This window comes from Pseudomonas sp. LjRoot71, from assembly GCF_964253255.1.
In the GTDB taxonomy this organism is placed as follows: domain Bacteria; phylum Pseudomonadota; class Gammaproteobacteria; order Pseudomonadales; family Pseudomonadaceae; genus Aquipseudomonas.
Genome location: NZ_CAXURA020000001.1, coordinates 1,085,468 through 1,143,138 on the forward strand (window position 1 = coordinate 1,085,468; position 57,671 = coordinate 1,143,138).

Consider the following 57,671-nt stretch of genomic DNA (forward strand, 5'->3'; position numbering starts at 1 on the left):
CATAGGTCGATCAACGTGTTCTCGACTGGAGTGCCAGTACAGGCAACACGAAAACGAGCAGGAATAGCCTTCGCGGCCTGGGTAATCAGCGCAGCCGGATTCTTGATCTTCTGCGCTTCATCACAGACAACGATTGCCCACTGCTGCCTGGCCAAGGAGAACTCTTGGTCACGCAGGGTTTCGTAGGTAGTCAGGACAATACGCGCATTACCAATCCAGCCAGGACGCAGAAGGTTCTTGATCCCCCTAGCTTTGAGGTCATCCGGAATTTCTTCTTTTTTGAATTTCACCGAGCTCAATGCTGAGCCATATAGCTTCAGAACAGGCAAAGCATCTGCATAGAAGAAGCGTTCCAGCTCACGCTCCCAGTTATCCAGAAGGGATACCGGGGCCACGATCAACGTGGGCTTATCGTCAGGGTTTTTCTCCAGATACCAAACCAAAAAAGTCAGTAACTGAATGGTCTTGCCGAGCCCCATATCGTCAGCAAGTAAGCAACCCGCTACATGGGTTGGCGACAGCCCAAATAGATGTTGCATCCATGCCACACCCTGCATCTGATGCTCACGTAGCTGAACGTCCGGACGAAGTAACTCAGGTAATTCTGCATTTGCCTCATGCCCGGCTATCAACTCAGCCTTACGACACTCGGCATAGCTTGCTTCTTCGATATTGCTCTGAATCTGCAGCACAGCACGTGCCGCCTTGGTTGCACCAATCGTCGCCAAAGCCTCTACAGGGTTGAGTTTCTTCGCCCAGGTATCAAACAGCTGCTCAGCGGCTTTAAGTGGCATCGATATCTCAGAGCCGGGCAGACAAACAGCTTCATCGCCCGCAGCTCGCGCCTCATCCAGGCGCTGCTCAAATTGGTCAAAATGCTCGCGATTAGTGACATCCCACTTACTCAGTAGCTCACCATCGATACCTAGGTTTTTAACCTCGGTAGGCAACCAATTTTCAGTCGCCTCCTTGACCAGAAACGGAGAGGTAATGTGCTCTGCCTCTCCGATACCAATAACGCGGTCGCCATAAGAGGCCAGATCCAAAACCGCATCAAAAGTTTGACCTGCCTCTTGTCGTTGCCAATCGCGCAAAAGCTCATTCAGCCCGGCCAACTGCACCAGATCAAGGTCACTCAGCTCTAACTCAAAGCCTTGCCAAAAACCCGCCGGCATCCCGGCTGCCAACTTCACTTGCAGCTCATGAATGAATAGCTCGAACTCATAGGCTAATTCGAAGCGGAGCTCAATTTCAGGCAGAGGGCTTGCCGATATGGGTTCCAGGAACAAACCAATCGACTGAATATGCTTGCCGTCCTCACCCAAGGAAGGCACTAAACGGAAGCGATGAAAATAGATGCCCGCATCTGCTAACTGCTGCTCATATTCACCCGCATCGACCACGCGCTCAGCAGCGTCTCCAATCACGCCGTAGGGGTTGCGCACAAATGACAGCGCCTCATCACCTGCCACTCGCCGACCGGGTAATCCACGAACAGACTCCAGCACTGCCTTCACATCGGGCTCAATGAGTACATGGGTTACCGTGCCATCTGCACCTGGTACTCGGTACTTATCTTGAACTTGCTTGTAACCATCGAAGCTCGCCAACCAGTTGTCCGGCTGCCCGTCAAACGACACATCCAACTCAATAACAGGGGTGCCCGCCACCACAGTTTTTCGGGGTTTCAGCTTTAGGTTTTCTGGTTTGACCACAACGGTTTTGTCGAGAAAACCATCCAGTCCGGCACCGCCGCGTTTAGCCAGCTTGCGGATAGCGGCCCAACCCAGTTGGTTAGTGACTTCACCTGGGGTCTGCTGCTGGGCGAGATGTAGGCTCCGTATTGCCTGCAACAACTCCCAAATAGTTCGCGGTAGCAACTCTGTGGTGTTGGCATAACTCACCACTGCACCCGTGCGCTCAAACGAAACTGAGCCACCGGTTTGTGGGTGCCGCCAAGACTGGATAAAGACCTTGAAATCCACGTCCGACAAACCACCAGTACTGGCCAATTGAGGCTGGAGCGTGGATAGCGCGGGCAAGCCCAGTAAAGGAAGACTGGTCGCATGCTCAGGGTCATCCAGCAGCTGATAAATCGACTCCCAAGGCAATAACCAACGATCACTTAGCTGGCTGGCATAGTCCTCGTCATACAGCTGGTCTAAGTAAGCCGCTAAAGGCCAGCTTGCATCGTCACTGCCCAGACTCAACGGATAGCAAAGCCCTTGCTCCTCGATCTGATAAGCGCCAGGCATGCGTCCCTTGACGGTTTTTGCACCATCCTTCCCTGAAAAGAACCTGCCCAGCATCAAAGCCTCCAGAACATGAGTGGATTATTTTTCACAGCCTTGAAACCAAGACGCATCAGCGCTGTTTTGGCTACAGCATCGTCCTTTCCGAGTAAAACCTGGTAAACCCCACTCGCCGAGCGGTGATCAAAGGTTCGATAAGCAGCACTACCTAAAGCGGACTTAACCTGCTCATCCAGAGAGTTACCTGCTGCAGTGGTTGCAGCGGCAGGTTTATGGCCAGGTGTAGATGCCGAGGCAGCTGAAGCACTAGGCGCTGCAGCTCTATCACCGCTAGTACGAGGCGTAGTGAACGAGGTGGGACGCTGCACAACAATGCCCAACTCACGCAGTTCGTTGTCAAACGTCTCTAGCCACCCCTCAACCACATTCGCACGCCTCGGTGCAGGTGCGTGTCGCATACGCTTCAGTTCAAGCCCTCTTTGCCTCAATACTGAATGCGCCAGAGACATCTCATCAGGATTAAACGGAGCGCTATCTGCCCGGTACACATAACAAGCGTTCCCCGTGCCCGAGAACTCAACAAAGAGGTAATTGCCAATCTGCATCACCACCGCATTGTTATGGCTTGGTCCGCCCGTAAGCTGGCTCAACCGCCCTTTGTTCTTCTCGCGGAAGGCCACAAAATCACTAGCCCGATCATGCCAAGCATCGCTACCCATCACGATTCGCGTGTAGCTCATTTGATTGGCAAAACGCAGCCAGTAGAAGAGGCGCGACTGATCAACCTCTGCTTCGCCCTTAAGCAGGGTGAAGAAGTGTTCTAAGTCTTCCTTGGCGAACCACGCCACCACCATCGCGCACACCGGCTGCTCGACATACTGCAACCACGTGTTCTGCTTAGAGCGCATTTGCGGGCTGCCCCAATGCTCCAATGCAGCCTGCTTGAGCAAGGTAGAGGACTGCTCCCGATAACGTGATTGGTGATAGCGAGTCAGGCAGGCACTCAGCACATCATTGAGATAACGCGTGTTGAGTTGCCCAAGCCCAACCAGCTCCGGAAGACGCTTTAAGAAGGTTTCGTCATCCAGTAGAAAAATGCGCGACAACAAAACGACAAATATTCGTTTCCACAACCAACTGCTATCCGGCACCTGGGCAATGACCTGCAAGGCGGAGAGGTCGTGCGCCCTGCCCTCGAAAATCGCCTCAGCCAGCTGGCTACCGGCCTGCGCACCGAACAACTCACGGTGCTCAGCCACAATACGCATCCACTCTTTCTCGCGGCCAATACGCTGCTTAACCGCATCGAAACCGCGATCAATATCCTCACGCAGCACACGCCAGTTGGCGTTGTCGTCAGGTTGTTGCTCGTCATAAGCGAAATAGCTGAAGCACAGAGCCAGCCAGTCGCGGCGGCTCAACGAGCGCTGTTCAATGCGCCCGCTGACTTCCAAATGAACTCGCTGAAACAGCTGATCGTCTTCCAGCACCGGCACACTGACTTCATCGTCATCAGAGAGCCCGGCAAACACCAAACGCCATTCCGATGAGGTCAGCGCCTGTTCACGCCTAAGTTTGCTCAAGGCCTGTAAGCGCTTCTCCCTGGGCGGGACCAACGCCTTTTCGGCTTGATCGAAACGTCGAGCAAGCTCAGTGGTGACGCGCTTTAGCGCGACCAAACCATTGAGCCCTGCATCGCCACCACTGCGCTCACTCTGGCGCTGCAAACCTGAGGCTATAGCGGCTGACAAAGACGAAAGCGCTTGGCTCATCTAGCGCATCTCCAACTGGCACTTCTCGGTTGCCGCGTAGGCAAACTCAAGTGCTGGCTGTTGGCTTTCAAGCTCTTTGTCCTTGAGCCCAAAGAACTGCATGCGCAGCTCGACCCGACGGCTTTCCTCTTTGCTCTCTTTGGCATTGTTAAATGACACACCGCCGGCCAAGAACATGCTGCGGATCTGCTGCTGGCGTTCGGCTGATAGCCCACGCTGAACCGGGCTACGACTATCCAGCAGGCTGCACATCACCCACTCGGAGCGCTGCAATGAAAGGTGCAGGTTGTAGAGGTAAGAGCCGTCCGTATCGGTAAAGCCCTCGATCACCACCTGCTTCAACCACTTGCGCCCTTCCTCACTGTCTGCCGCATCCAGAATTAACGGCACAACATCCTGCAGAGCCTTCTGTCCTTGGGTGTTAAGGAAGTATTGGTTCTGACCGAAGCGCCCTGCCTCACCGAAGCTGATGCGGTTATCCCGACAATCCACCACGATAGTGCTGTTAAGGTTGTCGGCCTTTAACTTGAGTGCCTGACACAGCTTGGCTATATCCTTGCCGCGTTCTTTCTCCCCTTGTTCAGCCTGCTGAATACGCTGCGTCACCGAACTCAATGACGCGACCATCACTACCAAAAATAGGATCATCATCGCCGTCATCAAATCGGCAAATGAAATCCAAAAAGGCTTTTCACCTTCGTCACGCGCCCGAGCGGGGGCGGCTGATTTGCCGAACATGCTCTACCCCCTTAGCGGCGCTGAACGCGTTCCATGATGTCACTGAAGTCTTCCAGGCTTTCCTTCACACCCTCCACACCGCCAGCCAGGCTGGTCATTGCTTTGTGCAGCTCGGCATCCAGGCTACCCAGTGTCTGCCTCAGGCTGCGGTCCACGCCTTCGCTGAATTCGTTGAAGCCCTTACCCAGCACAGCGCTGATCTGCTCCAAGTAGTCATTCACTTCACGGTTAAGCGCCTGCAGCCGCTCGCCTTGCTGCTTCAAATCCTGCAGATATTGGCTACGGCCTGCGGCTTCACCCTGCGTGCTGGCGACTACGCCTTGTATAACCGTGAGCGTCTGGTTTAACGCCTCACGGTTATTGCGGTAGTCCGCCACCACGCTGGTCAACTCACGTGAAGCCCCCAACAGGTCCCCACTGGTGCCTTGCAGCGCACCCAGCACACCCGCCGTCGCTTCACCGGCTTTGCTAACGCTTTGCCCTGCCGTATCAAAGCGCTCGGCAGCCAGGCGCATCTTCTCGGCACCTTGCTGCATGCTTTGCAAATGCTGTTCGGTTTGTGCACCCATCAGTTTGAGGCTGTCTTGCATCGCGCCCTGTTGATCAGCCACAGCATCGAGCAACACTTTCACCTGCCCTTCCAGGCCGCCAACCATCTCACGAGTACCGCGATGCAACTCAACCTGCGCCACCTTACTGGCCTGATCCATCTGCGTACGGTTGTGCTCCAGTTGCTTGAACAAACCACTCAGCTGCTCGCCCAATACATCAACCGAACCGGCGATCTTGGCCATGGTTTCCTGCTGGCCCTGGCCCATGCTCTGCTTCATGGATTCAACAAACGCCTGCAGGTTTTCCGCCATGGCCTGTTGGCGCGCTTCGCTGTCAGCAAAGAGCTTCTCCAACTGCTGGGCCATACGCTCACCTGCGCCCTCGCCTTCGCTACCAATGCGCGCGATGGATGTTTGCAGATTGGCCAGCATTTCATTCATGCCAGCCTGCATGCTGTTCTGCCCGGCCTGCATATCCGCCAGCAGCTGCGCGATCATCTTGGCACTGTTCTGCGACGAGTCCTCGCCGGCTGAGCGCATATCACCTACCAGCTGATTAAAGCCCTGCTGCATGGCCTGCATAGCCGTCACAGACTGCCCCAGCATCTCGTGCAATCCATTGAACTGCTGGCCGAAGGTACTCTCCAGCTTGCTCATAAAGGCTGTCAGCACATCAGTAAGTAAACCTTGCACCTGGTTACTCTGATCACCGCTGGCGGATTGCACCGCACCGGCAATGGCCTCCAGTGGCGATTTAAGGCTGTTCTCAATCGCGCCACCGATCTGCTCCGCCAGCACCTGGCCAGAGTCGCGGTAACTGGCTGAAAGAGTGTCAGCTAACTTGAGGCTCTCACGCACCTGGGTGTCCACCAGGTTCTGCAGCATCTCGCGCAGGTCAGTAACCAAGCTGTCCTTAAGTTGGCGAGTTTGAATCGAGCTTTCGTTGCTCGACTTAACCAGCTCCGCCAGGTACTCCTCACCCACGCCGCTGTCGAACAGACCGTCGATACTTTCAGTCAGGGTTTCCAGGTGTTTGTAGCAGCGGCCCAAGCGCCACTTTTCAGTTAGCGTCACGCCAATGGACGCGAAGATCGAGTAGAAGGAACCGAGGAAGGCAAACAGTACGTCTTTGAGCAGTTGATCGACGCTGGTACTCACCTGCTCCGGCGTACTCGGATCGAAGTGCTGCAAGCCCAACATCAAGCCGAAGAAGGTGCCAACAATCCCCAGCCCCGTCAGAATACCCGGCAAGTGCTTGTAAAACTCGGTACCCAGCGGCGTTTCCACCACGGTTTGCGCGGTAAAGAAGTGCCCCGCACCGGCTGTTGCGCGCGAGCACAACAAACGCTGCTCGCCATCACGCACCTCAAACTGGTCATGCAGTGTCTCGGCATACTCTTGCCAGGCGTGCCCCAGCGGATGCTCACGAAACAACTGCTCCAACTCAATGCGGCGCTTTGCCGGCTGCAACTCCTTAATGGCCTGCACCTCACGTGCAAGGGCTTTTAGGGTCCGGCTCAATGCAAATGAGCGATAGAAGTAACGCAGCAAATACCAGAGGCATAGCAGCGTCACCAGGCTGATTACAAAAACAGGAGCGATCAACTGCTCCGGCGTTGCCTTATTCCAAAGGTCCAACCACTTCGAATCCATAGCCCTAGCCTTTCATAAACCTAACTAATCAACTGTGTTTCAACGGTCACGCAGACACATCGAGTCATGCACGCCGGCCAGCGCTTGCTGGGTTTTAAGAGCGAGCTGAACGATGCGCTGCACCAAGCCCTGCTCGCTGTCATCCTGCATACGCAGCCATGGCTCAGCAGCCGTCGCCCAGTTGCGTTCGTTGTCATGCAATACGCTGTCGCGAGCGCCGGTGCCGGGGTACCAGGGCCAAGCGGGCCAGCCGTGATTAGCAGGACCAAAGGCGCTATCCATGGCAGCAGCGATAATCTCGGCGTCGGGTTTGTTCAGCTCGATTTTGTCGTTATTACGGCAAATGCCCCACTCCAGGGCGTTTAACCGTGCAGCGCCGAATTCAAAGCGCAGATGCAGTTGATGCGCCGGGTGCAGCTTTACGCCAAAGCCGGCACAGGCACGCCCAACGGCCAACTCGCCTTCCCATTCCAAACCCAGGTCATGCGCTGCAAGGGCGTTTTCCAGGCTGCGCTTGAACTCGGCTAGTATCTGAGCTTTCACCTGCTCGATGGACTGCGCCACCTTTAGCGCCGCCTCCAGGTGCTCCGGCTTTTGCAGGATCACCGCCTTGATTTGCTCGGCCTCGGTCACGTCACTTTCTCCATTAACCTGCTGGCGCACGTAGGCGCTGAGGGCTTCTACAAACAGCCGCACTTTAGGGGCGCGGGTGTGGCAGGCGCTGTCATCCAGCCATTCGGCAATCTGTAAAAAATCCAGGCGCAAGAAGTTGCCGGTTTGCTCCAGCGCCTTGCGCTGATCCTCGCTCAAACTGGCTTCGGAAGGGTCCCAGTTGCAGGCATACACCAGCAACCACTGCCCACCTCGGGCCGACATCTGCAGAAAGCGTGCATAGTCTTCCAGCTGCTTGTCCTGGTCGGCGGCCCAGGGCTTGTTCTCGATGCCGATCACACCACCGCGAAACTCAAGGTAAATGTCGAGGAAGCGGCCGCTGTGGGTGCGCTGCTCCAGCTCAACGCGCAGCAGATCCAGTGGCTCAAAACCGGGTTGCCCCAGGCGCTGCAGCAGGCCACGTAAAAACAGTTCGCCCTGACCGTGTACACCTTTGGTATCCAGCAACAGGCCGAGGTAGCGCGACAGCGCCACCTCGTTATTGCGCAGGTGATCGACCAGGTTAAAGTCCGGCGCCAACTCAGCGGCGTAGCGCTGCTTGGCTTCGGCCAGTGAAGCCGCGCGAATACGCACGGCATCGAGCAGATCGATAATGGTGGCCGGGGTGCTCATACCAGCGCTTCCTCAACGCATTGCTCTGCTTCGGGCAGGCGCAGTTGGCCGGAGATTAGGCGGGGTAAGAGGGTGTCGCGGAGCTGGGTGAGGGTTTGGGCTTGTACCTGCAAAGAAGCCATCTGCTCATAAACGGGGGCTATCACTTCGACAAAGCGCTCGGCCAACTCACCCACTGGCAAAGCCAACTTCAGTTCAGCAAGATCACCGTTTGAAACAAATGGCTGTGCAGCGCCTTTCTTTATATGGTCAATGTTAGTGGCTCGGAGCCACTGGTAAGTCCAGACAGCGTCCGGACTAAGTATAGGCTGAATATGGGAGGCATTATTGTTTACCCACGCCTCTCCAATGTGCCAAAAGAACTGACCGCAGTACGCACCAACGCGCCCCACCGTAATGACAAATCCTTCAGCATTTTTCAGATCCGTGTGACCCATTACGCCAGCGCCGCCAAAAATTGGGTTAACACCGCGATCTTTGAAAAACTCCTTTTCAAGCTGTTTTCCGCCCTTAATGCTCGCAATGTCTCCCAAGCTCCCAACCCTCCACCCCTTCGGCACTAAGCCCAGTTCGGACTCTTCGAAGCTGTCGGGAAACAGGGCGGCGGTGGGGGCGGCTATGCCTTCCGGCTGGCGGCCTTCGGCCTTGGCGCGCACGGGGTCGAAATCGACGAACCAGGATTTGAACAGCGCCTGGGCGATGGCTTCCAGGGTGGCGTTGGTTTCGCGTAGCAGGGTGATGCGGTCGTCCATGGATGACAGTAATGCCGCGATCGATTTCTGCTGTTCTAGCTCAGGGCATTCAATCTCCAGCTCCATGAGATCAGAACCAGTTATTCCAGAAACGGCCATCTGGCGGAGGATTGTTGCCATCAACTCTCGACCAAGCCGCGACGAAAAAAAGTAGTAGAGATAGTCACTGGAGACCAATTCTGGATTCGGCCTTGCGCGAATAATTGAGCTTTCGAACGTAGTAGGTTCGTTTACTTCACTCACAATCGAGCATCTACCGGCTCCTTCTGCTACAAGGGAGCGCCGAGCAAAAAGCAAATCACCTTTTTGAACGAGCGATTTTGACTGCTCCTTTTCAGTCAACTCGACTCGCTTCATAGGAACATCATGCAGACGCGGGAAAGAAAAGAGCTCACCCATGTTGATGATTTTGCAGCCTCGTCCGTGAAACTCTTTTTGCTTATAGATTCCGTTTCTGACTGGCTCGGCTAATAGCTCCTTAAATTTCACTGCACGATTCACTTTAGAACTCATACCCCAGCCCCCCCAGCTTCTGCCGGATCAACTGATCGAGTTCTGCGCCCTTCTCCATCTGCTCGCCGAGCTGATGAGTTAGCCGCTGCATCTTTTCGGCAAAGGCTTCGTCGTCATCCGCCACCTCTTCGGCACCGACATAGCGGCCCGGCGTCAGCACATGGCCGTGCTCGGCGATTTCCGCCAGCTTGACGCTGCGGCAGAAGCCGGCGATGTCCTGGTACTCAGCAATCTCACCACCCACATCCAACGGCTCGCCGCGCCAGTTGGCGACGGTCTGGGCGATGCGTTCGATATCAGCATCGGTCAGTTCGATCTGCACGCGGCTGACGCTGGTGCCGAGTTTGCGTGCGTCGATAAACAGCACTTCGCCGGGGCGCGCGGTTTTCTGTTTGGTGAGGAACCACAGGCAGGCGGGAATCTGCGTGTTAAAGAACAGCTGGCCAGGCAGCGCGACCATCACTTCCACCACGTCCGCCTCGACCATAGCTTTGCGGATATCGCCTTCGCTGTTCTGGCTGGAGCTCATGGAGCCGTTGGCCAGCACAATGCCGGCGCGGCCATTGGGCTTGAGGTGGTAGAGCATATGTTGCAGCCAGGCGTAGTTGGCGTTGCCCTGCGGCGGTGTACCGTAGACCCAGCGCGGGTCGCCTTCCAGGCTGCCGTGCCACCAGTCGCTGATATTGAACGGGGGGTTGGCCAGGACAAAGTCGGCACGCAGATCTGAATGCTGGTTGCGCACAAAGGTGTCGGCCGGCTCTTTGCCCAGATTGAAGTCGATGCCACGAATGGCCAGGTTCATTGCCGCCAGACGCCAGGTGGTGGGGTTAGCCTCCTGACCGTAAATGGATACATCGCCCAGCTTGCCGCCGTGGGCCTCGATGAATTTCTCCGACTGCACAAACATGCCACCCGAACCGCAGCAGGGGTCGTACACCTTACCGTGGTGCGGGTTAAGCACCGCCACCAGGCTTTTAACGATGCTGGCCGGCGTATAGAACTGCCCGCCCCGCTTGCCCTCGGCACTGGCGAACTGGCCGAGGAAGTATTCATAAACCTGGCCGAGCAGATCGCGGGCTTTTCCGATGTCGTCACCAAAGCCAATGGTGGAAATTAGATCCACCAGCTCGCCGAGCTTGCCATCCGGCAATTGGGCGCGGGCGTAGCGCTTGTCGAGGATGTTTTTCAGCCGTGGGTTTTCCGCCTCGATGGCGGCCAGGGCATCGTCGATGCGCTTGCCGATATCCACCTGTTTGGCGGCGGCGCGGATCGCCTCCCAGCGCGCCACTTCCGGCACCCAGAACACGTTGACCTCGCGGTAGTAGTCGCGGTCTTCCAGTTCGGCGTTGAGTGCTTCTGGGTCACTGCCGTCAAGGGCGTGAGCGCCCAGATAGTAGTCGTCGCTCTCATCCAGCAGCTTGTGCTCCAGTTCGGCACGGCGGCCGGCAAAGCTGTCGGAGATGTACTTGAGGAAGATCAGCCCAAGCACGATGTGCTTGTACTCGGCGGCGTCCATATTGGCGCGCAGCTTGTCGGCGGTGGCCCAGAGGGTTTTCTCCATGGCCTCAATGCTTGTGGCCTGCTGCTTGGGCGCTTTGGCCTTTTTCACCGCTGCGGCGGCTTGCACCACATAACCGGCAGAGACTTCTTCGGTGTTCACCGGGGCCATACGCTCACGGGCCTTATTCAACACCTGATCCGCCAGGCTGCTGCCGGATGCTTGCGCGCGCAATACCGAACCACCGCGGCCACGGCCTTTGACCAACACGCCCTGCTCGATCAGCGCGTCGCGGGCGGCCCAGAGCTGCTCTTCACTGATCTCCGGCAGCTGCGCTTTTAGCCGCTCAAACAATGTTTGATTGCCAATGCTGCTGCCATCTACCGGCACTGCAGCCAGCAGGGCTTCGCCAAGTTGGGCCAAACCACTCATACAACACTCCTCAGGTCGCCGCAGCAGTGCGGCGATCAATACTCTGTTTGCGGCGCATCACCTCGAATAGGTGAGCTGCGTCCGCTTTCAATCCAAAATTCAGCGGCCGAACCGGCCAGGTAATTTGCCGGTGGTTTTATCGTGCACTAGGGCATGGATCACCGGGATCATAAACAACGTCCAGAAAATCGATTTACGCCTGGCGCGGCCCGTTTTGGCGGTGAAGGACTCCAACAGGTTGAAGGAGAAAAACAGCGCCGTAGGGATTTTCACATAGAGGGCAAGCAAGGCTTTGAGCGGGTTTAAGTTATCCCGCACGCTGCGTACCAGGATAAACAGCAGCAGCAAGCCCTCCAGCACCAGCAGCACGATAAACAGGCCTGCGGTGAGCTCGTTCACAGCCTCTTTGCCGCCGCCCAGCAGGATAAACGCGGGCGTCATCAGCACGGGCAAGATGTAGAGTCCTGCGACGAGGATAACGTCGTAGTAGTTGCGATAAACCACCACCTTGCCCTTGGCACCGAGCCATATACCCAAGGCATAGAGCAAGACCAATGCGATAACGATGTAGATCCAGGCGTGCTCAATTTGCGGCCACTGCATCTTGCTGATTCCTTATGCAGTTGCTGGCTTCAATGAAGCACCGCGCCAGCCCCACAACACTGAAAATGCGCGCTTGAGGCCGTACAGGAACAACAGCGGCAGCAGTAAGGTTTTCAGGATAAACACCGCCATCAAGTCCACCATTCCTGGGACGCTTGCTTCCAATGCATCCTTGGCGGCGCTGGCATCCATCTGCGTCATCAAACCTTGAGCTTTCGCAGCCAAACCACTTACGCCACTGGTGAATGAATCCAGCAGGCCTTGCTCCTTTTCTGCAGGTTCTTGCACCAGGGCAGGCTCAGCAATGCGGGTGGCGACGCTTTCTGATACGCCGTTCATTTCAGCAACGCTCTGGTCAATGCCATCACGCAAAAAAGCAGCGTCCACCCAGCTGTTCGCAAGAACGGCCAGTACGATGGCAAAGCGCAAGAAGATCAGGCTTAAAACGGTGCGGAAAAGTACGCCAGTCAGCGGCCTCACATTAGCCAGCACGCTCAGCATAAATGCCGCCACGCTAAGGCTAAGCAGTACGTTGAACACTTGGCTCGACGTTATGCCGATGAGGACTTTCTGCGTGAGCAGAGAGGCGATGGAAAACTCCATTACAGCTGCGTAGCGCTCGACCAAATCATTGATCGGGTCCAGTACTTCGCCCGGAGAGACCGCAAAACTCGCGCCTAGGCTGCCGCCCACCGACACGCTCTGCAGCACAGACACGACAGCGTTTACGCCGCGGGCTACCGTGTAAGCAGAAAAAGCCTGAACCAGCGCGTCATCCACATACTTACTGGAAGTGCGGTCCAAAGCGCCCAGCCATGACATGGCGACTGCCAGCAACATAAAGCCAAATGCCACTGCGAATTTACGAAGAGCCAATCCTTTCTGATCCATGTGTACTTGTCCTTTGGATTGTTACGCTCAGCACATCAACGACGCTCAGGCGCTGCTTGCCGCAGCTGGGCCTTGGCCATACAAGGCCGCAACCACTGGAACGGTTGAGCAAAAAATTAGAATTCGGTGCTAGAACGGGCGGTTAAAAACCAGAGGACAAGCGCAACATCTTAAGGCTGTGTGCGGCCATCCCTGGTTTACCAGCAATTTTGCGACGTCCGTCACCTTATCCACTGGGGTTGCATGGGTAAAGCCAAACTCTGTGTTTTTTAGCAACCGCGTCAGTTAGCGGGCACACACTCATCCGACATCGGTGTTTTTGCGACGTCACCTCGCCCTCTGCATTCCAATATAATGCGCATGCCCTGCTGCAGGCTGGCAGCATAGTTTGCGTGTTCACTACCTAGCTTGAACTGCGGCTGCATGAACTGATTCACCCCGCCACGCAGCGTGACATAAGGTTTGCCAAACAAATCGGTATTGATTGAGTCAACCACGCCGCTGACTTTGAAGCGTTTGCCTTTGAACTGCTGATCAGCGGCTACGGTATTGCGATCGTAAGCTTGCGCCAGTTGCTGGGCGCTTATTTCTTGTAGCGGCGCGGTTGGCGCAACCGACTTTGCAGGCTGACTCACGCTACTGGACGTTGCGGCTGATCGAGTGCTGGCTTTCTCACTCCCAGCCACGCCAAACAGGAACAACGCCAACCAAGCGAAGCCAATCACCCGACTGGCCGTGCTATGCCCCTTACGTAGAAGAAACCAAACGAACACCAGCGGCACGAGGAAGATGCCGAGGCCCAAACCGAACCCAACACTTCGACTGTTCGGGCTTTGCGCAACGTTGGCCTGTGATGACAGCTGCTCAGCAATAGGCGCACCGCAATGCGGACAGGCAGCTGCCTGATCGCTGGCCATGCGGTCGCATTCAGCGCAATGAATCAATGCCATGGTTACTACTCCTTTGATTACTTGTCCTGAAATGCCAGCGAGGCTGGCTTGCTCACAGCAACCAAGGTATGTAGCTTAACTAGACGTATCTAGAGTGTTTGCCCGTACAGGTAAAGTTTTCGCGCAGATGGAGTGGCTATGAAACGCAAGCAAGAAATCGAATCGGTGCGCTGGGACCTGGCTCTGCGGTACCGCCTGATCGAAACCGTGACCTGGTGGGAAGGCCGGCTGACCACGAATCACCTGATGCAGAGCTTCGGCATCAGTCGCCAGCAGGCATCAAAAGACATCAACACCTACATCAATGAGCACGCGCCGAAGAACCTTGAATATGACAAGCATTTGAAGGGGTATGTGCCGAGCAAACACTTCAAGCCACTGTTTATCGACGACAGCGCCAGCGCCTATCTGCACCTGCTCAACCAAAACCATGACCGCGCCCCGCATGTTGAAGGGTTGGCATTGGCCTATGCACATACCGAGGTGCTGCAGGTGCCCGACCGCACTGTACGCCCGGAACTGTTGCGCCCTCTTCTACGCGCCTGCCGCGAAGGGCTGCGCCTGGAATGCGAGTATGTATCCTTCACCACACCGGACGCCGAAACCCGACTGATCGCCCCACACACGTTGATCTACACCGGCATGCGCTGGCATGTGCGTGCGTATTGCGAGAAGAACAAGGATTACCGCGACTTCGTGCTCAGCCGCTTTCGCGGTGTGCCTGAGTTGATGGACGACGAGACCGAGAATACTCGCGAGCAAGATCCAGGCTGGAGCACGCAGGTTCAGGTCATCATCGAACCGGATTCACGCCTGAAACCCGAGCAACAAGCCATTATCGAAACCGACTACGGCATGCAGGATGGCCGGCTGGTGATCGAGACGCGTGGCGCACTTGTGCAGTACGTGCTGCAGCGCTATCAAATCGACACGACCAAGGTGCATACCAAGGCGACAGCGCAGCAGATTGTGGTGGTGAATTTGGATGAGCTGCAGGGGTGGCTTTATCACTGACGCCTAGTTTTCACCCGTTGCGTATGGCTGCTTAGAGTGCGTCTACCGCCATCCTTACTAAGGAAGAATTGCATGTACGACATCATCGGAGACATTCATGGCTATGCCACGGCACTCAAGCGCCTTCTACTGACACTGGGTTACCAAGAACTCAACGGCATCTGGCAGCATCATGAACGCAAGGTGATTTTCCTCGGGGACTTCGTTGATCGCGGCCCTGAGCAAGTCGAAACGGTCCAAATTGCCCGACGCATGGTCGAAGCAGGATACGCGCTGGCGGTGATGGGAAATCATGAGTTCAACGCGGTTGCCTGGGCCACTGCGCACCCGACTCAAGCGGACGAATTCTTGCGCACTCACTCCCAAAAGAATCGCGCTCAGCACCAAGAATTTCTCAACCAAATAGGCGAGTGCTCTAGTGAACATCAACAGACCATCGAATGGTTTAAATCGCTGCCGTTATTCCTAGATCTTGATGGACTGCGTGTGATTCATGCCTGCTGGCACCCGCAAAAAATCGAAACGCTGAAACCACTTTTAGATGAAAACGCACGGTTACGGTCCGAGGCGTGGCAGGCTGTTTGTGACGAGGGGACGAATGCCTTTGAGGCTGTTGAAACGCTGCTGAAAGGCATGGAAATTCCTCTGCCGATTGGCGTGCACTTTAAGGATAAGGATGGGCACTCACGTACTAGCACCCGGACACGCTGGTGGGACCAGGGGGAGCAACTGACTTATCGAGATTTGGCGATTGTGCCGCCATCCATAATTGAGCAGATTCCCCATGAGCCAGTGCCGGCGCACCTGCAGGCTGGCTACGATGGCTGTAAACCGCTTTTCATCGGGCACTATTGGATGAGCGGGACGCCCACCTTAATGACAGATCAGATTGCCTGCCTGGATTACAGCATCGCGAGCAATAACATTAAACAGGCCAAACTCTGCGCCTACCGCTGGAGCGGAGAGCCGATTTTGTCGGAGAAGAACTTGATATGGGTTGGGCGTGATGCATGACATCAGTTCAACCTGTTCGAAGACGAGTCAGACTGGATCAACTTTCTTGGGGCTTCGCGCGTAAATTGTCAGCGTCTTCCTTGCCAACGACAGATCAATTCGGGTCATTTCGAGCAGGTGATCGTCAAAGGTCATTGCTGTAAGAAAATCACCCGTATCGGGATCAATCAGCTGGTTGATCTCATGCGCGTGCATCCGTCGAGACACGATACTGCCGAAGCTTTTTTCAAACTTGACGCGGACCTTGATTGGGCCAGATTCCGAGAAGGTCAGGAGGTACTCTTTGTACCAACGGCCATCGATCTCGTTGTGATACTGAACCTCATCCTGAGTAGGCTGGTGAACGGCGGCATGGTCGATCAACGCTAATGCAGGCGATAAATTTCGGCCAGTCGTTAGCTCTATGCCAAAAGAGTCGCGCAGGGCCTTGTGCAGCGCCTGGGCCAACGTATAGCCCTCTTCGAGATATATCTCGGCGCTTGCTGCGACCCGGTCATACTCGTCATAGCACTCATTTTCAACGCAACAGGTGCGCATTGGATCGGCCTGAAACAATGCCTGTGAGATGACATTTGCCGTGGGCAGGGATTCCATACGTTTATCTTCCATTGTTTATGATTAGTTGCCGCAGGCAGGGTGATGCCCCCTCGGACTCGGGTCATGCCCCGGGTAAGTATTCAACATGGTCAATAATGCTGAAACCATGCCAAAGCCAAAAGCTACACCGGGTAATTAGTTGGCATAAGTCATCCGTAGCACACACATACTGCAAATGGCTTCGAGGCTATTGCCTCGACGAAGCCCAGGCAAACGCTGTCCAACTCACCGAGCCTGCTTTCGATCCAGTGCCCCATCGCACTGTAGTGCTCAATAAGAAAGTCTTCACCGTAGAAATAAATGCCTTCCGCAACGCTGAATGTGCGGCTTACGGCGCTGGTGAAAACGACACCGTGATCTTCGCAAATGCGTTGAGCTTGATCAGCACAAGCCAGCTGAGGCGCTGATTCAAGCAGCGCTTTGCAAAGTGACTGTGCCGCACCGGCTGCCATTTCCTCGGATACGCGGGCAGCTATGGCTGCATCGACTTGCTGCATAACCACAATTGCGACGTACTCTGGCAATGCCGGGATCTGTTGCACCGATTGGTCTTGATTGGGTAAGGCTTCGCTTGGCCAGATTAGTCTCTTTAACATTTCGCGGTCTCCCTGATGTGCAGCCAGGACATTGGCTGAAAGACCCACAGGCTTTAAGTCGTTTTAAGGTCCGCGAAAAACGTGACGTGTCACGCAAAACACGTAAGTAAACTTCACGACAGCCGACTTATCGCTCGATGCCCGAATGCGAGCTTACCTGTGAGGAGTTATTCAGATTTGGCGGCCGCCATAGGCCAGTCTGGCCAGACCGATCATCAGCAGCAAAACACTCACCACCACCACATGGTCAGTCATTGAAATCAGCAGGGTCATGGCGAACCTCCTCAGGTTGAGATGAATCAACCATAGGCACCTGAACAGCTGAAGGCGATACGTAAACTTTTCACCCGTAAACATTTAGAGCAGATGCCTATCTACACCGACGGACACGCCTTGCTGGATCTCAAAATAGCCGGATACTGTACATAAATACAGTTAACGGCGATTTTTCATGAGCAACGCCCTGATCCTTGGCGCACTCCACGCCAGCAGCACACGCCTCCCTTTCTTTGACGCACATATTCCGGCTGGCTTCCCCAGCCCGGCACTGGACCACATGGAGCACAAGCTCTCTCTGGATGAGCTGCTGGACATCAATGCACCGCACACCTACGTCGTGCTGGTCAGCGGTGACAGCATGACCGGAGCAGGCATCTTCGATGGTGACCACCTGATCGTCAGTCGTGCACTGGAGGCAAAACCAGGCGACGTCGTGGTGGCCTGCTTAAACGGTGATGTGTTCGTCAAACGCTTGGGCAGATGCCAGAAGTCATATGTGCTGCAATCCGAACACCCTGATTACGCGCCGCGCTACGTACTGGATGATGACGAACTAATGATCTGGGGCGTCGTAAGTCACAGCCTACGGAATCACCGTGTCCATGCCTGAGCAGGTTTTTGCCCTTATCGACTGCAACAGCTTTTACGCAAGCTGTGAGCGGGTATTTCGGCCTGACCTCCAGCGCACCCCCATCATCGTGCTGAGCAACAACGACGGCTGTGTGATTGCACGCTCCGCCGACGCCAAACCCTTCGTGAAGATGGGTGCGCTGTTCCATGAAATCCGTGGCGAACTCAAGCGCCATGGCATCGTAGCGTTCAGCAGTAACTATGCGCTGTACGGTGACATGAGCGAGCGTGTGATGAGCATCATTGAAGCGCGTCTGCCAGCGGTTGAGGTGTACAGCATCGATGAGGCATTTGCCGACCTGACCGGTATGCCGGAATCACTGGAACATCTTTCTAGGACACTGCAGAACGAGATCAAACAGAAAACCGGCATACCCGTGGGCATCGGCATCGCCGGAACTAAGACCCTGGCCAAGCTAGCCAACCATGCGGCTAAACGCTGGCAGCGCCAAACCGGCGGCGTGGTCGATCTACGTGACCCCGTACGCCGCGATAAATTGCTCAAGGTTATGCCTGTAGAAGATGTCTGGGGCATCGGCAGACGTATGCAGGTTCATCTCAACGCACTAGGCATTAAAACCGCTTGGGATCTGGCCAGTAGTGACGCCTGGGAGCTGCGCAAGCGCTTCAATGTGATCGTCGAGAAAACTGCACGTGAGCTGCGCGGCACTGCCTGCCTAGAGCTTGAAGAGGCCGCTCCGGCCAAGCAGGAAATCTGCTGCAGTCGCTCTTTCGGTAAACGCTTGAAAACCATCGAACCGATTCAAGAAGCTGTGACCGCTTACGCCACCCGTGCGGCTGAAAAACTGCGCCAGCAGGGCTCACTGTGCCGGCAGATTCGCGTCAGCTTGCGCACCGGCATGTTCAACCCCACTGAGGCCAAATATGCGAATGGCCTACTTTGCCAACTCCCCTACCCGACCGATGACACGCGCCTAATTATTGCAGCAGCCCAAGAAGGCATAAGCCGGCTGTACCGGGATGGCTTTAGCTACGCCAAAGCCCAAGTATTGCTTCTGGATCTGTGCAGACGAGATGAGTACACGCAAGATCTATTTGCACCTGAACAACCAGTAAAGACTGAGCGACTGATGAGCACCATGGATGCGATCAACAATCGCTGGGGACGCGGTACGCTGCAGCCGGGACGACTTGCCAAAACAGCGGAGTGGACCATGCGCAGAGAATTGCTCTCTCCTTCCTATACCACCCGCTGGGCTGAGCTGCTGAAAGTAAGTGCTCGGTGAGTTCGATTTTTAGCAACTGATGCGTAACGCCTTTGCACGAGATCGAGCGTAGGTCGCATGTGTTGTTCGAACTTTCGATAAGTCTGCCTCTCGTGCTGGCTTCACCTGGACAGCCTCAGCGCGGCCAAATCGTTTATCGCCGTATCGTGCAATTGAGTCCGTCGCTTGATGGCCCATCACATAAGCAACTTCGATCCGCGACAGTCCCGACGCTTTGAGATTTGATCCAAACTGGTGACGTAAGGTGTACATACTCGGCACCTTTCTACCCGGAAAGGTCTCAAGAGCAACGCAATGGAGCGCCATGCGTATCGAGTCCAAGCTCTTGGCCTCAGAATGAAAGGACTCCATAGCATCGCTCACCAGCCTGCAGAAATCCTCACTGGCTTCAAGCACTCGGTCAGCACCACGCAAACCGCCATGGCTGTGTTTCGCGCCAGGAATCACTATGCGATTACCACTGACGCTGATGCCACTGAGCTCACAGGGGCGTGAGCCAGTCATACTGATCAACAACAGAGCACACGCCTCGACCACCAGCTCTTTCGCTAACAGCCCCTTAACCCAGCGCCCAAGCTCTTCATCAGAAATTCTTTGCCGCCGCGCCTGCTTGCGTTTGCGAGGCAAGCCCAAGACGGTAATCGGATTACGTGTGCGATTGATCTCCTGCGCAATCCAGAAATGCCCCCTGAGCTTCTGATCAAGCGCGAGTGCATTACGCAGCCTTCTGAAGTAGTCAGGCCGGTACTCGGGGGCAGCACGCAGCAGCGCACCGATAATGCTGAACTCATCCAGTTCATCCTGCGCAGATACAGGGATTTCTGGAAAGCGTGTCGCGTAGAAGTGTGTAGCTAGTGAGCGGTAAGCACTTTGAGTATCTGTGTTCATGCTGATTCTTCTTTTTATACGTACGAACGAGCTCGCACATAACCAGCATGCTCAATGAGCAAAAGCTATCGCAATACATCGATCAATTATTTTTGTATACGGCAGAAAAAACAGACGTCAAACCGACCTGCCACGCCAAGGCGGACATAGGTTCGTTGATTGAAGATGAAACCGGCCGACACTCGATGGCAGCTGTCGGCCGATTCTGTTGAAAAAGTAGGTTTAGCGGCAGCCGGCCGGTCGAATGTGCCTGCTGTCGAAGTGGCTGGAAGCCACTTCAAGTTGCCTTTCGGCGTTTCACTGAGCTTTTTTGCCCAGGTCTGAGGGTTAATTCGAGGGTTTCTGCTCGCCGCAGGCGCACCTATCCCGTGATCGGCGGCCCGTGAGGCAGTAGCTTGGCCATACGTCTCAGGTTTTGCACGGTCGCCGCCAAGGTGAATTCGTCAGTCGCACCCGTCAGTCCACGCAGTCGTAAACGGTCCAGTTTCATGATCCGTTTGAGGTGGGCGAACAGCATCTCCACCTTCTTCCGTTCGCAACGAGAGACGAGGTATTCCGGCGTCTTGGCGATGCGTCGCGCCACGTCACGGGTCGCTTCATGGATGCTCCGAGCGATCTTGCGAAATGCGGTATTGGGGCAGCACTTCGCTTTCAGCGGGCAGGTGGCGCAGTCGGTTTGGCTGGAGCGGTAGATGATGGTGTTGGCCTTGGTCACCCGCGATCTTTGCTGGGTGAAGGTGCGCCATGCACTGCGCAGCGGTTTGCCGGCTGGGCAGCGGTATTCATTGGCCTCCTGATTCCAGTGGAAGTCATTACTGGAGAGGGTGTCGTCCTTGCGTTCGGTCTTGTCCCACACCTGCACATGCGGCTCGATGTTCTTCTCTTCGACCATCCAGGCCAGCATCGGCGCAGTGCCATAGGCGGTGTCGCCGATGAGGCGTTCCGGTGTGAGGTCGAACTGCGCTTCGACACGCTCAACCATCGTCCTAGTCGAATCAACCTCGGCGGTACGATGCGCCGGAGTCGCTTCCACATCCATGATCACGCCATACTCGGTGTCGATCAGGTAGTTGGTGGAGTAGGCAAAGTAAGCCGGGCCGCCTGGCGCTGCTGTCCAACGAGACAGCGGATCGGTGAGCGAAATCTTCTTGGGGAGGGCTTCAGCCAACACCTCTTCATCAAGGGCTTCGAGGTACTCGCGTACGGCGCGGCTGCTGAGCTTTGGATCACTCCAATCGACTTCATCTCCCGCTACCCCACGTTGCCGGCTGGCATCCGCCTTGATGATGCTGGCGTCGACGGCGAAACCTTCACCCTTGACCAGACCGGCCGCCATGCAGCGCCGCAGCACCTCATTGAACAACCAGCGGAACAGATCGCTGTCACGAAAACGTCCATGGCGATTCTTCGAGAAGGTCGAATGATTGGGTATTTCATCCTCCAAGCCCAGTCGGCAGAACCAGCGATAGGCCAGGTTTAGGTGCACCTCTTCGCACAATCGCCGCTCGGAACGGATGCCATAGCAGTAGCCGACGACCAGCATGCGCACCATTAACTCCGGATCAATCGAGGGGCGCCCGATGGGGCTATAGAAATCTGCCAGGTAGGCGCGCAGATCACTGAGATCTAAGCACTGGTCGATGCTGCGCAGGAGGTGTTGGGCCGGGACGTGATCTTCCAGATTGAACGAGTAGAACAGGCGCTGCTGTCCTCCCGGTAACTGCCCCATCATGCTGTTCGCCCCCGCGCTCGCTGACAGGGCAATTCTGCCGAAGGCGTGGGGAAGCAGCTACTTTTTCAACAGAATCGGCCTTTTCCTGCCGTTCCGCTGATCGGCAAGGGGGAATGGCTCAGACCTCAGATTCTTCCCCGTAGTTATCGTGCACTGGCATGCTGCCGATCCTTCCGCCTTTTTCGCGGAAGTGTGCGCCGGCATTGTCACCTAGATAGTCATAGGTGGATATTGTCCCGGCGAGCGCACTGGCATTTGCATGAGTTGGTCTTTCGTTCTCTGCTGACACCCAGCCTGTGCCCTCGCATAAGGCGCAGCCTCCTCGGATGCCACCGTGGCCATCGCATCGAGGGCAAACGGCATCACGGGATTGGGATTTGACCGGAGCCCTGTCTGACTCAAGCAAAATAGGGATGAAGGCCTTACGCTTCCTTTTCTGCTTTCGCTTAGGTCGCGCAACAGCCTTCGGATGCATTTCACGCAAGTGTCGTTCAAATGCGTGGCTGGCTATATCAGAACCACATTCGTCGCAGTGCTTCAACGGCACTACAGGCTGTTTTTCCTTCTCAGTGATGACGGTCCGTTTAGGTAAAACAAGTGCAAAGCCACCAGGGCGTGTCAACAGATGAGTCTGAGCCTTTGCAGGCGGCACATAATCGCTCCCTATTGGCATGGCTCTAAGAATTCGCGTTGACTTATCGGCTTGGGACGCCTTGTTGAGCTGCGGCTTGATATAGGTCAGAGCGGCGACCTTATGGACCTCTACATGGGCCGTGTACTGGTCTTCCTTGATAGGCCTCTGGCAAAGGACACATTTGACGTGACCGGGCTTGTCGCACTCTAGCGTGATGAACCCTGTGTTTTTACAGACCTTACAGCCCCCATTGCCTTTGCATACCTGGCAAATAGGTGATCGAGCCAAGGCCCGCAAAATCTTACGAGGAACAGTAAACCCGTGTTTTTCGTTCAAATGCTTCCCTATGCCGCTGAAGGAATATTCGCTCTTACAAATAGGGCAGGGCTGCGGTTGTGTGCCGTCCAAGTCGTACCTCCATGATCCACTTTCATATCGTAAGCACTCCACAGGGGCTGATAGACGCGGCAGTGAAATCAGGGCTCTGCTTCTGAACCAGTCCGGCAGAAAGGCGCGGCCAATTTCAGTTGTGAAGGTCCGCTTCTTAGCCGGGAGCTGCCACCAGACGAGGGATCTCGGTTCACATGATTGAGACGAACCTCAATGTGAGTGCAGCATGGGCATCGCTGCTAAAGGCTCGCATGCTGGCACCTCGACTTACCTCTTGATTTTGTCTACCCCTTTTAAGCAGGCATCCACTGATGCAGCAAACCGGCTCCAACAGGTTGGACTTGCCTAGGAGCTGGCTTGTCGGAGCGACGAACCGCAGCGATTGTGTCTATTCTGCCCCTAGCAGCGGTATTCGCCATCCACCAGCCGCGATATCCCCAACGGGTTGGCCTCCTGCAGCGCCGCCGGCCCTCAGGTCAACTTCACCCTCACCGTCCAGGCCGTAGGCTCTGACATGGTAAAGGTCACGATCCAGTACCCCGGCTACAAATGCCTTAATGCGCCCACTCAGGCGCGTTGAGCCAGCGCCTCGTGCAGTTGCAATGCCAAGCCGCTGGCGCGCTGCACGTTGCGCTCTACCGCGCCTTCGAACACACCTGGTTGAGTCTCGGCCAGGCTGAACCACTCCCTGGCGCGGGTGATCGCGGTGTACAGCAGCTCCTTGGTCAACACCGGGTTCAGCGCATCAGGCAACACCAGCGCGGTGTGGTTGAACTCCGACCCCTGGGACTTGTGCACCGTCATGGCGAACACCGTTTCCACCTCCACCAACCGGCTCGGCAGCACGAAGCGCACGCCGCCACTGCCGTCATTACGCGGGAAGGCCACGCGCAGGGCCAACGCACCCTCTGGTCCGGGCACACATAGCGCGATGCCGATATCGCCGTTCATAAGGTTTAGGCTGTAGTCGTTGCGCGTAACCAGCACAGGGCGCCCTTCGTACCAACCGTGGTCGCTGCTCAGCAAGCCGCGCCGCCGCAACTGCGTGGCCACGCGCTGGTTCAGGCCCTCGACGCCCCAAGGCCCCCGACGCAATGCACACAGCAGGCGGAAACGGTCGAATGCAGACAACACCTTGCCCGCCCAGTCGGCCCAAAGCTGGCTATCCCACGGTGTGTCGGGTGCGGGGCGCTGGTCGCGTAGTTGTTCCAGATAATGTCGGTAGCCGGGCGCGTTGCGGTTGCCATCGATGGCAAGGTCGGTAAGTACGGCATCCTGCTCGCCACGCACCGGCAGGTTGAAAAGCTGCTCCGATGGCTGTTCGAGCACTCGTCGCGCTTCGCTAGCCTGCTTATTGTTGACCAGCTTTGCCAGACACCCGATCCCCTTCTGCGGGTCGAAACGCCTCGAGCCGCGCAACATCACGGTCTGCTGCGCCAGCGGGTCGCCAGCGCCTTTGGCCATCTGCAACTCAGGATCGAGCAGCACCTCACCGCTATGGGTACTCAACCACTGGGCGGTTTGCGCGTTGTAGTTGCCCTTTTCAGCCTCGTGACACAAATCTCCCATCACCGAACCGGCCTCCACCGAAGCCAACTGGTCCTTGTCGCCCAGCAGAATCAAACGAGCCGCCTGGGGCAGGGCATCCAGCACGCAGGCCATCATTTCCAGGTCGATCATCGAGGCTTCATCGACCACCAGCACATCCAACTCCAGCGGTTTGTCGCGCTGGTGAATGAAGTTGCGCGAGTTCGGTCGGCTGCCCAGCAAGCGGTGCAAGGTGGTCACATCCGTCGGTATCTCGGCGCGTACCGCGTCACTCACCCTCAACTTCAGAGTCTCAGAGTGTTCCGCGTCACTCTCCCGCCCCCCCAGAACCTGCTTGCGAATGGACTCGGACAACCGCGCCGCAGCCTTGCCGGTCGGCGCCGCCAGGCGAATACGCAGCGGCTTGCCGCTCTCGACCGCCGGAGTTTGCAGCAGGCCCAGCAGGCGCACCACAGAGGTGGTCTTGCCGGTGCCCGGGCCGCCGGTGATGACGCTGAAGGTACCCCGGGCCGCCAGCGCGCAGGCAATTTTCTGCCAGTTGCTGCATTGCGCGCGCTCGGCTTCGGAGCGGGCGGGGAACAGTTCATCGAGGCGGCTGGTGAGGTTTTCCGGCGTGACGGGCGCCACGCTCAAGCGTGTGCTCAAGGCTTGGGCGATGCTGCACTCGTAATTCCAGTAGCGTCGCAAGTACAGGCGCTGCCCTGCCAGCACCAAGGGCCGTTCTGGGGCGTCATGGCGGGCATCGCGGTCCTCGACCAGGGTGCTGGCGGCCAGCGCCTGGCGCCACTGCCTAGCGTCCAGGCCCTGCAACCATTGCGACGGCAGCGTGCCGCCCTCCTCGCCTTCTGGCGGCAGCGACAGCACAAAATCCGGGGCGGCCAGGGTGGCGGCCAGATCCAGGCAGGCGTGGCCACGGCCCAGCTGGTGGCTGGTCATCGCAGCGGCCAGCAGCACGCAGGCCTGGGCCTGAGGATCTTGCTCAAGAATGAACTTCGCCAAGGCACGATCCAGCGCACGCAGCCAGCCACGCGCCACCCAGGTATCGAGTTGCTGCAAGAGCTCGCTGTGGCTGGCGGCGCCGATGAACACCGCCACCTGCTCGGAATTGCCCTGGCTACTGCTCAGTTGCTTGAGGGTCTGGCTCATGCACTGGCCTCCGCGAATTGCCCCATGAAGAGTTGGTCAAGCTGCTCGATCAGTTGCTGCGATGGGCGCTCAAAGTGCAGGCCATTGGTAGGCGCCTGGTGCCCACGAATGAACAGGTACAGCGCCCCGCCCATGTGCTGCTCGTAGTCGTAGCCGGGCAGGCGCAGCTTGAGCTGGCGATGCAGGGCCAGCAGGTACAGGCACAGCTGCAGGTCGTAACGTTTGTCCAGCATGGTTTCGGCCATGGCCTCGGCGGCATAAGCACTGTCGGTGCAGCCTAGCCAGTTGGATTTGTAGTCCGCCACGTAGTAGCGGCCCTCGTGCTCGAAGGTCAGGTCGATGAAGCCTTTGAACATGCCGTTCAACTGGTTGGGCGCGGGCATCGGTCGCGGCGCACCGCCGAGGGTGTGTTGGCGTACCAGGGCATCGAGGAGCTCAACGTTCACGTTGCGGCTGGAGAACCAGAACTCCATCTCGACCTGATAGGTGCTCAGCGTTGCGAGCGTGCACTGGGTGCCGTTGAAGCACAGGGGGGCCTTCAGGTAGTGGCTTAGCCAGGCCGACAACGGCTCGATCCAGCGCTCCCAGCCGCGCAGGTTGCAGCGCCGCGCCACAGCATCGTGCAGGGCTTGCTCGTCGCTAGCCGCGTTGCCAAAGCCCTCATCGCCGGCCCACTCGAATAGCCCGTGCAGGAAGGTGCCTGGCCCCGCTCCTCGGGGGAAGGCGTGAATACCAACACCGGCAGGCGGGTTCTGCTCGTCGTCCTGCTCTTGCAGGTTGGCCTCCAGCGCAGTGGCCGGCTCAGGCGCAACCGGCGAGTCGGCGCCCATCCGCGCACGGTCGTCGGCGATTGCCAAAGCGGAGTAGCTGGCGATCCACCAGTTCGCCGCCAGCGTGTGCAATGGGCGCAAGGCCTCGCTTACCGTCGGGCGCGCTGGCGCCACATGTACACCCTCGGTTTGCGCAGGGGCCTTGCACACCGCGATGTCGTTGCAGCCCTTCGCGAAGGCGTCCACCACTTCAGCCAACCGCTCAGGGGCAACCGTGCCTTCGCCTGCCAGCAAATAGCCCAAACCCGACTTATGCAAGTCTATCGACGCCCCCCCGGTCTTGAACCCCTGGGGCGCCACGCAAATCCAAGTAGCGTAGCGGGCGCGCGTGAGAGCGACATATAGCAGGCGCATTTCCTCGCCCACGCGCTCATCGTCGGCGCGTTTCTGCGCAGGCTTTGCCGGGTCCCCCTTGGCCAGTTCAATCAACAGGCGGTATTGCTCATCCTGTTGTTCATGGAACATCGGCGGCGCCTTACTGCGGCCATCTACCGCCCTGGCGCTACACGCGAACGGCAACATCACCAAGGGGTACTCCAGGCCCTTGGACTTGTGCACGGTTACCACCTTGATCAAGTCCGAGTCGCTTTCCAGGCGCAGAATCTCTTCCTCGCTCTGCTCCTCAATCTGCTCGGCAAGGTGGCGAATCAGCGCGTGCTCGCCATCGAGTTCGGCGGCGCTGCGCTGCAGCCATTCGGCCAGATGCAGCAGGTTGGTGAGGCGGCGTTCGCCCTGCTCTTCAGCCAGCAAACGGGCCGGCACCTTGAAGGTTGCAAGCAGCCTACGCAGCATGGGCAGCACGCCTTGTTGCTGCCACAGCGCGCGGAAGTCGCGGAACCACTGCACATGCACTTCCCAGCACAGCTCGTTCTGGTTCAACTGCTCCAGGTCCTGCCAGGAAATGCCCACGCTGCGGGTGGCCAATGCCGCACGCAGCAAGCGGTCGCTGGTGGGCTGGGCGCAGGCCCGCAGGATGCACAGCAGGTCGGTGGCTTCTTCGCTTTCGAATACCGAGTCGCGGTCAGACAGATAAACGCTGGCCAGTTTGCGACGCGCAAGGGCCTTGCGAATAGCTTCGGCTTCCTTGCGGCTGCGTACCAGAATGGCGATATCGGCAGGCTTGAGTGCAGTGAGTTGGCCATCGCTGTTGCGCAGGCCCGAGGGTTTTTCTGCACTGCGGTCGAGCCAGGCCTGAATCGCCGAGGCGCATACCTCGGAGGACTCGCGCAGGTAAGTGGCGTTGTTGATTACTCCGTTGGTTTGCAGCTGCCAGAGGGTCAGGGCCTTCTGCTTTTCACCCTGGATCTCCAACGTATCGCTGCGACCTTTGGCATCGACACATTCGAACGGCACCGGGTTCTCCTTCCCCTCCTCGGCAAACCGGAACGCAGCGCGGGGGTGGGCTTCGGCGAAGCTGAAACAGTGGTTGGCGGCATCGACCATCGCCTGGGTGGAGCGGTAGTTGGTGCCCAGGGTGTAATGCCGGCCCTTGGTGGCCTCACGCGCCTTGAGGTATGTGTAGATGTCGGCGCCACGGAACGAATAGATTGCCTGTTTCGGGTCGCCGATCATGAACAGGCCGCAGTCGGGCAGGTTTTCTCCAATGCAGTAGATTTTGTCGAAGATGCCGTACTGAACCGGGTCGGTGTCCTGGAACTCGTCGATCAGGGCCACCGGGTACTGCTGGCGAATGGTCTGCGCCAGGCGCGGGCCGGAGGGGCCTTGCAGCGCACGACCGAGGCGGTTGAGCAAGTCGTCGAAACCGATCTGCGCCCGGCGCAGCTTTTCTTCCTCGAAGGCGCCCTGCACTTCACGAAGAGCATGCAGCAGCAACTGCGCGCGGATGTCTTGCTTGGTGGCCTTGTGGTCGGCCAACGCATCGATGGCCTCGAACGCTGGGTGCCTGGCAATGCTGCCGCCCTTTTTTAGCTTGAAGCGGGTCTGCCCACACTTGAACACGTGGTCACAGGCTTCGCCGCCCTGGCTCCAGGCCGCGATATTGCAAAGCATCTTCTCCAGGGTTTCGCGGCTCTTGGTGGGGTAGGAGTGCGAGGTGCGGGCCTCGTGCAGCACGGCCTCCAACGCCACGATATCCTCTGCCCAAGCGGCGCGCGCCGGCGCTTCGAGCGCGGCGTACTTGGCATTCCAGTCGGCGGTTACCTGAAGCAAGGCATCCAGTTTCGCGGGTGCCGTGATCGATACCCCCCCTTGCCGAAACTCGGCATCGGTACGCGACAGCAGCGGCGTCAATGCCTCGCGCAGCTCGATAGGGCTTTTGAAGCAATCCGTCACCACCTTGGCAAACTCGGGCGACACGCTATAGAACTGCCGGCGCCAGTAATCCCTGACCACTTCATCGAGCAATTCGCGCTGGTCGGTTTCCAGTGTCTGGGTAAACAGGCTGCCGCTGTCGAAGGCGTGCTCGCGCAGCATCCGGTAGCACCAGCCATGAATGGTCGAAACCGCCGCCTCGTCCATCCACTCGCTGGCCAACTGCAACCGCCGAGCACAGGTCGGCCACTGGTCGGCGGGGTATCCGTTGCGAAGGTTCACCAGCAGCGGGTCGTGACGCTCATCGGGTGCCTGGAAGCACTGGGCAGCCTCGTTCAAGCGTGCGCGAATGCGGTCACGCAGCTCTTGGGTGGCGGCGTCGGTGAAGGTCACTACCAGAATTTGCGGCGGCGTCAGCGCTTGCTTGAAGGCAGCCTCGCCGCCATGGCCCAGCACCAGTCGCACGTAGAGCAAGGCGATGGTGAAGGTTTTGCCGGTGCCCGCACTAGCCTCGATCAAGCGGCTGCCATACAGGGGGAAATCGAGGGGATTGAGGTTAACCGCTGTCATCGGTCGCTCCCTGCGTCGGTCGAGGTGAAGTGGCCGAACAGGCCGCCATACAGGAGCTTGGCCCAGGCCGCGAACTGGCCGCTCGCGCACAGTTGGTCGAAGTCGGCGTAGGCACGCCGTTGGGCGAACGAGCGCTCCACTTCACCCTTTTTCATGTAGCCGCCTTCATAGATATCGCGCGCTTTGTCGTAAGCCGAATCGCTGCTTTCCCCACCCGCTGTCAACCAAGCGAAGGCGCTTTCGCAGGCCACCGGCAGCGGCTCTTGCATGCCCGCCACCCAGGCCTGGAGCAGCGCTTGCAGCTGCTCCCGGGCCTGGTGTTCAGGCACTGGCCGGAACACCACATCGCCATTCAAACCCACCAGAATGGTCGTGCAGGCAGGCCCGTTCAACTGCAACGCCAAGTGCCGCAACCAAGGCCGCACCAGGTGCTGCCAACGCAAGCTGTCGCCGCTGCACAGCTTTTTGCTGTCCAGTTGCAGGTAGGCTCGCTCATCAAACGCGCTGCGGCGAATCCCACCCAGCCAATCCTTGAGGCCGGGACGCTCGTCAGTGGCGTCAATGACGGCGGCGCTCTGGCCTTCTTCGAGTTCGGGCCAGGCTTGCAGTTGGGCGTGGTAGCGCGCCAGCAGGCCCGGCATCGGCTCCACCAGCGCCGAGGCGCTCAATGTGCCGAAGCCGCCCAGTGGCAAGGCGCCCTCGCGTTGCAGGCGCTGCACTTGCTGGTCCAACTCGGTCAGGGCCTGTTCGGGCTCGTACGCCTCCTCGACCCAGCGCTTGAGCGCCTGGGTGAGCCGGTCCTGGTGTTGCCAGTTTTCCAGACCATCGAGCTGGAAGGCCTCGTCATCGCGGTTGACCAACTCGTCGTCATCGAAGTTGACCTTCAACCGCTGGCTGAAGAACGCGCTCACCGGGTCGCGCACGAACTCGGAAAGTTGCCGCAGGCTCAACGGCGTGTCCTGCACCGGCGCGGGCAGGCGTTCGCCTACTGGCTGCGAGTCGTGCTCGTCATGCACCTCGCGCCATTCGCTGGAGTAGGTGAACAAGCCATCAGGCCCCGGCTCGTTGGCGAAGTAGGCGGCGCTGAAGGGTTGCAGCGGATGCTCCTGGGTCAATGCCGATAGCAGCGGCTGGCCGTTGGCCGAGCGCCAGCCGCTGGACAGGTGGTCGCGCAACTGGCCGATCAGCACCGAGGGTACGCGCTCGCTGTTATCGCGGATGTTGCGGCCTACCCAGCTCACATACAGCTGCTTGCGGGCCGACAGCAAGGCCTCCAGCAACAGGTAGCGGTCATCTTCACGTCGCGAGCGGTCGCCGGGGCGATAGTCGTTGCGCATCAGGTCGAAATCGACCGGCGATTGCTGGCGCGGGTAATCGCCATCGTTCATGCCCAGCAGGCACACCACCTTGAACGGAATCGCCCGCATCGGCATCAAGGTGCAGAAGTTCACCGCGCCGGCCAGGAAGCGCTGCGACAGGCCGCCATCTTCGATACCACTGAGCCAGGCATCGTGCACCACGCTCAGCGGCAGTGGCAGCGTGAACTGCGCCAACTCGCAGGTGCGCAACCAACCGTCGAGCAGCTTGAGCAATAGGTTGACCAGTAGTTCCTCGGCGTCGCTCACCGGGCGGAAGAACACGGTCAACAAGGCTTGCAGGCGCTCTACCCATTGCACCGGCGTTGCCGGTTGCTGGAGCTCCTGAAGGGCCACTTCCAAGTGGTCGAGCAAGGTCAGCAACGGCCCGGCGAGGGCAGCTTCCAGCCCCGACACTTCGTCGTAGGGTTCGATACCGTTGAGCTGAGGCGCTCGCCCAGCGGCGTAGCCCAGCAGCATGCGCCGCATGCCGAAGCGCCAGGTGTTCTGCTCGAGGCCCGCCGGCATGCCCAGGCTTTCGCGCTGCTCGGCATTGAGCCCCCAGCGCACACCGGCACCGTCGATCCAGCGTTGCAGGGTGGGTACGTCTGCTTCGTTTATCGCGAAACGCGCGCGCAAGGCCGGCACGTCCAGCAGGTCGAGAATGTCGCTGGCCGCGAAGCGGCTGTGGGGCAGCTTGAGCAGGTGCTCCAGGGCGATCAGCAGCGGCTGTCGGCCGCGCTGGCCTTGATCGGCCACGGTAAACGGCAGGTAGCGCGAATCACTCTTTGGCACTTGGCCGAACACCGCCTCGATGTAAGGGGTGTAGGCGTTGATGTCTGGCACCATCACGATCACATCCCGTGGGCTCAACTGCTTGTCGGCGCTGAAGCGGGCGAGAAGTTGGTCGTGCAGCACCTCCACTTCACGCTGCATGCTGTGCACCACGTGAAAACGCAGCGAGCGGTCGGCGGCAGCGTCTACCGCCCCCCAGGTTTCGCGGGTTTCCGGTAGCGGGCGCAGTTCGAGAATGTCGCTTTGCAACTGGCCCAGCAGGGTTGCCGTATCCGGCTCGGTAAACAGGTCGATACGCCCGCCGTTGAGATCTTCGAACAGGTGGCGATAACTGCCAGGCTCGTCGTGGTGGTCAAGCAGGTTGATGTAGTCGCGCCCCTGTTTGCCCCAGGCAGCGAGCAGAGGTTGGCCGTATCCATTCGCAGCAGCGGCAACAACACGGGCGGGTTGGCGACGGTAGTGGTGCGCCAGCATGTCTTTGTCGGCGACGATATCGCCCCAGTGGTGCCGGCAAGGGTTGTGCACGCACAGCAGCACCTGGCTGTAGCGTGAAAGCTCTTTCAGGGCTTCAAGCACCTGCGCAGGCATCGAGGAAATGCCGAACACCACAACCCTGCGTGGCAGCCCCTTTGGCGCCTGGGCAGCGCTGCGCAGGTGAGCGACGAAACGTTTGTGAACTCCAGCGCGACTTTGTTCAAGCGCGCCCTCGCCAACGTCGGCCAGCACCTCGCGCCATAGCTGCGCCTGCCACAGGTTCGGCGCATCCAATGGCTGCGCAGTGCCCTTGATGTGTTGAAGTTGATCCCGCCCGGCAGCCCAGTCTTCCAGCCAATCGGCGCGGTACACTTGGTATTGGTCGAACAAGTCCGCCAACCGCTCGCACAGTTGGTGCAGCTTGCGCTGTTCATCGTCCTTTTCCAGAAAGCGCTTCAGGCTTGCGAAAACCGGGTTCGTGAGCAAGCTGGGCAGCAGGCGCATCAGCCGCCAGCTCAGCGCAGCCTTGTCCAGCGGCGAGGACTGCGGCGTGGTCTGCGCCCCCAGCACCCCGCGATACACCTGCCACAAAAAGCGCGCCGGCAACTGCACATCCAGCGCCGCGGCAATGCCGCAGCCGCCGTTTTGCGGGTCTTCAGCCAGCGCCAGTTTCAGCCACTGGGCGATACCGTTGCTCTGCACCAGCAGCACTTCATTCTCCAGTGGTCGCAGCGGGTAGCTGCGCATCCACTGCACTGCAAGGGCTCGCAGCTCTTCTAGATGATTGCCATGGATGACAACAAGACCAGGCTGAAGCTCCTGCATAGACACACATCCCTCTAGGTACGCTGGAGTGAAAGCTAATCAACACATGCGACACCCTGTGTCGCACGGGATCTTTCACGGAAGAAGCAAAGTGACGTCGTTGAACTGAGGCAGCGATTGGAGAAACGCTCCGGCAACCTCAAATGACCTCAAGCCGGTAGGTATCGGTATCACCGACCAACTCAAAGAACAGCTCGCCATCCGAAGATTGAGGCTTGTCGGATGCAGAGGACCAGAACGAAGAGTGCTGCCTCGCATAGGTGCAAAGCGCGGCCACCAACGGATGGGCCTTCCACAGCTCGGTCAGCTCACGTCGATGCAGGCCCGGCATAAAGAGCGGTGCAAGCTTCTGCTTTTGATCCAACGAAAGCTCAGCCAACTCCTGCCCATGCTGACTGATCCACTTGCCAATCAAACGAATGTCGCTGTGGTAGCGCGCATCGGTCACTTGAAGCTGAGCAATACGGATTTTCTGCGGTTCTACAACAACCCGGCAGGCAACGTATTCATCGCCATCCGCCAGCTGAGCACTGGCATTCTGCAAGGCGAGTTCAGGAGTTGGGCTGGCGTAAATTGCATGCCGGCGGGACGGCATATTTTTCGGCCGGAGAGACTCCCACAGGTTATCGACCACGTAGGGAACATTGCTGGGAACACGAATAGTCGACTGACGTCGAAAGCCCTTTTCTGCCGCCACCAACTGGCTAGACGGAATCGCTCGGAACAGCTCCATGTAAAACTCCTTAGGGTGAAACCTGGGGAAGCGGTAGTGGGGGCAGTTCTGGATCTACGTTGAAGCCGATCATAAAGAGTGCTTTCTCAAGCTCGGCAATGGAGCCAATGCTTGGGTTGTAGGCCATCACTTGCTGCAGCAGCCTTCCTGCAAGTAACACCTGATCCGCCCATAGCAGGCACTGCGCGGCGTTGAGCTTGCGAAACTTGAACTCCCCCAGCGATGGATTTCTATTAGCGTCGCCTCTGCCGTCTCCCCACCGAAAGGCTAAATCAGCCGGCACAGTGGGTACACCAGCGCGCAGGAGCCAATAACGAGCAAGCAGTCCCAGTGCAGCACCAACACGCCCATCGTAGATGATGATGTTGTCAGGGTCGGCCGCCGCATAGACCTTTGTCATAGCGGAATTCATTAGGAGTTTCTTGCCATCGAATGCAGCAAGCCCTTGAGCAGATCCAGGCTGAAGCAGTTGAACTGCCTGCATAATCGATTGGCACAGCGTATTATGCTGGTACTGATTTTCGACCCAAACTCGGGATTTATCATCTGGGTCTTGCGCAACGTGACCCCAGTCGAAAATATCCAAGCAGGCTTGGTAAGCAGCAGCTTGATCCTGCACCGCGAGCGCTTGTCTTAAACGAGCTGCAATACACTGGATTGAGAGAGGTTTAGGAGCATCAGGCCAAGAGTAGTGAGAAAAGGCTTCCCAAAGAGTATGGCACCACCAGTGCTGCACCGAAGAGGTAATACGCCCTTTCCAAGGCTTCCAGCTCTGATGTTTACTAATGCGATAGCTATGCAGCAGCCCTGCCCCCGAAGCATTTTCCACTGGGAGCAAGTCACGCATCTCTGCCAGTACCTCTGGCTTGCCCCATAAATCAGCCAGGTACTGCGCAAAGGCCTTTTGATTTCCAGTCAGACTCATACCCTTCCCCTTAATCATCTAACCCCAGCACCTCTTGATATCCCTGCTGGGGAATACAGCCAGCATGCTATGCACTTTTGCATGCCTGTTGAATGGCAACATCCGATGCACGCAACTCTCTAGCCCAAAAGCTTCCTTGGCTGATCGCCAAATCCCGCCAGAAACGAAACAGCAGCCCATTAGGATCCGGCGGGGACTCAAGGGTAGAGAAGTAAAAATCGGTAAGCCGTTCAGTCGCCAGTACCTGCCCCTTCATGGCCGCCCACTGCAACCAGTAGAGGCCAAGCGCAGGATCATACTCAGTTGATGCCTCATCCAGAGCCAGCCTGCCGAGTAAGAAACACGCCATCACGTCATGCTCCGCCGCACCTCGCTTGTACCAACTGATAGCTTTGCCATGATCAGCGATAACGCTCTCGTCCCCACGCTCATACAAGCTGCCTAGCGCCTGCGCAGCGCAGGGAATTCCAGCCTCGAAAGCCTGTTCGTAATAGTCGATGGCCAAGACCGGATCGACGGCAAAACCCTTACCATAGAACGCCTGCTCGGCAAGGTTGAATAGCGCCTCTGCAGAGCCCATCACTGCTGCGATCTTGAACAGCCGCCTCGCCAGTTCAGGATTCGGCTTGAGCCGTGAGCCATTGAGCCACCACCACCCCAAATCATTGAGTGCATCCGCGTCTTCCATGATTGCCTGCTCACGCAGCTCTGCATAGCGACTCCGAACCATGATCGGCTCAACCAACCCAAGGAGCGGATTGGCTGCTTTGATTTCGTGATACGTGATACCCGCCTGACCACTCAGCTCCATTACTCGCAGTGACGGCATGCCTATGCCTGCATACAGGAGCAGTATCTCGTCAGGCTCGGCAAGCTCGACCAAGTCAGCTCGGGGAAGAAGGCTGTCCAGGATGTTGAAGACGTCCGCAGACTGACGCATGCTGTTGCCTCATCGATGATCGTGCTTGACCATTTTCCATTAGCTTTGCGACATCCCATGTCGCACACAAACAAGGACGATAGTGTGGATCAGCTTATTCGCTACGAAAGGATTCTCGGCCTGCTTCCCCGCAAGGAAAGTGCCATTAGTATCAGCGCTATACACCAGAACTTAGCGGCCCAAGGGACATACGTCAGCATAAAAACCATCCAGAGAGACATGGCTGCGCTCGAAGAAAAATACAGGCCGTACGTCTGCTACAGGAAGCAAGGTAATGCCACCCTGTGGTGGGCAGAGAAGTCGCTTTCACGACTATTCATGCTGCCAACCGATGCAATGAACCTTGTCATGATCATGAATCACGCTGCAAGATTTGGAATGGCGGCACAGGTAGAAAACCTGGCACCTCTTCGGGATTACGCAATATCCCGACTGGAAGGAGGCAGGCCTCGCCAGGACTGCTCTGGTAAGGTCACCAGCAACACCCGTTTCATTGTCCTGAGGCCCGGGCAAGTCAAGCCAGAGGTGCTGGAGGTTGTTCAACAAGCCCTGCTGGATGATCACTCGATCAATGCGCTCTATCTGAAGCGCGGAGCCAGCGAACCACGCCAGATGCACCTCAAACCTCTGGGGCTGTCCTACCAGGACTCCAATATCTACCTCGTATGTGTTTTCAAAGGCTTGCCCGAAGGCAAACTGGCATCCCTTCCCCTGCATCGTTTTCAGTCTGCCAAGGCTACATGGGAAGACCTAAAAGCTCCTGACGGTTTTGAGATGAACTCGTTCGAGGTCAAGCGCAGCCTTATCAGCCAGAAATCAGAGCACCCGGTACGACTGAAACTGCGCATTTCGCAAGCCCTCTATGAGCGCCTGGACGAAAACGCACTCACCACCGATCAACAGCTACAACCGACAGCTGATGGCTGGTGGTTGATGACGGGGAGCCTGCATCTCAGCCAGGGGCTGGACCTATGGCTATTGAGCCAAGCCGAACACCTGGAGGTTCTCGAACCCATTGAACTGAGAGAGCAAATCGCCAAATCGGCGAAACGAATGGCGGCGCTGTACGAAAAAAGTTAATGCGACACAGGCTGTCGCATACCCGAAGCATCCTGTCTTCTGCCATCTAACCACGGAGACTCAGCGATGAAGACCTACTCTGCCTTTCTGCAACGTGTGACACCCAATGCGGGACCCCGCGCCAACTTTACGATCACGGTCCAGGCCGTGAGCTCCGAAATGGCTCGCGTCACGGCCGAAGCCCAATACCCGGGCTACAAATGCGCCAACGCCCCCGTGCAAGTGCGCTGAAGGTGCCCAAGCCACACTATGGCAAATTGGGGCTTCGAGAGTATCTGTACTACCTGCTCAATCAGGGAGAAAACCTCAAAAGCCCCAATAGCGTCCCGCGGCAGGCAGTTGCTCAAGAGAGTCCATGCTTGGAGGTGTACGAAGTTGGGATTTTTTCCGCAACTCAAGCGGAGGCAAATCAGCTCAACGAGCGAATCGCGGGGGCCATGGGCAAGCATCTAGCCAGCCCGGCGAGGCACCGTTTTACGGCTTATGGCTTGGATCAGGCTTGGCGTCCGCAGCACCTTTTTGATGAGATCCACTGGGTTCACGGCCTCTCCCCCTGCCCACCACCGCAAGAGCTTCTGCAGAGCCTGGGAAGCAATGTGCACATCCATCTGTATGAAAACTGCGAGACAAAACTACAGCCTGGATTTCGCACCTATCACTGGAGGTCAGAAAAGGATCTGACAGAATTTTGGGCAAGCTTGTATCTCTCCCGGGAGATAGGCTGGCCATTAGATCTGGACTGGGAAGGCTATTGCATGTGGCAACCACGCATTTCGTGCATTGCCACAGTGATCTCTGGCTGGGGCTCGACACCTAGGGATGCTCTGGATGCCCTGCTCGCGTCCGTGGACGCAACCAATCCAACTGACTCAGAAGTTGAAATCCTGATCATTGAGGGCAGTATGGACACATGTCTTGGTGATTACGTCGATATTGTCAGAGCGCTGGAGCGAAACCTCGAACTCGAATGCATAACCACTATCTGGGTGAGCCCGAACTATTCAGGCTTTGGCCTGAAGCTTCTGACGTTTCGACACCCATAACAGCAACGGCACCATCCTCGCCAAGAATCCAGATAGGTTCTTCAGTCTGACCTGGAGGCAACGAATGGATGAACTTTCAAGATCCTTCCGCCGAACGCTGAAGACATGTCGACCTACAGGTCAACACATCGCCTTGCACCAACGACGCCGACCTCGAATACTCAGCAGCGAGGAGGAAGCCCTATTGAGCGAGCTTCTACACCGACTTGAATCAGCCGAGCTGCTACACACCTCAGAGAACGAATCATGGCTCGTCTTCTAAGCACTACCTCCCCAGCCCTGAACATCCAGCTGGACTGCGGACAATCAGTCTCCGTTGAAGCCTTCATGTACGGTCTGACCTATGGAGGACTCATTGAAGGGGCGCCCAATGAGAGCCTCAATATCATGATCATGGAGCGCGCGCTGATTTGCCACGAGGCGTTATGGGGAGAACGCCAGACTTAAATGATTCCACCTGCAATGGATGTCAGCGATCCGGCACACCCTACCCTGCCCCGACTCAACCTGCATGTATGGCTGTGCGCAGAGCCTATAAAGCCAATGTTCGATGGCTCTCAACTGGTGGTCACCTGGTTTGTGGACGAGTGCCATACGCAACCACTGGCGGAGGTGATTTCAAGCGCCATTCGACATCTGCCATGGAAGCAGCTGGCACGCGACTTCGACCATTAACGCCCCACTCCAGTCAGTCAAATTCATTACTATCTCCCTTAAAAGCCTTGATATGGTCTGGTTTTCAGTACAGGGAGCTATCGCATGCACTACCAGGCTTTGAAGGACCGCCATCGCCAAGAGCGTGACCAGCAACATCCCAATCTCAGCCTACGACTGCATCGAGCACTCAGTTGGCTGAACCGTGCAGAACAAGCCGAAGACACTGATGGCCGATTCATTTTTCTGTGGATCGCATTCAACGCAGCCTATGCCACCGATATCGATGAGCAGTTGCGGCTATCCGAGCAGGAAACATTCAAAGCCTTTCTCGAAAAACTGTGCTCACTTGATAGCACCAACAGCATCGAGAAGCTCGTCTGGTCAGAGTTCCCCGGTAGCATCCGGGTGCTACTGGACAACCCGTATGTTTTCCAAAGCTTCTGGGATCATCAAAGCGGAAAACTCAGCGAAGAACAGTGGAAAGAACGTTTTGCCAGTGGGAAAAAAGCAGCAGCTTTGGCGCTGGCCAACCGCAACACGCCTGCGGTACTTGGCGTGATGTTCAACCGCATCTACACACTGCGAAACCAGCTCATTCATGGTGGAGCAACCTGGAATGGCCGAGTGAACAGGGATCAGCTACGAGACTGCTGCAACCTGCTAGGAAAACTGGTGCCATTGATTATTCAGATCATGCTGGACAACCCAGACACCCTATGGGGCGATGCCAACTACCCAGTGGTTGGCTGACGAAGGTTCATCTTGAATAGATGAATAACCATCAATCCGTTTTTGGGGAGCAACATCAGCTGCCTCGACAAGCAAAGGATTGCCGCCATGCAGAAGAAACTTAGAGACACCAAGGGTGGTAGCCGCCCCCCAGAGACTCCACCGCTGCAAAATGGCGACCTGTTCGCCGGCATCCCTTCTGCGCAGGAGGGGGCGGTCAGTGCTGCGCTTAGCGACGAGATAAATTCGCACCGGGCCAGGCTGGCGCCGTTTTTCAATGGGCACGCCAAGCCTAATCCTTCGGTAAGTTTCGCCAACGACGGCACTGGCTTCGGGAAGTCCTACAACGTGTTCGACCAGTTCATCGAGCACGCGGCAGTGCGTGGCGAACGTGGTGGCCACCGCAACCTGTTCTTTATCACCCCGCACAAGGCACAGATAGACGTCTCCAAGGCAACTCAGGAGAAGGCAGCTGCTCGGGGTGTCAGTATCCTCAGTTTCCTGGCGGAGCAGGATTTATCCGACCTCAACTTTGTCGGCTGGGTATCGGGTATTTGCAATGAAGATCTATACGTCGGCTGGACTAGGGTTCTCAAAACTGAGTACTACCGCGAGACTATTGGCGAACTGAGTAGCGCTATTAGTGGACTCAAGATCACTGAGGCGGAGCAGACTCGATTCCTGAAGTCGGGGGTCACCGACTACCTGCGAGAAGCTGATCTTGAGCGTCGGATTGATGCCGCTAAAAGCCGCCTGCTCTATGCGTTGCAAGACTTGGCCAAGGCGGTAATCCGGGAGAAGGTTGGTTTTGAGTTCCAGACCACCCACGAGCGCTTTCAGCGTGCCAATGACGACCGTGATCGGGCCAAGATCCAAATCATCGATCACGTTCTACCGTTCGAGCGGGCCAAGGTGGGACCTACCATCTTCGTTGCCACCACCGCCCGATTCCTGAAACGCGCGTTCATCGGATATTTAGACAACAAGAAAGAACCCAATATCAAGAAGCTGGGCTTTGACGAAATTCTCGGAGCTAAGCGCGGCCCAACCGATGCGGATGAAGACGCCGCCGCCCCGATTGGGGCAGCCTGCAGCCTGAGCCATGATGAGCAAATTGCGTACCTGAAGAGTGACTTCTTCCTCCCCGACGAGGCCAACTATTTCCAGCTGAACGGAATCACCTTCAACCTCGTCATCGACGAGGAGCACGACAGCTACGACCGGATTTTTGAGGACGGTAAGAAGAAGCTGATCAGCGAGAAGGTCAAGCCCCCGCATGTTATTGCCGGCCTCCACCGCCTGATGGAAATGATTTCGGCAACGTATGGCCCTGACGAGGAGGAGCCCATCGCGTTCAACGAAGCTGTTGAGCTGATGAATGATCTCCGCCGGCATTACGATGAGGACTGCGAAACCAGCGTCAGCTTGGACTCCATTCTGCAAATGTGTTCCGGGAATGTCGGACACATCACCATCGACAACCGTGATGTCGAGCAGATCCTCGCTTTGTCACGCAACATCTTCAGCATGACGCCAAGGCGCTTCTACAACGAGGATGCCCTCAAGCGTATTCGAATGCGGTCTGTCTGCGGCAAGAGCGAGATCCGCCTGTCCTTCAATGATGGTGGCCCCAGCACAGACCCAACTTTGCACGACTTCTTGCAAGTCATGCTTTGTGCCCTGTACGCCTGCTCCAAGATCCCTCAAAACAGCTCGCTAAGACATTTGCTGGCGCTGGGCGAGGATGCCAGTCAGAACGCCCCACTTTCTGAGTTCATCACGAAGGCTCGTCAGCATAGCTCCTATGTCGCATCCATCTTCGACCGCGCTAAGGACGCCGAGATTTTTGTAGATGCGTTCTTCACCTTCTTCGCTCCCAAAATCGTGTTTTCACTGGTCAAGGTGGACAAGATTCCCTTCGGAAATGACGCGGTGAAGAACCGTATTTTTGTCGACTTCCACCTCGACCTGATCCTGGAACTACCTGAGGTCAAACTGCTTCGTATCCTGCATGGAACACAGAACAGCGCGATGTGCCTGAGCGCAACAACGGGCTTCAAGGACTCCTACTCAGGGAACTTCTCCAGGAAAATGCTGAGCCGCTATGGGGAAGCGCTTGGCGATAACCTTGGTGTACGAGTAATTCAGCGGTCTGCAGCGGACGTAAGTGCAATGGAAGACCTCCGTGAGGCCCGCGCCAAAGCCAGAACGATGCAAGTCAGGCCTTTCCACAACACCTCTGCAGATGACATCAGCGGTTTGCGCAGCGACCCTGCCTTCCAGAGTGCATACAAATTCTGGTCAAACGCCCTGCTTCCTCAGGGCTACCGTGAAAGCAAGTATCGAATGTCAGCCTACCGCCGGCAGATCGAGGCCATGCTCATGGCCGCCTGGGATGGAAAGAACACCTTCATTCTCTCCCTGAACAACCGTTTTGCAGATCTTTTTAGAACCCTGTTGGCACAGGGCCTTGAGGGTCGCTTGAAGGGTTTTCGGCGCAAGCACCAAGACAAGATTTTCGAGCTGAAACCTTTTGAGGACAAAACTAGGATCAGGGTCATCCTCTTCAGCTCCCAGCTGGCTAAAGAGGTCAACATCGACGAGTACCTTAAGGTTGATGCAGATACTCGCATTTGCCTGATCTCCGCATACGGCAGCGCTGGTACCGGCCTCAATCTGTTCATTGAGCGTAGCGAGGACAACTTCCACCAAGACTTCGACCGTCTGGTGCTGGTCAATACCCCCTTCTACAGCGCGATCCGCGAGAAGGACACCGGCCTCAACACCGTCAAAAACCATATTCTCCTGCTGAAACACATCTCATCCGGGGAGAACGAGGCTGTTCGTTTGTCTGAGTTCGACTCAAACCTGATGCAGCCCAAGAATCGCCGCATCCTGAACCACGAGCATGATCTAGCAGTGCTCAAGGCCATCATCCAGGCTGTAGGTCGCGTTGAAAGACGGGATAGCTATCTCCACACCGAAATCTTCCTACCGAGTGACGTCATCGACGACTTGGTGGTGAGGTATAGCCGGCTTCGCCGTGAAGGTAACGACCTTCTCATCAACAGCCTTTCGCTACTGAATCACAGGCTCATGCAGTTCTGCCTTGAACAAGCGGAGAGACGCTGCTTCCCATCCGAAGTGGAACGCGAGCAGTTCACCGCCAACGTAGCCGCCGCTGCTGACGACATCGAAAACTTCTTCAGCGGGGCATTCCGAAACAAGATTCTCAGCAGCGCGCGTGAAGGTAATCGGGATGCCATCGAGCTCAATGAGCTGCTCAGGTCACCAGATAGCATCACCGCCCCTGAAAAGTACGTCCGCAAGCTCCTGGCCTCTCCTCTTGTAAAGGCCTCCAACTACTACCAAGAAGTCATTAGTGCCTTTTACCTTCCGAGGCAAGTAACAGATCGAGTCACCGTCTGCACAACATCGGAAAGCTTCTACCACCTCACCGACCTGCTTCATGGGCAAGCTGTCTATCAGCCCGCGAAATGGCTGGTTCCTGACTACGTGCGCACAGACGGCAAAGACACTGACTCAGGGCCTGGCATCGTTAATCTAGCGTGCAACATGGCCAGCGATGGGGTTGATGTACACCTACCTAACCCGGCCCTCATCCCGCTCCTGAAGGGGAACGTGGGGGAATTCATTTTCTCGAAGGTGCTCTCCGCTCTGGGGATCAAACCACTGAACCTGGATCAGTTGATCGATCTTCTAGGGCCTGCGGTGTACGAGTACTACGACAGCTATATCCACGTTGATGACACCATCATCTGCATCGACGTGAAGCGGTGGTCGGGCACCCTGGACAACCACGAGCAATCTCTCAAAACCCTTCGCAGAGCGGAGAAAAAAAGGCAGGACATGTATGAGCTGTGTGGAGCACTGAACCTGACCCCACGCTTCCTCTATGTCAACACGCAACCCAACCACAACGATCTAAATGCCGAGCGCGAGTTTAATTTCGGGGAGTCAATCCACTTCCTAAACGCTTTCAAGACGATCACTAGCTACGTCCCTACCAAGGACAAGAATCGCATCTTTAAAGTCGATGACCGCTTGATGATCAACCCTACTCTGGAACAGCTGCTAAGGAGCGCGGAATGAACCTTTTCAACGTCCTGGAACCAGGAGCAGCCGCCAAGGCCCGCACCAACATGCTGAAGCTACCTGGCGACCTGGAGACCATCATTGATCGCTTGTCGGCCCGCACCGAAGGGGTTGGGCATATTCAGGCGGCCGTGGTTGAGGTAACCCGTAACTCTGACGAGAGGACCGAGAGGTACTACCAGCGCGTTGATGCGACCATCAAAGACTTCATCCGCAAGAAGCTTGGCCTTTCTGCCCTAACCAAAGTGCACTACAGCAAATTCAACGCGAGAAAGGGGGTTTTCGGTTTCCTATATCTGAGCGCCCTGCCCCCAGAGCCTGGTCAGGTTCGCGAGGTCATCGCTGAGCATTCGCTGAATTCTCTCTACGCGATTCAGGCCCTGCTGGACCTGAAACTCAAACTTTCGTTCCTCTTGGACGTGGACAAGCACTATGAAATTGCCCCGGTCGAATTCAATGCTGACCTGTACATTGGACTGATGCTGAGCCGCACATCCAAGGACGGAAAATTTGTCTTCGATGCACTGGCGTACGACCTGTTCTTCTCCAAAGAACAGGAGCTCGCCATTAAGCTCAATCGAGTGGTCATGGAATGCTCCACCACACAGGACGCCATCAGCCGATCGATCACAGACAGCGGCGAGCTCATGTTCGACTGGGCCGGGAAGCGATTCGAGCGCACCCGCCGGCTCAGCGCGACAACGAACAGTGATCGCAACTACATGGCCTTCGCCACGAACAATGAAAATGCCAAGGCCTGCGATCGCTATGAAAACAGCATCAACTACCATCAAACCGACTGTATCAATCGAATCGAGCGCTTACTGAATCTGTCAGGGGTTGAGTTTATCCCTGTCGTGTACGAAGCCACTCACCAGGTCAAAGCCTTCCTGGAAGGACTTCCGACCATGTCCAACCCACTTTGGCTGCTCGACACTGTCACGAGCTATTCAAGTGATGAGGCCCGACTTGGCTTCATCAGCGAGCTCGTCGACAGGTTTGGAGCATCAAAAGTGCTGGCCGCCGACTCCCTTCCAGACCCCACGCAACTGAATGTGGGCACAACGAACTATCTGGTTCTTAGTGAGAAGGTCAAAACCGTTGGGGGAAGCAAGAACGGATCCAGCATCTTTGAAACCTCCATCGACGAGTCCTTCAACTCCTTCTGGCAGGCTCTTGCTGCCATGCAACGCAATCCCACAGCACAGTTCGACTACTACACGTCGGTGAAACTACATCGCTTCGCCCAGTCTATCGGTAGCATCTGCCAGGGGTTCAACGTAGTCGCCAGCAAGCTTCCATCTGAGGCGGCAGTCGAAAAGTCCCTGCAGGAGCTGGCCCTGAAAGAGGCAATCCATAAGGACAAAGCCGTAACCATCAGCGAAGCAACGCTGCCCACAATGTCCCTAGAGCTGATGAGTTGCCGGAGAGACTGGAAGGAGAACGTCTATATCCAGGTTCTGGATGTATCCGTTGCCGGCGAGACAATCAAAATTGAGCAATCGCGCCGATACGACGAGGCCTCCAAGGGGGAATTCAACTACGAATTCAAGAAGCTCAGTACCACTCTCGGTAAAGGCGATGCGAAGCCCTTCGATGTCATTTGGGATGGGGCGTTCCTGATCCGCGACAAAGAAACTAACGCCTGGCTAAACGCATACAGAACCGACCGGATACCCTCGATCATCGGGAACACCCTGTTCGACAACCAAGAGCGTCAGGACAACGGCATACCACCGTCACGAGAGGTTGGCATCCAAGTATCTGCCCTCCCGTACTACCTCACGCCAACCAGGCAGAAACAGCGCCATAGCATCTTCATCCAGGAAAACGGTACTGAAGGGGCCTGGTTCTTTGTTGCGTCTAACAAAGCAGCCAACAACACCATCCCGAAGCAGAGCCTCGTCTACAACGTAGTAATCACGAACGATTCCGGAGCGAAGGTTCCCGTCTTGAGCCACCCGCTGGGTGAGATGTTCTTCTCTACGTTCACCTTCGACATAGTGAAGCTCCGGGAATCGGCCAAGACCTCGATCCTTCAAAAAATCGTTGAGCTCTGTCTGCACAACTGAACAGAGCGGGGCTCCACATTGGCGCCGTACGCAAGGGACACTCCCCCCAGCAGAGATGTTTCGCACCAGATCAAGACGAGGATCGCATTTCGCCTCAAGCGTGCGCACCGCGAGTTCGACGGTAAGCGTCCGGGTAAGTCACCGTAAGCTCCTGACATCATCCGGTTCTAGCGTCCCGCGTGAGATCCCTACCGGCCCGGCCACCATCTGTCAGGTAGGCTTCCACCATTCCCTTCCGTAATTTTTTATTGACACCCCAAAAGCCTCTCAGTACCGTCCTTCCTCCCTCCTGTCAGGCTACCTCTGCCGTGAACCGCCCAGGCGTTAACTCGCGAAGCGGTCATACAAGTTGCCGCCACTTATACGGTCGCTATCTAGTAGCGCGCCTCATTTCCGATATCAAGTGTTAAGGATGATTCTATGATCATTCGTCAGGCTACTAACGCCGACCATCCGCAACTGCTCAACATTTGGCTGCGCTCCGTTCGCGCCACACATCACTTCCTGCAAGAATCCGATATTGAGGCATTGCTCCCTCAGCTCCGCGATATTTACCTACCCGCTGTTGAATTATGGGTTGCGGTAGATGCCGAGGACTGCCCGCTAGGGTTCATCGGGCTCAATGAAAACCACGTAGAGATGCTCTTCATCGAACCAGATCTGCGAGGGAAAGGGATTGGCCGCGCACTGCTGGATCATGCCCGCAGTTCGCGCAGTCAGATGAGTGTTGATGTGAACGAACAGAACCCCGAAGCGGTAGGGTTCTATTTACATTACGGGTTTGTTCAAACAGGTCGTTCTCCGCTGGATGGCGAGGGCCGCCCCTTCCCCTTGCTGCACCTGAGCCTGCCCGGCTAGCGCTGTAGTAGTGAATCGCTCCTAAGCTTCTGCTTCGGGGCGATTCATTATTCAGCAGGACGGCATCCATTGATTCGGTAGCAATTGCCCGATCTCACTGGCTCGCTGTGTCGGCAACCGTGTCAGCACATCTTTGAGATAGGCATACGGATCATGTCCATTCATACGCGCCGACTGGATCAGGCTCATGATCGCCGCTGCTCTTTTGCCGCTACGTAGCGATCCGGCAAACAACCAGTTCGAGCGCCCCAGTGCCCATGGCCGGATCTGGTTCTCGACCTGGTTGTTATCGATGGGTACGGCTCCATCTTCCAGGTAGCGCGTCAGCGCTACCCAGCGTTTGAGGCTGTAATCCAAGGCTTTCGCCGTTGCTGATCCATTGGGCACAAGATCACGCTGGGCCAGCATCCAGTCATGCAGCGCGCCGAGTATCGGTGATGCCTTTTCCTGCCGTATTCGCCAGCGTTCTTCATCGCTCATGTCCCGTGCTTGCCGTTCGATTTCGTACAAGCCGCCAATCGCGTGCAATGCCTGTTCAGCCAGTTGGCTTTTGTTCGCCGCATGAAGATCGAAGAACTTGCGACGGGCGTGGGCCATGCAGCCAATTTCGGTGATGCCCTGCTCGAAACTGGCCTTGTAGCCTGCGAAGTCGTCGCAGACTAGCTTGCCATTCCACTGGCCCAGAAAGTTGCGCGCATGTTCGCCGGCACGACTGGGGCTGAAGTCGTACACCACCGCTTTTAGATCGGCAAAGGGCGTGGTGCTGTAGGCCCAGACATAAGCCCGATGGGTTTTCTTCTCGCCCGGGGCGAGCATTTGCACTGGCGTTTCATCTGCGTGGATCACGCGTTGGGCCAACACGGCTTCGCGCAGGGCATCGACCAGCGGCTGGAGCTGCACGCCGGTTTGTCCGACCCACTGCGCCAGTGTCGAACGCGCGATGGCCAGGCCGGCACGGCCAAAGATTTTCTCTTGCCGGTACAGTGGCAAGTGGTCGGCGAATTTGGCCACCATCACGTGAGCCAGGAGGCCGGCGGTGGGGATGCCCTTGTCGATCACCTGGGCCGGCACGGGGGCCTGGATAAGTGTTTCGCACTGACGACAGGCCCATTTGCCACGCACGTGCTGTTCGACGGTGAACACGCCCGGCGTGTAATCCAGCTTTTCGCTGATGTCTTCGCCAATACGTTGCAGCTGGCAGCCGCAGGTACACTGGGTGTTCTCCGGCTCATGACGGATCACGGTGCGCGGAAATTGCGCTGGCAGCGCTGTGCGCTTGGGCTGTTGGCGGGGCTCGGCTGGAACAGGCGGAGGATTAACAGCTTTCAACTCCGCCTCAATAGCGGCGATGTCGGTGTCGAGCAGGTCATCAAGCAGGCTGCCCTGATCAGGGCTTAGCTGCTCGCTGCGCTTGGCGAACTTGTGCCGTTTGAACCAGGCGATTTCGTGGGTGAGCTGCTCGATGACTGTTTGATCGCGGTGGATCTTTTTGCCCATCGCATCGACTTGTGTGAGCAACTGCGCGGCCAGTGCGCGCAGCTGGTCAGGTGTCAGTTGGTCGAGATTGGGCGAGGAAGTCATGCCGCTGATTGTGCCAGAACAGCCGGTCAGCGGAGATAAACCGATGGGCTAATGGCAGGTGCTACAGCACTGTGATCGCGCCGGCTGCGCCGACCCGCTGCCAGGGCAACCCCAGTACCAAAGCCTGAAGTTGCTCGGTGTCGAGTTCGACTTCCGAGCCGTGCCGGATGCCTGGCCAGTGAAACTTGCCCTGATTCAATCGCCGCGCTGCCAGCCAGATACCCACGCCGTCATGCACCAGTACCTTCATTCGGTTGGCGCGGCGGTTGGCGAAGAGATAAGCGCAGTGCGGCTTCGCCGCACCGAACACCGCGATCACGCGGGCCAGCGCGGTTTCAGTGCCAGCACGCATGTCCATCGGCTCGGTGGCGAGCCAGATGGTATCGATGCGGATCACTGGGCAAGCCCACGGACAAAGCGGGCGCATCCCTCAGGATCGGAAGCTGGCCATTTCACCGTGACCGATTCCTTGCCAAGCGGTAGCTCGATAATCACCGCTGCTTCAGTCGGTCGTTTGGGCGTCACCCTCACCGGAACGAACCCCGGCAACGCAGCGGGCAGTTGATCTCGGTAAAGCGGTAACCACTTGCGAATGACGTTGGCGTTGATGCCGTGGCGAATGGCAACGCTGGAGACGGTTGCACCGGGTTGCAGGCATTCCTGAACAACCTGGGCTTTGAACGGTTTAGGGTAAGAGCTTCGTTGGTGCATGGGAATCCCGGCGATAAGGGCTATCGCGTCCGCCTAAAAATACGCGGACACCATCGCCCTTAAAGCTGGAGTTCGGAAGGTGAGTTCGCCGGACGCTTACGTTCGACGTGTGCATACTCGAAAGTGTCCGTGCTAACGGGGCCTCGACAAAGGTGCATCGGTCATGGACGCATCAATATCCAGGCCCCCAGCACATCTGAACTACTACCCTCGCTCAGCCCACCTCAGCCCTCACTATGGCGCAGACCGCCTGGAACTGCGCCAAATTTGTCACCTCAATTGGCGCAGTTAAGAAAACTGCGCCAGAATTGCGCCAACAGCATTCAAACGGCGCCAGCTAAGCTATGCCCTCCTCCACAGACATACTCAACAGTATCCAGGCATCTGGGAACGGACTGACGCTGACTGAGCTATTGGCCAAACACCCCGACATTGCTCGGAGAACAGCGCAGCGACTGATTGCAAAGCTGATAGAAAATGGTCAAATCTCAGCGCAGGGTGAAGGTAGAGCACGACGCTATTTCGGAACTGCTATCCGGGCAGAAACCAGCGCCCTGGACACTGATAGCTTCCCGTCCTTTATCCCGCTGTCAGCAGACAGCCGAGATATCCTCGCTTACATCAACCAGCCACCTGAAGCGCGCAAGCCCGTTGGCTACCAGCGCGACTTCCTGGACACCTACCAGCCGAACGTAACGAGCTACCTGCCTGAATCCTTGCGGCGCCAACTGCACAGAATGGGCAAAACCACAGATACCGTGGAGCCCGCAGGCACCTACAGCCGTGCAGTTCTGAATCGCCTGCTGATCGATTTGTCGTGGGCTTCTAGCCACCTAGAGGGGAACACCTACTCGCGACTCGATACACGACAGCTCATTGAGCATGGCAAGGCCGCACAAGGCAAAGCAGCTATCGAAACACAGATGATCTTGAACCATAAAACGGCAATCGAGCTGTTGGTCGAGAACATCGAAAGTGCAGAGCTCAACCGCTACACATTGATGAACCTGCACAGCGCCCTGGCCGAGAACCTGCTTCCAAACCCTGCAGATGAAGGCCGCATCCGGCAGCATGCCGTCGACATTGGGAAAAGCACCTATCGCCCTCTCTCAACACCACAGCAGATTGAGGACGCCCTGGAAGTTCTGCTCAACAAGGCTAATCAGATTGCTGATCCGTTCGAGCAGTCGTTCTTCATGATGGTGCACCTGCCCTACCTGCAGCCCTTTGCCGACATCAACAAGCGCACTTCTAGACTGGCAGCGAACCTGCCACTGTTTCGTGCCAACCTATGCCCGCTGACATTTCTTGATGTACCCGAACAGGCCTACAGCCGAGCTACGTTAGGCGTCTACGAAATGACCCGGGTAGAGCTGCTGCGCGACCTGTACCTCTGGGCCTACGAACGCTCAACGCAGGAGTACCTAGCAATCAAGCAAGACCTTGCTGAACCAGACCCACTTCGACTGACCTGGCGAGACTTCATCAAATCGACCATTCGCGAGGTCGTCACTCATCCGGAGCTTGATCCACTGGCCTGCATTCAACGCGCCGTAGCAGAGCATGTTTCAGACACTGAGCAGCCAGAAGTACAAGCCCTAATCGTTGAAGAGCTCCGACGGCTGCACGAAGGGGTGCTAGCGCGTTACGGATTACGGCCATCCGAGTTCACTCTCTGGAAATCGCACCATGGGAACTGATGAGTTCACGTCCAACCATTCGCGCCCTCAGGCAGAAAGCGAACACTCAATGCTGAACCCTACGGATTACAAAAGCTTCCTTGCACAGGTCGTCCAACTAGTCGAAGACGCTGGCCAGCTGCTCATTACTGAATGGCAACGCCCAGAAGGGCCGCGCGGCTCAGGCGATAAAGCAGATGTCGATGTTGAAATTGAATCACTGCTGAAGCCGCGGTTACTGCAGCTGCTCGACTGTGATTTCTGGGGTGAGGAAACAGGCCATAGGTGGCCAGATCGGCCACTTCGAACGGCGCCTGAACACAGGAACAGGCTGGAGCAACTCCGGCTTCTGGGTGGTGCGACTGGACGGGTCCGCCACGGACTTTTCATACATTTGGGCCGTCAAAGGCCTACTAGGGGACCGGTCGAAGGATTTCTACGGCGCATGCCGGGAGGCTGTCGCACTCGATCTCATTCTGGCCAAGAAGCGTGCCTTCGCGGAGCATGGCGACGCTCATGGGTTGGTTGCATGCGAACTGACTGGCGTGATGGTCAGCATCGACGACGCCCATCTGGATCACGCTTGGCCCAACTTCTCTCACATCGTCAGTGGCTTTCGGGCGGCCAGGGGTTGGTCAAGTGACATCCCAGACGGAGTCGTATCCGCCCCAGCTGACGGGCAGACGACGCCCACATTCGTCGACAAGGCAGTTGCGGATGCCTTCCGGGACTACCATCACAACCAGGCGATGCTGCGAATCCTCTCCAAGTCGGCCAACCTCCAGACTGCCAGCCAAGCTCGAAGACCTAAGATTGCACGCCCGGCGAGGCTGCTTTGATCAATTGCGGACGCGGGTTCAATTCTGGAATGGGAATCGAACTGGCGGCTGGTTACCTGCACACGGTTGATGCCAACGGGCAGTCGGAACTGGTAGGATTGCGAGCATCAAGAGTTGGATTCCGCACCTTTCCGCAGCAGTTCTAAGCGGTGGTAAGGCGCTGAGTTACTGAGGTTTGGCGCAGGGTTCCACCCCACCCAGACCCCGCAGGAGTTCGAATCTTTCCGCACGAACCCCCAGAAACCCTCACTAGCCCGCACGGCCCGATGCTAGGACGTTGATTTTCAACAAATCGCTCGATCGATCCGCGCTTGCGGACTGCGGACGTTCAATAGGCCGGAAATCTGGCTCGCCCAGACAGCCATCGGTGCCGTCACGTTGCAAATCGTCGGTACTTGTCGATATTTGCGGCCGAAATGGAACATTCAGCCAGCACTGGCCTGCGTCGCGACCGCCCTGGTCGACGTTGCCAGACACGACTCCTCGTAGGCCTCGATGTCCACCTGCCGGTAGAGCACCCGGCCGCAGAGCTTAAGGAACTTGGGCCCGAGTCCCTCGCTGCGCCAGCGTTCCAGGGTGGCCTCGCTGATGCTCCAGCGGGCGGCCAGTTGTTTTTGGTTGAGGTGAGCGACTTCCATTTTGGTCTCTTTCCGAATGAGATGGCAGGAGTCCATGAAGGCGCTGTTCCGCCCGCGAGCCAAGCGATATCGAGACGCCGACTATTCACCGCAGTTTTTGCGGAGATTGGATAGCGGATTCGCCGCAAGCAGAATGCCGTTTGCTGTTATCGCTGCGCCGCTGTTGCCCTGGCCAATGATTCCTGCATCCGCTGCGATTCCTTCTGCGCCTCAGCCAGGAGCTGATTCCAGTCATCGGGCGGATGCCCGCTTTCCAGCATCTTGCGGAACACCCGGTAGGCGTCGTCGCTGCTTTCGTAGGCGCGTTTGGTGTCTTCGTCATTCACCCAGGCGTAGACGATCACCTTGCTCGGGGCGTGGTAGCGGAAGAATAGTCGGTACTGCTGGAAGAACTTGGCCCGGAACCAGTGCTTGTGATCGTCACCGAGCGTCCCACCCTGGCGGTACTCTGGTCGCGTCGGATCTTGCGGGATGACATCGAACGCCAGCTTGGTGATCGCGGCCAGTCGTTTGCTGGCGTTCTTTTTCACATACCCGACAGGGTCCTTCTGCTTAAGGCTCTCGACCTGCCGCACCAGCGCTTCAATCTGTGCGAGGAACAGTGGATGGGCAAAGACCGTCCAGGCATGAATGACCAGAGGCTCGGGCTTCCCTGCGCTCATTCATCGTCTGCCGACAGGGCGGCATCGAGGTCGACATCGACGCCGCCGACCAGCGACTGGATGCGTTGGACGAGGCCGGCATCCACAGCTTGCAGCCGCTCGGGATGGCGAGTGATGTCGGCAGCCAGGAAGCCGAGGAACTGGCCGAGTACCGGGTCGTCACCGTCGGATGCTTCGACGCGCGTCAGCACCACCTCGCCGCTGGGGCGAATGGTGTAGTGGATCTTGTCGCGCTTGCCCAGCTTGAGGGCACGACGCACGGTTTCCGGCACCGTGGTCTGGTAGCGATCGGTGAGTGTGGATTCGACTTCGAAGGTCGCGGCCATGGCAGTCTCCTGCGGATCTGGGTTGATGCTTGAATGGTAATGCAGTCGCATTGTCTTGTCGATGCAGTTGCATTGCATCCAGGGACACCCGACTCGAATGGGTGTAAATGGGTGTGCTTTTGGCCGGGGCGCCGGACTCGGGTTCGATTCCCGAACCGGAATTGAACTGGCCCCAGAAAGCGAACGAGGTTGAGGCCGCATATCGGCGACCAATCAGAGCGAAAAACCTGCTTGATCGTCCATGGTCGATGGCCGTACCGACAGGCTTTTCGATCCGGTTCGCACCGGTTCGCAGCAGCCCGCACCGCTTCGATTCCGTACTTTCAATAGTCGTTTGATACGGGGTACCATCCCACCCAGACCCCGCAGGAGTTCGAATCTTTCCGCACGCCCCCCCCCAGAAACCCTCACTAGCCCGCACGGCACGATGCTAGGTCGTTGATTTTCAAGAAATCGCTCGATCGATCCGCGCTTGCGGACTGCGGACTTCCAATGGGCCGGAAATCTGGCTCACCCAGTCGGCTCTCGGTACCGACACGTTGCAAACAGTCGGTACTTCTCGATAACTACCCGACGAATCGGAACATCTCAGCTAGCCCTGATGTTGCCCCTGCTTGCTGACGCAGCTTGGAAGTTCTGGCTGCAATATTGCCCCCCCAATCGCTGTGGAAGGTAGCTCCCTGGGCAAGTGCAATCGAGGGGGGGGGATCGCTGCGTAGGGCCGTGTGACCCCCATCCTGCAGCGTGACCTGATTGGGTCAAGGCCGGGTTGTCATGCAGGCAGTTTGGCTGCAAGTAGTTCGACCTTCTCGATATTGGGCGGAGAACTGAGCAAGGTCGCGGCGTTGGCCATCAAGGCCGCGGCGATCTGGCCGTTCAGATGTGCTTGGCGACCTGCCTCATCGGCAAAGGCATCGAACACACCGAACGTCGAAGGGCCAAACTTCAATGCGAACCAGGCAGTGGTGCCGGACTCGGCGTTGGCGAGCGGCAGTGCGCTGGCCAGGAAGTCGGCAAGCGCAGCCTCCTGGCCGGGTTTGGCTTCGAGGCGAACAAACAGGGCGAGCTTGGTCATACTGTAATCCTTTGGGTAAATGGGTTAGGTGAATGGATCAACGAGCCTGCAGTCTAAGTCGTCATGACAGCCATCTCTATAGACAATAATGACAACATTGATATCATTATTGCCATGAAACTCCACATCCTTGTTTGTGATGGCGTGTTTGATCTGGGGCTTGCGGCGCTCACCGACACAGTGGGCTTGGCCAATGCGATGGCGGGCTCGCTGCCACAGGCTCCCGCGCACATAGAGCTCACGCTGGTGGGCGTGCGGCGTCGCATCCGAACTGCGCAAGGCTTGACGGTCCCCGTGGTCCCTGCGCGTAGTGTGCCGGAACCAGACGTCGTGCTCGTGCCCGCGTTTGGCGACAAGATGCCTGACACGCTCTCAGCTCGGCTCACACGCCCCGATGTGCCCGACGCGGTCGCGGCGCTACAGCAGTGGTCCACCGCTGGCGCGCACCTAGGTGCCGCTTGCTCCGGTAGCTTCTTGATTGCAGAGAGCAGCCTGCTTGATGGGCATCGTGCGACGACGTCATGGTGGCTGGGGCCGATGTTTCGGCAGCGCTATCCGAACGTCAAGCTGGAAGAGTCACGCATGATCGTGAACTCGACACGCTTCACCACCGCTGGTGCCGCTTTGGCCCACGTCGACCTGGCCTTGCGCATCATCCGGGAGCGCAGTCCGGCGCTGGCGGCCCTGGTGGCACGCTATCTGCTGGTCGAGGCACGCAGTTCGCAAGCCGAGTTCGTTATTCCCGACCACCTTGCGCATGCCGACCCGATGGTGGAGCGCTTCGAGTGCTGGGCCAGAAGTCAGCTCGCGAAGGGGTTCTCGCTGGCCGAGGCGGCCAGCGCCGCGGGCACAAGCGAGCGCACCTTGGCGCGGCGGCTGCAAAGCGTTTTGGGCAAGACACCGTTGTCGTATTTCCAGGACCTGCGCGTGGAGCATGCCGTCCATCTCTTGCGCACCGGAAACGCGAGCGTCGACCAAGTCGCCGCACAGGTCGGGTACTCGGATGGGGTGAGCCTGCGGGCCCTGTTGCGCCGCAAGCTGGGCCGGGGTGTCAGAGAGTTGCGACGCGGTGGATGACCAGAGGCGTTTGGTGTATACACGGCTGGAGACCGCCGAGAAACTGACGCAGGCCAAACGGCGCATTTGGACCTGACAAAACTACTGCCCGCCACGGCGCGCAAGCTCCAGTTTGACCCCGGACAAAGTTTTGCTGGCAATGTCGTGGTTGAGCAAATCAATACCTTGATTGAGCAACGCTGTGCACTGACGATTCGGCGGCTCACCGACCCCGCCGCCGACAATGACGCAGCCGCCGAGCCCACCGTTTGAACTACCGTGCGGACACGGGTTCGATTCAGGGTTTGGGAATTGAACCTACATCCCATCGCAGACGAGTTTGATGCCCGTTTCCGGCGACCAGCATGGCTGAGAAACCTGCTTGCAGGTCTACAATCGGGCAGGCTTTACGATCGAGTTCGCAATGGTTCGCAGCAGCCCGTTGCACTTCTATTGCGTGGTTCTCCCATTGAGGAAGTGACTTTTTCAGACCATCCTTAGGGCTGTGAAAAAACGGCTTCACCGAGGTGGATCAGGAGAAGCAAGTTCCTCTTATCCCTGCATGGCACGATCTGCCTTACAGGCACGAAGGCCCTTAGTCGATATCAATGACGGCCTTACCTCGTACATCTCCGCGCTCAAGCATCTCATGTGCAGTCTGAGCTTGGCTTAAAGTAAAGCGGAACTCATCTACCAGCGGCTTCAACTGGCCCGCCTCTGCCAATTGGGCAGCCTTGCGTAGGATTTCGCCATGGTGAGAACGCCCTTTGCCAGAAAGCATTGGCAATAGGACAAATACCCCGGATAGGGTCATGCAGCGCAGGGAGCCCGGAGCTAGGTTATGGGAGGAAAAAGCAGCGCAACTGACGACGTGCCCATATGGGCGAATAGCCTGGAACGACAGATCCAAGGACTCGCCACCAACGGTGTCATAAATAATGTCGAAGCCATCCCCGTTAGTGTGCTGGGCCACATACTCATTGACGCCAACGCTTTGATAATCGATGGACGTTGCCCCGTAGGACTCGATGATTGATTGCTTTGCCGGGGACACGGTTGCATAAACATCCGCACCAAACGCTTTGGCGAGTTGTACGGCCACATGCCCGACTCCGCCAGCGCCACCATGAACCAACACGCGGTCACCCGCTTTCACAGCTGCTTTATCTACTAGGCCTTCCCATGCAGTCAGCGTCACCAGTGGCAAAGCTGCCGCTTCGCGCATGCTTAGATTTCTGGGCTTGATGGCTAACAAATTTGCATCGACTGCCGCGTACTGGGCTAGAGATCCCTGCAATCCACGCACACCGCCAGTTAGACCATACACCTCATCCCCAACTTGGAATTGAGTAACGCCTTCGCCCACTGCCTCAACGACGCCAGCCAAATCAGTGCCAATGATCGCTGGTAACTCAGGCATCGCGTAAGGGGCCTGCCCCAGGCGAATTTTGTAGTCGATTGGGTTAACGCCGCTGGCTTTAATCTTTACCAGTACCTGCCCTTGTTGTGGCGAAGGCTTTGCGACTTCGACTTCACGCAGGGTGCTCGCGTCATAGCTGTCTAGGCGCAAGGCCTTCATCAGTCCCCCACTCGAAAGCGATTCAGTTACGTTGCTCACAGCTTTTGACTCCATACAAGCGGGGCCTGACGCCGAAGCGGCAGGCCCTAAACTCATTAGAATTCCTGCACGGTTGGGCGCAGAACGATCTCGTTAATATCCACTTCAGCAGGCTGCTCAATTGCGAAGGCGATAGCCCGAGCGACGGATTGAGCGGGAATTGCATGCTTGTAGAAGTCCACCACGAAATCGCGGCTCTGTTGGTGGGAGCTGCCGAATTTCAACTCGGAGTCCACGGCACCTGGTTCGATAGTCGTGGTGCGAATGCTGCCACCGACTTCGTGACGCAGTCCTTCGGAGATGGCCCGCACAGCAAACTTGGTGCCGCTGTACACCGTGCCGCCAGGGCTGAATACCTTCAGGCCTGCAACCGATGCGATGTTGATGAAGTGGCCACTGTTTTGTTTCTGGAAGACCGGCAATGCAGCCGCGACTCCGTACAGCAGCCCCTTGATGTTGATGTCGATCATGCGATCCCACTCGTCAGTCCGAGCATCACTGAGCGGTGCAATCGCCATCAGCCCGGCATTGTTGACCAGTACATCAATGCGCCCGTAGGTGTCCACGGCACCTTGAATGAGCGTTTTAACCTCTTCCTGAGAGGTGACATCGGTCTGATACGCGATTGCTTGACCACCTGCATTGGTCAGCTCAGTCACCAATGCGTCGAGTTTATCTTTGCGGCGTGCGGCCAGCACTACGCGCGCGCCAAGCGCAGCAAGGTGGCGTGCAGTCGCTTCACCCAAGCCACTGCTGGCGCCGGTGATAACGACAACTTTTCCAGAAATGTTATTGCTCATGTTGAGAACCTCATCGGCGGGTTTGTACTTCGCCATGGCTGGTTAACCTGGCAGTGCGCAAACTTTAGTCCCATGATTGATCTCAATAAATGGAAATGATTGGATTAAGCTATTCCTGAATATGGAATAAAAGGGAGGGCAACATGCTTAACCGCATGGAGATGGTCAGGATTTTTTGCACAGCAGCAGAGGCAGGTAGCTTCCGCGAAGCGGCAACCCGATTAGGTATCTCCCCACAAGGGGTTACCCGAGCCATTCAAGCCCTGGAAACGGAGCTTGGCGAATCGCTGTTTCACCGTAATACCCGCCAGGTGAGCATCACTGCTTTCGGTCAGGATTACGCCAAAGATGCCAGATCAGCTCTGGAACATTTCGACACGCTATTCCGGTCGCACAGGATGGAACCTGAGCTGTCAGGGAGGGTGGGAATCACGGCGCCACATGCTATTGGCAGGCGCTTCTTAATACCGTTTCTTCAGCCCTTGGCCGCAGCACATCCAGACCTGCAATTCGATCTCCGCCTGGAAGATCAGATGACCGATGCCGTTGAGGCGCATATCGATATTGGCATCAGGGTGGGTGTTATTCGCGACCGGCGCTACGTCGCACGGGCCTTAGCTCCCGTGCCGTTTTATGTTGTCGCAAGCCCGGCGCTAATAGAGCAAAAGACAATACCTAGATCTCTGGATGCCTTGGCTCAGCTGCCACTTTCAGTCCTGATCGACCAGAAAAATGGTCGCCCTTGGCCTTGGCTATTTGCCGACGGGAAAACATTTACGCCCAGGCAGCCAGCTCTTATCTGTGATGAT

At 57.1% G+C, this 57,671-nt stretch carries 46 protein-coding genes and 1 pseudogene (2 of these 47 running past the window's edge); 17 read left to right on the forward strand and 30 right to left on the reverse strand.

The features are described from left to right. The 10 genes from zorD to ACSQ17_RS05195 all read right to left on the reverse strand — a co-directional run. Positions 1–2,309: the 5' portion of a type I Zorya anti-phage system protein ZorD gene (gene zorD / locus ACSQ17_RS05150; RefSeq protein WP_436067854.1), read on the reverse strand. 940 nt of this gene lie to the left of the window's left edge; 2,309 of the gene's 3,249 nt are visible here — the first part of the coding sequence; the start codon lies at positions 2,307–2,309; its stop codon lies off the left edge, out of view. After that, the gene (gene zorC / locus ACSQ17_RS05155; RefSeq protein WP_436067855.1) at positions 2,309–4,024 is read right to left on the reverse strand and encodes a type I Zorya anti-phage system protein ZorC; all 1,716 of its coding nucleotides are present in this window, start codon (positions 4,022–4,024) and stop codon (positions 2,309–2,311) included. Before zorC ends, zorD begins: the two co-directional genes overlap by 1 nt. Next, the gene (gene zorB1, locus ACSQ17_RS05160) at positions 4,025–4,762 is read right to left on the reverse strand and encodes a type I Zorya anti-phage system protein ZorB1 (protein WP_436067856.1); all 738 of its coding nucleotides are present in this window, start codon (positions 4,760–4,762) and stop codon (positions 4,025–4,027) included. 11 nt (positions 4,763–4,773) lie between these two features. Beyond that, positions 4,774–6,966: a type I Zorya anti-phage system protein ZorA1 gene (gene zorA1 / locus ACSQ17_RS05165; protein WP_436067857.1), complete on the reverse strand. Its 2,193-nt coding sequence runs from the start codon at positions 6,964–6,966 to the stop codon at positions 4,774–4,776. A gap of 39 nt (positions 6,967–7,005) precedes the next feature. Further along, positions 7,006–8,250 carry a PD-(D/E)XK nuclease family protein gene (locus ACSQ17_RS05170; protein ID WP_436067858.1) on the reverse strand — a complete coding sequence of 415 codons (1,245 nt, stop codon included), beginning with the start codon at positions 8,248–8,250 and terminating at the stop codon, positions 7,006–7,008. Then, positions 8,247–9,515 (reverse strand): restriction endonuclease subunit S, encoded by a 1,269-nt coding sequence (locus tag ACSQ17_RS05175; protein ID WP_436067859.1) that lies wholly within the window; start codon positions 9,513–9,515, stop codon positions 8,247–8,249. Before ACSQ17_RS05175 ends, ACSQ17_RS05170 begins: the two co-directional genes overlap by 4 nt. Further along, a complete protein-coding gene (locus ACSQ17_RS05180) occupies positions 9,505–11,445 on the reverse strand; it encodes a type I restriction-modification system subunit M (RefSeq protein WP_436067860.1) in 1,941 nt (646 codons plus the stop codon). Before ACSQ17_RS05180 ends, ACSQ17_RS05175 begins: the two co-directional genes overlap by 11 nt. A gap of 99 nt (positions 11,446–11,544) precedes the next feature. Continuing rightward, complete coding sequence (locus ACSQ17_RS05185; RefSeq protein ID WP_436067861.1) at positions 11,545–12,048, reverse strand: hypothetical protein; 504 nt, start codon at positions 12,046–12,048, stop codon at positions 11,545–11,547. A 12-nt stretch (positions 12,049–12,060) separates the two neighbouring features. Beyond that, on the reverse strand, positions 12,061–12,939 hold the full coding sequence (locus tag ACSQ17_RS05190) for a hypothetical protein (RefSeq protein WP_436067862.1): 879 nt from the start codon (positions 12,937–12,939) through the stop codon (positions 12,061–12,063). A gap of 281 nt (positions 12,940–13,220) precedes the next feature. Further along, positions 13,221–13,889, reverse strand: a complete 669-nt coding sequence (locus ACSQ17_RS05195) for an OB-fold protein (RefSeq protein ID WP_436067863.1) — start codon at positions 13,887–13,889, stop codon at positions 13,221–13,223. A gap of 138 nt (positions 13,890–14,027) precedes the next feature. On the opposite strand from ACSQ17_RS05195, the gene ACSQ17_RS05200 reads away from it, so the two are divergent. Next, on the forward strand, positions 14,028–14,903 hold the full coding sequence (locus tag ACSQ17_RS05200) for a WYL domain-containing protein (protein WP_436067864.1): 876 nt from the start codon (positions 14,028–14,030) through the stop codon (positions 14,901–14,903). A gap of 72 nt (positions 14,904–14,975) precedes the next feature. After that, entirely contained in the window at positions 14,976–15,917 is a 942-nt protein-coding gene (locus tag ACSQ17_RS05205; RefSeq protein WP_436067865.1) for a metallophosphoesterase, read from the forward strand. Between the two features lie 27 nt (positions 15,918–15,944). Here the strand turns inward: ACSQ17_RS05205 and ACSQ17_RS05210 are convergent, their stop codons facing one another. Together ACSQ17_RS05210 and ACSQ17_RS05215 are read right to left on the reverse strand one after the other, a co-directional pair. After that, positions 15,945–16,511, reverse strand: a complete 567-nt coding sequence (locus ACSQ17_RS05210) for a hypothetical protein (RefSeq protein ID WP_436067866.1) — start codon at positions 16,509–16,511, stop codon at positions 15,945–15,947. A gap of 152 nt (positions 16,512–16,663) precedes the next feature. After that, complete coding sequence (locus tag ACSQ17_RS05215) at positions 16,664–17,110, reverse strand: hypothetical protein (protein WP_436067867.1); 447 nt, start codon at positions 17,108–17,110, stop codon at positions 16,664–16,666. A gap of 451 nt (positions 17,111–17,561) precedes the next feature. On the opposite strand from ACSQ17_RS05215, the gene ACSQ17_RS05220 reads away from it, so the two are divergent. Continuing rightward, on the forward strand, positions 17,562–17,999 hold the full coding sequence (locus ACSQ17_RS05220; RefSeq protein WP_436067868.1) for a LexA family protein: 438 nt from the start codon (positions 17,562–17,564) through the stop codon (positions 17,997–17,999). After that, a complete protein-coding gene (gene umuC / locus ACSQ17_RS05225) occupies positions 17,992–19,266 on the forward strand; it encodes a translesion error-prone DNA polymerase V subunit UmuC (RefSeq protein WP_436067869.1) in 1,275 nt (424 codons plus the stop codon). The genes ACSQ17_RS05220 and umuC overlap by 8 nt, the downstream gene beginning before the upstream one ends. Before the next feature lie 9 nt (positions 19,267–19,275). Here the strand turns inward: umuC and ACSQ17_RS05230 are convergent, their stop codons facing one another. From ACSQ17_RS05230 to ACSQ17_RS05270, 9 genes are all read right to left on the reverse strand, one after another. Then, complete coding sequence (locus tag ACSQ17_RS05230; RefSeq protein WP_436067870.1) at positions 19,276–20,154, reverse strand: site-specific integrase; 879 nt, start codon at positions 20,152–20,154, stop codon at positions 19,276–19,278. A 361-nt stretch (positions 20,155–20,515) separates the two neighbouring features. Beyond that, the gene (locus ACSQ17_RS05235) at positions 20,516–21,886 is read right to left on the reverse strand and encodes a transposase (protein ID WP_436067871.1); all 1,371 of its coding nucleotides are present in this window, start codon (positions 21,884–21,886) and stop codon (positions 20,516–20,518) included. A gap of 118 nt (positions 21,887–22,004) precedes the next feature. After that, the gene (locus ACSQ17_RS05240) at positions 22,005–22,928 is read right to left on the reverse strand and encodes a hypothetical protein (protein ID WP_436067872.1); all 924 of its coding nucleotides are present in this window, start codon (positions 22,926–22,928) and stop codon (positions 22,005–22,007) included. Between the two features lie 549 nt (positions 22,929–23,477). Then, the gene (gene recD / locus ACSQ17_RS05245) at positions 23,478–25,604 is read right to left on the reverse strand and encodes an exodeoxyribonuclease V subunit alpha (protein ID WP_436067873.1); all 2,127 of its coding nucleotides are present in this window, start codon (positions 25,602–25,604) and stop codon (positions 23,478–23,480) included. Next, complete coding sequence (recB, locus tag ACSQ17_RS05250) at positions 25,601–29,275, reverse strand: exodeoxyribonuclease V subunit beta (RefSeq protein WP_436067874.1); 3,675 nt, start codon at positions 29,273–29,275, stop codon at positions 25,601–25,603. The genes recD and recB overlap by 4 nt, the downstream gene beginning before the upstream one ends. Beyond that, on the reverse strand, positions 29,272–32,724 hold the full coding sequence (gene recC, locus ACSQ17_RS05255; RefSeq protein ID WP_436067875.1) for an exodeoxyribonuclease V subunit gamma: 3,453 nt from the start codon (positions 32,722–32,724) through the stop codon (positions 29,272–29,274). Before recC ends, recB begins: the two co-directional genes overlap by 4 nt. A 139-nt stretch (positions 32,725–32,863) precedes the next feature. Next, a complete protein-coding gene (locus ACSQ17_RS05260; RefSeq protein ID WP_436067876.1) occupies positions 32,864–33,457 on the reverse strand; it encodes a hypothetical protein in 594 nt (197 codons plus the stop codon). Between the two features lie 10 nt (positions 33,458–33,467). Next, a complete protein-coding gene (locus ACSQ17_RS05265) occupies positions 33,468–34,382 on the reverse strand; it encodes a hypothetical protein (RefSeq protein ID WP_436067877.1) in 915 nt (304 codons plus the stop codon). 67 nt (positions 34,383–34,449) lie between these two features. Next, positions 34,450–35,322 carry a tetratricopeptide repeat protein gene (locus ACSQ17_RS05270; protein WP_436067878.1) on the reverse strand — a complete coding sequence of 291 codons (873 nt, stop codon included), beginning with the start codon at positions 35,320–35,322 and terminating at the stop codon, positions 34,450–34,452. Positions 35,323–35,406: 84 nt separating this feature from the next. Between ACSQ17_RS05270 and ACSQ17_RS05275 the strand changes: the two genes are divergently transcribed. From ACSQ17_RS05275 to ACSQ17_RS05305, 7 genes are all read left to right on the forward strand, one after another. After that, a complete protein-coding gene (locus ACSQ17_RS05275) occupies positions 35,407–36,402 on the forward strand; it encodes a helix-turn-helix transcriptional regulator (RefSeq protein WP_436067879.1) in 996 nt (331 codons plus the stop codon). Positions 36,403–36,602: 200 nt separating this feature from the next. Beyond that, the gene (locus ACSQ17_RS05280; RefSeq protein WP_436067880.1) at positions 36,603–37,445 is read left to right on the forward strand and encodes a hypothetical protein; all 843 of its coding nucleotides are present in this window, start codon (positions 36,603–36,605) and stop codon (positions 37,443–37,445) included. A 246-nt stretch (positions 37,446–37,691) separates the two neighbouring features. Next, positions 37,692–37,892, forward strand: coding sequence for a hypothetical protein (locus ACSQ17_RS05285; protein ID WP_436067881.1), 201 nt, complete (start codon positions 37,692–37,694; stop codon positions 37,890–37,892). 312 nt (positions 37,893–38,204) lie between these two features. Beyond that, a complete protein-coding gene (locus ACSQ17_RS05290) occupies positions 38,205–38,852 on the forward strand; it encodes a hypothetical protein (RefSeq protein WP_436067882.1) in 648 nt (215 codons plus the stop codon). A gap of 87 nt (positions 38,853–38,939) precedes the next feature. Further along, on the forward strand, positions 38,940–42,944 hold the full coding sequence (locus ACSQ17_RS05295; RefSeq protein ID WP_436067883.1) for a hypothetical protein: 4,005 nt from the start codon (positions 38,940–38,942) through the stop codon (positions 42,942–42,944). Beyond that, positions 42,941–45,019: a hypothetical protein gene (locus ACSQ17_RS05300; protein WP_043221861.1), complete on the forward strand. Its 2,079-nt coding sequence runs from the start codon at positions 42,941–42,943 to the stop codon at positions 45,017–45,019. The genes ACSQ17_RS05295 and ACSQ17_RS05300 overlap by 4 nt, the downstream gene beginning before the upstream one ends. A 420-nt stretch (positions 45,020–45,439) precedes the next feature. Next, positions 45,440–45,877, forward strand: coding sequence for an acetyltransferase (locus ACSQ17_RS05305; RefSeq protein ID WP_014717580.1), 438 nt, complete (start codon positions 45,440–45,442; stop codon positions 45,875–45,877). Between the two features lie 51 nt (positions 45,878–45,928). Here the strand turns inward: ACSQ17_RS05305 and tnpC are convergent, their stop codons facing one another. The 3 genes from tnpC to tnpA all read right to left on the reverse strand — a co-directional run bounded on the left by tnpC (position 45,929) and on the right by tnpA (position 48,169). Further along, a complete protein-coding gene (gene tnpC, locus ACSQ17_RS05310) occupies positions 45,929–47,458 on the reverse strand; it encodes an IS66 family transposase (protein WP_436067884.1) in 1,530 nt (509 codons plus the stop codon). Positions 47,459–47,519: 61 nt separating this feature from the next. Further along, positions 47,520–47,855 (reverse strand): IS66 family insertion sequence element accessory protein TnpB, encoded by a 336-nt coding sequence (gene tnpB, locus ACSQ17_RS05315; RefSeq protein WP_436067885.1) that lies wholly within the window; start codon positions 47,853–47,855, stop codon positions 47,520–47,522. Next, positions 47,852–48,169, reverse strand: a complete 318-nt coding sequence (gene tnpA / locus ACSQ17_RS05320) for an IS66-like element accessory protein TnpA (protein ID WP_436067886.1) — start codon at positions 48,167–48,169, stop codon at positions 47,852–47,854. The genes tnpB and tnpA overlap by 4 nt, the downstream gene beginning before the upstream one ends. A 413-nt stretch (positions 48,170–48,582) precedes the next feature. On the opposite strand from tnpA, the gene ACSQ17_RS05325 reads away from it, so the two are divergent. The 3 genes and pseudogenes from ACSQ17_RS05325 to ACSQ17_RS05335 all read left to right on the forward strand — a co-directional run bounded on the left by ACSQ17_RS05325 (position 48,583) and on the right by ACSQ17_RS05335 (position 50,687). After that, entirely contained in the window at positions 48,583–49,869 is a 1,287-nt protein-coding gene (locus ACSQ17_RS05325; protein ID WP_436067887.1) for a Fic family protein, read from the forward strand. A gap of 49 nt (positions 49,870–49,918) precedes the next feature. Next, positions 49,919–50,131 (forward strand): annotated as a pseudogene (locus tag ACSQ17_RS05330) (inositol monophosphatase family protein); the annotation flags it as partial. After that, entirely contained in the window at positions 50,115–50,687 is a 573-nt protein-coding gene (locus tag ACSQ17_RS05335; protein ID WP_436070431.1) for a DUF3223 domain-containing protein, read from the forward strand. The pseudogene ACSQ17_RS05330 and the gene ACSQ17_RS05335, both read left to right, overlap by 17 nt. A 425-nt stretch (positions 50,688–51,112) precedes the next feature. On the opposite strand, the gene ACSQ17_RS05340 is transcribed toward ACSQ17_RS05335, so the two are convergent. The 4 genes from ACSQ17_RS05340 to ACSQ17_RS05355 form a co-directional block, all read right to left on the reverse strand. Continuing rightward, on the reverse strand, positions 51,113–51,325 hold the full coding sequence (locus tag ACSQ17_RS05340) for a helix-turn-helix transcriptional regulator (protein ID WP_436067888.1): 213 nt from the start codon (positions 51,323–51,325) through the stop codon (positions 51,113–51,115). Positions 51,326–51,471: 146 nt separating this feature from the next. Further along, entirely contained in the window at positions 51,472–51,987 is a 516-nt protein-coding gene (locus ACSQ17_RS05345) for a type II toxin-antitoxin system YhaV family toxin (protein ID WP_436067889.1), read from the reverse strand. After that, positions 51,984–52,313, reverse strand: a complete 330-nt coding sequence (locus ACSQ17_RS05350) for a type II toxin-antitoxin system PrlF family antitoxin (RefSeq protein WP_021249050.1) — start codon at positions 52,311–52,313, stop codon at positions 51,984–51,986. The genes ACSQ17_RS05345 and ACSQ17_RS05350 overlap by 4 nt, the downstream gene beginning before the upstream one ends. 772 nt (positions 52,314–53,085) lie before the next feature. Then, positions 53,086–53,388 (reverse strand): putative quinol monooxygenase, encoded by a 303-nt coding sequence (locus tag ACSQ17_RS05355; protein ID WP_007182542.1) that lies wholly within the window; start codon positions 53,386–53,388, stop codon positions 53,086–53,088. 768 nt (positions 53,389–54,156) lie between these two features. Between ACSQ17_RS05355 and ACSQ17_RS05360 the strand changes: the two genes are divergently transcribed. Further along, on the forward strand, positions 54,157–54,465 hold the full coding sequence (locus ACSQ17_RS05360; protein ID WP_371106407.1) for a helix-turn-helix domain-containing protein: 309 nt from the start codon (positions 54,157–54,159) through the stop codon (positions 54,463–54,465). 66 nt (positions 54,466–54,531) lie between these two features. After that, positions 54,532–54,717: a hypothetical protein gene (locus ACSQ17_RS05365; protein ID WP_037031229.1), complete on the forward strand. Its 186-nt coding sequence runs from the start codon at positions 54,532–54,534 to the stop codon at positions 54,715–54,717. A 322-nt stretch (positions 54,718–55,039) separates the two neighbouring features. Here ACSQ17_RS05365 and ACSQ17_RS05370 read toward each other — a convergent pair whose 3' ends face one another. Together ACSQ17_RS05370 and ACSQ17_RS05375 are read right to left on the reverse strand one after the other, a co-directional pair. Continuing rightward, positions 55,040–56,023: a zinc-dependent alcohol dehydrogenase family protein gene (locus ACSQ17_RS05370; protein ID WP_031634792.1), complete on the reverse strand. Its 984-nt coding sequence runs from the start codon at positions 56,021–56,023 to the stop codon at positions 55,040–55,042. Between the two features lie 95 nt (positions 56,024–56,118). After that, positions 56,119–56,862, reverse strand: coding sequence for an SDR family oxidoreductase (locus tag ACSQ17_RS05375; RefSeq protein ID WP_031634793.1), 744 nt, complete (start codon positions 56,860–56,862; stop codon positions 56,119–56,121). Between the two features lie 143 nt (positions 56,863–57,005). Between ACSQ17_RS05375 and ACSQ17_RS05380 the strand changes: the two genes are divergently transcribed. Next, on the forward strand, positions 57,006–57,671 hold the 5' portion of the coding sequence (locus ACSQ17_RS05380) for a LysR family transcriptional regulator (RefSeq protein ID WP_436067890.1). Its footprint extends 249 nt past the window's final position; only the first 666 of its 915 coding nucleotides appear in the window; the start codon lies at positions 57,006–57,008; the stop codon falls past the right edge of the window.

Excerpts from the sequence above, each read along its gene's own strand:
- zorC (WP_436067855.1), bottom strand. The coding sequence starts at position 4,024 with ATGAGCCAAGCGCTTTCGTCTTTGTCAGCCGCTATAGCCTCAGGTTTG.
- zorB1 (WP_436067856.1), bottom strand. The coding sequence starts at position 4,762 with ATGTTCGGCAAATCAGCCGCCCCCGCTCGGGCGCGTGACGAAGGTGAA.
- zorA1 (WP_436067857.1), bottom strand. The coding sequence starts at position 6,966 with ATGGATTCGAAGTGGTTGGACCTTTGGAATAAGGCAACGCCGGAGCAG.
- ACSQ17_RS05170 (WP_436067858.1), bottom strand. The coding sequence starts at position 8,250 with ATGAGCACCCCGGCCACCATTATCGATCTGCTCGATGCCGTGCGTATT.
- ACSQ17_RS05175 (WP_436067859.1), bottom strand. The coding sequence starts at position 9,515 with ATGAGTTCTAAAGTGAATCGTGCAGTGAAATTTAAGGAGCTATTAGCC.
- ACSQ17_RS05180 (WP_436067860.1), bottom strand. The coding sequence starts at position 11,445 with ATGAGTGGTTTGGCCCAACTTGGCGAAGCCCTGCTGGCTGCAGTGCCG.
- ACSQ17_RS05185 (WP_436067861.1), bottom strand. The coding sequence starts at position 12,048 with ATGCAGTGGCCGCAAATTGAGCACGCCTGGATCTACATCGTTATCGCA.
- ACSQ17_RS05190 (WP_436067862.1), bottom strand. The coding sequence starts at position 12,939 with ATGGATCAGAAAGGATTGGCTCTTCGTAAATTCGCAGTGGCATTTGGC.
- ACSQ17_RS05195 (WP_436067863.1), bottom strand. The coding sequence starts at position 13,889 with ATGGCATTGATTCATTGCGCTGAATGCGACCGCATGGCCAGCGATCAG.
- ACSQ17_RS05200 (WP_436067864.1), top strand. The coding sequence starts at position 14,028 with ATGAAACGCAAGCAAGAAATCGAATCGGTGCGCTGGGACCTGGCTCTG.
- ACSQ17_RS05205 (WP_436067865.1), top strand. The coding sequence starts at position 14,976 with ATGTACGACATCATCGGAGACATTCATGGCTATGCCACGGCACTCAAG.
- ACSQ17_RS05210 (WP_436067866.1), bottom strand. The coding sequence starts at position 16,511 with ATGGAATCCCTGCCCACGGCAAATGTCATCTCACAGGCATTGTTTCAG.
- ACSQ17_RS05215 (WP_436067867.1), bottom strand. The coding sequence starts at position 17,110 with ATGTTAAAGAGACTAATCTGGCCAAGCGAAGCCTTACCCAATCAAGAC.
- ACSQ17_RS05220 (WP_436067868.1), top strand. The coding sequence starts at position 17,562 with ATGAGCAACGCCCTGATCCTTGGCGCACTCCACGCCAGCAGCACACGC.
- umuC (WP_436067869.1), top strand. The coding sequence starts at position 17,992 with ATGCCTGAGCAGGTTTTTGCCCTTATCGACTGCAACAGCTTTTACGCA.
- ACSQ17_RS05230 (WP_436067870.1), bottom strand. The coding sequence starts at position 20,154 with ATGAACACAGATACTCAAAGTGCTTACCGCTCACTAGCTACACACTTC.
- ACSQ17_RS05235 (WP_436067871.1), bottom strand. The coding sequence starts at position 21,886 with ATGATGGGGCAGTTACCGGGAGGACAGCAGCGCCTGTTCTACTCGTTC.
- recD (WP_436067873.1), bottom strand. The coding sequence starts at position 25,604 with ATGAGCCAGACCCTCAAGCAACTGAGCAGTAGCCAGGGCAATTCCGAG.
- recB (WP_436067874.1), bottom strand. The coding sequence starts at position 29,275 with ATGACAGCGGTTAACCTCAATCCCCTCGATTTCCCCCTGTATGGCAGC.
- recC (WP_436067875.1), bottom strand. The coding sequence starts at position 32,724 with ATGCAGGAGCTTCAGCCTGGTCTTGTTGTCATCCATGGCAATCATCTA.
- ACSQ17_RS05260 (WP_436067876.1), bottom strand. The coding sequence starts at position 33,457 with ATGGAGCTGTTCCGAGCGATTCCGTCTAGCCAGTTGGTGGCGGCAGAA.
- ACSQ17_RS05265 (WP_436067877.1), bottom strand. The coding sequence starts at position 34,382 with ATGAGTCTGACTGGAAATCAAAAGGCCTTTGCGCAGTACCTGGCTGAT.
- ACSQ17_RS05270 (WP_436067878.1), bottom strand. The coding sequence starts at position 35,322 with ATGCGTCAGTCTGCGGACGTCTTCAACATCCTGGACAGCCTTCTTCCC.
- ACSQ17_RS05280 (WP_436067880.1), top strand. The coding sequence starts at position 36,603 with ATGCGCCAACGCCCCCGTGCAAGTGCGCTGAAGGTGCCCAAGCCACAC.
- ACSQ17_RS05285 (WP_436067881.1), top strand. The coding sequence starts at position 37,692 with ATGGCTCGTCTTCTAAGCACTACCTCCCCAGCCCTGAACATCCAGCTG.
- ACSQ17_RS05290 (WP_436067882.1), top strand. The coding sequence starts at position 38,205 with ATGCACTACCAGGCTTTGAAGGACCGCCATCGCCAAGAGCGTGACCAG.
- ACSQ17_RS05295 (WP_436067883.1), top strand. The coding sequence starts at position 38,940 with ATGCAGAAGAAACTTAGAGACACCAAGGGTGGTAGCCGCCCCCCAGAG.
- ACSQ17_RS05300 (WP_043221861.1), top strand. The coding sequence starts at position 42,941 with ATGAACCTTTTCAACGTCCTGGAACCAGGAGCAGCCGCCAAGGCCCGC.
- ACSQ17_RS05305 (WP_014717580.1), top strand. The coding sequence starts at position 45,440 with ATGATCATTCGTCAGGCTACTAACGCCGACCATCCGCAACTGCTCAAC.
- tnpC (WP_436067884.1), bottom strand. The coding sequence starts at position 47,458 with ATGACTTCCTCGCCCAATCTCGACCAACTGACACCTGACCAGCTGCGC.
- tnpA (WP_436067886.1), bottom strand. The coding sequence starts at position 48,169 with ATGCACCAACGAAGCTCTTACCCTAAACCGTTCAAAGCCCAGGTTGTT.
- ACSQ17_RS05340 (WP_436067888.1), bottom strand. The coding sequence starts at position 51,325 with ATGGAAGTCGCTCACCTCAACCAAAAACAACTGGCCGCCCGCTGGAGC.
- ACSQ17_RS05345 (WP_436067889.1), bottom strand. The coding sequence starts at position 51,987 with ATGAGCGCAGGGAAGCCCGAGCCTCTGGTCATTCATGCCTGGACGGTC.
- ACSQ17_RS05350 (WP_021249050.1), bottom strand. The coding sequence starts at position 52,313 with ATGGCCGCGACCTTCGAAGTCGAATCCACACTCACCGATCGCTACCAG.
- ACSQ17_RS05355 (WP_007182542.1), bottom strand. The coding sequence starts at position 53,388 with ATGACCAAGCTCGCCCTGTTTGTTCGCCTCGAAGCCAAACCCGGCCAG.
- ACSQ17_RS05360 (WP_371106407.1), top strand. The coding sequence starts at position 54,157 with ATGGTGGAGCGCTTCGAGTGCTGGGCCAGAAGTCAGCTCGCGAAGGGG.
- ACSQ17_RS05370 (WP_031634792.1), bottom strand. The coding sequence starts at position 56,023 with ATGAAGGCCTTGCGCCTAGACAGCTATGACGCGAGCACCCTGCGTGAA.
- ACSQ17_RS05375 (WP_031634793.1), bottom strand. The coding sequence starts at position 56,862 with ATGAGCAATAACATTTCTGGAAAAGTTGTCGTTATCACCGGCGCCAGC.